Origin of the sequence: Henriciella aquimarina, from assembly GCF_002088975.1 — a bacterium.
GTDB lineage: Bacteria > Pseudomonadota > Alphaproteobacteria > Caulobacterales > Hyphomonadaceae > Henriciella > Henriciella aquimarina.
On the sequence record NZ_NCST01000116.1, the window covers coordinates 168,475 to 221,691 of the forward strand.

Consider the following 53,217-nt stretch of genomic DNA (forward strand, 5'->3'; position numbering starts at 1 on the left):
TTGATGTAGACCAGATCGATCGGCTGGATGCCGTGGCGTTCGGCATCCTTTATGTGGCTTTCAAGGTCGCGGCGGTAGAGCAGGCCGCCATGTACCGCCGGGTGAAGCGTCTTGACCCGGCCATCCATCATTTCCGGAAAACCGGTCAGATCGGCGACATCGGCGACCTCAAGGCCGGCCTCTTTCAAGGTCCGCGCCGTTCCACCTGTCGAAACGAGCTCAACGCCATGCGAGGCCAGCCGCTGGGCATATTCGACAAGGCCCTCCTTGTCCGAAACAGACAACAGGGCGCGGCGGATCTTGAACCGGTCGGACATGGTGGATGGCACTCTCTGGCAGGCGCTGAAGAACTGGCGCGTGGCGTAGCACGAGTCCGGACAAGGTCAACTCGTCAGCCTGTCTCAGGCGTGCGCGCGTTTCGGCTTATATTCCGGAACGAGATGCGAAAGCATCTGGATCGCCGCATTGCGCTCGCGCTGACGGGCCAGTTCGAGCAGCTCCTCGAGCTTCTCGTCGAAATCATTGGCGAGCCTCTGGCGGGAGGCAACCTTGTAGATGCCCTCCACGGCGGTCGCGTTCACGTCCTCATGATTGTAGGTCAGCATCTCGTGCATCTTCTCGCCGGGCCTCAGGCCCGTCGTGCGGATCTCGATATCGCGGCCGGGCACCAGCCCCTTCAGCCGGATCATGGCTTCGGCCAGCGCCTTGATCTTCACCGGCTCGCCCATGTCGAGCACATAGAGCGAAGCCGTGCCCGGCGTGCCATTATTGGTGGCCGACTGCAGGACGAGGGCCGAGGCTTCTTCCACCGTCATGAAGTAGCGGGTGACGTCCGGATGGGTCAGCGTCACCGGCCCGCCCGCGGCAATCTGGCGCTCGAAGAGCGGCACCACAGAGCCCGACGAGCCGAGCACATTGCCGAAGCGCACCATGGACACGGCCAAGCTTGAGGCTTCCGCCTGCCGGGCTACCGCGATCTCGGCCAGGCGCTTCGTCGCGCCCATCACATTGTCCGGATTGACCGCCTTGTCTGTCGAGACAAAGACCAGCTTGCGGGTGTCGTTCTGGATCGCGGCTTTCGCCACCTTCATCGCCCCGCCGACATTGGTCAGGATCGCCTCGCAGACATTGTTCTCCATCAGCGGGACATGTTTCAGCGCGGCGGCATGGATCACGATATCCGGGCTGCACATCGAAGTAACACGCCCGATCCGGACATCGTCGCGCACATCGCCCAGTTCGATATTGATCCGGATGTTCGGAAACTCGCTTCGAAGCGCGAGATCGACCTCATAGAGATTGTATTCCGACGCATCGAGAATCGTCAGCGAGGCCGGGTTCATCCGCGCACACTGGCGCGCCAGCTCCGAGCCGATCGTGCCGCCCCCGCCGGTAACCAGAATATTCGCGCCTTCAACCAGGTCCGCCACCGGGCGGCTGTCGAGCACGCGTTCGCGCCGGCGCAACAGGTCGGCCGGGCGTATAGGCAGCATGGCCCCGCCCTCACCGGCGGCATCCAGCGTCATGACCTCGGCCTTGTGATTGGCCGCCTCTTCGAGAATCTGCGTCATGTAGAGCCGGTCTTGAGCGACCCCGGCGACGGCGACGAGCGGCGTCTTGCCATAGCGCAGCGAGAGCACGTCCAGCACCTTGCCGAGATCCTCGATCCCGCCCATCACCGGCACGCCCCGGATGGCGCGGCCAAGCTCGACCGAGTCCGGCTCCAGAAGGCCGAGAATGCGGACCTTGGCGCCATCGTTTTTCTCGTTCAGCCGGCGCAGGATGATCGGGGCTTCGGTGGCCTTGGCGATCAGGACAGCCGCCGGAGCGCCGGGCCGGGCGCGCGACAGGAAGATCTGGAACGGACGCTGGGTCGACCGGCCGAGCGCGATCATCCGCCCCAGGAAAAGGAAACCGAGCCAGAGCGCATCCGCAATGAAGATCGCCGAACGCGGAAACCCGACCAGCCGGTTCCAGAGGAACATGATCGGCAGGAACATCAGCGTTGCAATGCACACACCCTGCACGATCTTGACCGCATCGCCCCAGCCGGCATGGCGCCAGACCTGCCGGTGCACCCGCATCATGTAGAAGGCGGTCAGGGCCACCAGGGAAAAGGTCAGCGTCGCGACCACGCCTGACTGCCAGGCATCGGGCGGCGCGCCGTCGGTCGCGATCCAGCGGCTGCCCACCGCGATGGCCATGGCCGCGGCTGCCGCCAGCGTATCAAAGCCGAGCGTCAGCGCCATGGCGCGGCGGGCTTCGTCGCGCGGGCTCATGCCGGTCTGTCCTTGAGAAAGGCCCAGCGCACGGCATTGGGCGGTTCCGACCCGTCACTGTCGGCATCGGCGCGCCCGCTCAGCACGATTTGCAGGCTCTGCTCGACCACACCGCGGCCGAGATAGATCGTCTTTTCAAGCCGGGCGGCTTCATGGCTGGTCTTGAAGCGCCAGACCGCCCCGCTCTCGGTTTCCAGCCTGATCGAGGAGGCGCCGGTATCGGCGCGCACGGTCGGGTGCAGATGGAAGCGCACGACATAGGGGATGGTCTCCTGCCGCTCGGCCGGGCCTTGAGAGACGGGCCGGGCCAGCGAATCCTCCCCGGTCAGGCGGCGCCCGTCGCCCGCCATGAAGAGCCGGCGGCGGTGCAACAGGCCGAAACGCTTCTTGTAACCGCCATGCTGGGCATCGAGCCAGATCTCTTCGGCCTCTTCCAGGCGCTTGGCGGAAATGCCGTCCGGACCTTCGGGAAAGGTCAGCCCTGTCTCGTCATTGCGGTGGAAGGGGGCGGAGTCCTCGCCCGCCAGGATCAGGGTCGAATGCGCGCTGGTGCGGCGCACGGCCGCCTGCCAGTCAATGTCGATTTCCGGGCTGTAGCCGCAGGAAGTGACCAGCCGGGCATCGCCATCATGCAGTTCGAAGCCGAGCGCGCCGGCATGGGCACCGTCGCCGAACGGTTCTTCGGGCGCACTGCCCGCATCCAGCAGCAGGCAGGTCGCGCCCTTGTGCAGTTTGTGAAAGCCGGATTTCGGTGCCACGGTGAAGCGGCGCGGCGAGCTTCCGAGACAGGCAAGCGCGGCATCCACGGTTTCCGGCAGGCTTTCCTGGCCGTCATTGAACGGCGGCAGGGCGCCGTCTCCGGCACGGAAAAACCCGACCATGCCGCCGAGGCGCTGCATCCAGGAGGTCACGAAATCCGGAACGGTGCGTTCGGAGCGCTCGATGAGATCCTTGAGCACGCAGAGATCGACCAGCACGCGTAATCCGCGCGCCGGCGCCCGCGTCACATGCCCGCCATCGGGCAGGATCTGCGCGGTGCATTCGCTGTCGAGACGCGCCATGGCTTCGTCGAAGCCCTTGCCCCGCTTCAGGCAGATAGCATTGGCCGCCAGCACCACCGCCATGCGCCAGCGCGCCGGCGGGTCGGTACAGTCATCATGCAGGGTCTCGATATGGCGGATCTGCCGGGCGAGCACCTCAAGGCGCTGGTGGATGACCACATCGCCGCCCTGTTCGAACAGGCCCGGCCCGCAGAGCATCCAGTTCCAGACCCGGTCGGCGGTACAGCCCGCCCGCCAGGCAAACCCGTTGAACCGGCCGTAATTGTCGATCCAGTCATCGACGAGGAAGCGCGCCCGGTCAGCCCCTGCCTCGCCCTGGGTGAAAACGTCGCCCAGCCAGTCGAACCGGTGGACCCGGTCGGCAAAATGTTTCGAGGGCAGCTCACGCGACCAGGGCGGGCGTCCGTCCGTCATCTGCATCTTCGCCATGCCGATGCGCCAGATGTCGCGCATCAGGCTTTCGCCGCGCAGCTCGTCCGGCGGCGCAACAGCGCGGGGATAGATCCCGAACCCGTCAGGCGCGGTGCCGGCGATCTTCAGCCTGTGAATGGGGCTGGCCGTGGCTTCTTCGCCCGCCTTTCCGGTCAGCCGGGCCCAAAGCTCGGCATCCTGCTCCGGCGTGCGCCGCGAGGGCGGGGGTGTTTTTGCATACTCGACTGACATCGACTGCCCGATCTCGTTCAGTTCAAGTCACCATCTCGCCGCGCAAGGCCGCAATGTTCTCAGCATAGTTTGACGGGCCTCCCTTAAAAGCGGCTGAACCCGCCACGATCGCCGTCACACCGGCGGAAATCGCCGCCGGGGCCGTCTTAGGATTAAGGCCGCCATCGACCTCAAGTATAATATTGCGGCCACTCTCGTCGATTTTACGGCGAAATGCCTCGATCTTGCGCAGCTGGCTGTCGATGAAGCTCTGCCCGCCAAAGCCGGGATTGACCGACATCACCAGGATCAGGTCGACATCGTCGATGATCGGATCGACCACATCGGCGTGCGTGCCCGGATTGATCGCCACGCCGCGCTTCATGCCCGCCGCATGGATGGCCTGCAGGGTCCGGTGGATGTGGGGACCGGCTTCGGGATGGACGGTGAGGATGTCGGCGCCGGCCTGTGCGAACGCGTCGATATAGGGATCCACGGGCGCCATCATCAGGTGGACGTCGAACGGTTTGTCGGTGTGCGGCCGCAGCTTTTCGATCACGGGCGGGCCAAACGTCAGGTTAGGGACGAAATGGCCATCCATCACATCGACATGGATCATGTCGGCGCCGGCCTTGTCTATGGCACGGATTTCCTCGCCCAGCCGGGCAAAGTCAGCCGAAAGAATCGAGGGAGAAATCAGGACGTCGCGCATGATTACCGCCTAAAACCAAACCGCCGCCAGCACAAGGCTGGCGGCATCATTGGCTCTGTCAAAATTACGGGCTCAGGCCCCAGGCTGAGCGCCTAGTAGTAGCCTGCCGGCGCAACAGTGACGCGGTCGGCGCCGAAGGTCACGTTCACACGCGTGCCGGGCTGGATGAAAATATCAGCGCCCTGCACGATTTCCTTCACTTCGCCGGAATCGAATCGCACCGTGTAGGCGTAACCGCGGCGGGTGTTCATGCCCTTGCCGAGCTCATTGCCGGCCAGACCACCGAGAACGGCGCCGCCAACAGCCCCGGCTGTTTGCGCCTTGTCGCCGCCGCCAAGCTCGGAGCCGGCGAGACCGCCAAGCACCGCACCGGTGGCCACACCGAGGATTGAATTGTCAGGACGGATCTGGACTTCACGCACGGCCGTTACCGTGCCTTCGCGAACGGTCGAGGCGTAGCCAACACCGGTCGAGCTGACAGTGTTCGCGCCATAGCCACTGGCACAGCCCGCGAGCGCGAGCGTCAGGGCGGCAAAAGCGCCAGCCATCATCTTGCTCGGCGTCTTAACGGTTGCTGTTTCAGGTGTCATTGGGTGCTCCTTTGCACATTGGACGCGTCCAGTATCAGATGTGACGGCTGAACCGTATATGAACCCGCACGGGCGAATTTATGGCAATACGCGCCGCAATCGGAAAAAGCGATCAGGACTTTCCCGTAAGCCGCGAGATGAAGAAAATGTCATGACCGAACTGCCCATTCGGCAGGGTCAGCAGGTCACCCTCAGGTGTCAGCCCCGACGCAAAAGCCCCCGCCTCTCCCGGCGTGATCGGCACGCGCTGGAGACCGGCCTCGTTCATGACCGCCTCGACGACGCCAGCCCCTTCCCGCTTGAGCGGCGTGCAGACGCAATAGACAAGCGTTCCACCGGGCGCGAGGAGACGCGCCGCCGCCTTCAGAAGCCGGGCCTGAACGTCCGGGAAGCGGGCAATATCGCCCGGTGACTTGATCCAGGCGCCTTCCGGATGGCGCCGCAGCGTGCCAAGCGCCGAACAAGGCGCGTCCAGCAGGATCCGGTCGGCCTTTGTCTCCGGCGTCCAGTCCTCGAGCTTCGCGGTCACGACCTCGACATTCGCCGACAGATCCGTCCGGGAAAGATTCTCTTCCACTCGTTTCAGACGCGCACCCGACCGGTCGAGCGCGACGACGCTGGCGCCCGTGGCCGCGAGCTGCATCGTCTTGCCGCCCGGGGCGGCACAGAGATCGAAGACCGTTTCCCCGGGCTGCGCGTCCAGAAGCTGCGCCGGCAGGACAGCGGCGGCGTCCTGCACCCACCAGTCTCCGGCCTCATAGCCCTCAATATCGCTGACCGTCCCGCTCGGCATGCGCAGGCTGCCCGCCCCGATCACCTCTGCACCGAGAGGCCCGGCAAGGGAGACCGCCCCCGCCGGCGCTTTCGGCGTGAGATGCAGCTCCGGCTCTTCGGTCTGGGCCGTTGCCATGGCGGTCGTAGCCTCGACGCCAAGGCTGGTCATCAGCTCCACCGTCAGCCAATCCGGCCAGACGGCTGTTACCGGCGCGGCATCGAAGTGCGACCGGTCGGCGACCGCCTTGCGCAGCACGGCATTGAGAAACCCGGCCGCCGACCGCGCGCGCGGCCAGGCCTTGGCGGCGCTGACGGTCTCGCTGACGACGGCATGCGGCGGGGTTTCCAGAAGCCAGGCCTGGGCTGCCCCGATCCGCAACAGGGCCCGGGCCGGTGGCGTCGCGGTTTCCAGCGGCCGCGACAGGAAGGGCGCAAGCCCCTTGTCGATACGGCCGAGCTGGCGCAGTGCGGCGCTCGCCATGGCGCGGGCAAAGCCGCGATCCGGGCCTTTCAGGGTAGAAAAGACCTCCGACGTCTCCATCGCCTCGTCGAGCGTGCGGCGATTGTCGAGCGTCTCGATCAGCAGGTTTGCGGCGGCGTGTCGGGCTCTGGCTCCACTCATCCCCAGGGCCCGGCGCGGTGGTCAGCCGGCTCGGCCGCGGCGAGATTACCGGAGGGGGCGATATTCATCTCGGTGGCGAGCTTCCGCAGTGCCTCGATCCGGTTGGCCGTGGCCGGGTGGGTCGAGAAGAGATTGTCGCCCTTCCGCCCGGCGAGCGGGTTCATGATGTACATATGAGCCATGGCCGGATTGTCTTCGGCGCGCTGATTCACGGTGGCGCGCGCCCCGCGGTCGATTTTCTGCAGCGCCGAAGCAAGCCAGTGCGGATTACCGCAGATTTCCGCGCCGCGCCGGTCGGCTTCGTATTCGCGCGAGCGGCTGATCGCCATCTGGACAAGGCCCGCCGCCATCGGCGCGAAGATCATGATCGCGATGGCGCCGAGAATGCCGCCGCGCTCGCGGTTGCCGAAGAAGATCGCGAAATTCGCCAGCATGCCGATCGCCCCGGCAATCGTCGCCGTGACCGTCATGGTCAGCGTGTCGCGATGCTGCACATGGGACAGCTCGTGCGCCATGACGCCGGCGACTTCCTCGCGCGTCAGCATGTTCAGCAGGCCCATGGTGGCGCAGACCGCCGCATGGTTCGGGTCCCGGCCGGTGGCGAAGGCGTTCGGCTGCGGAGTATCGATGACATAGATGCGCGGCTGCGGCAGCCCGGCATGCTCGGCCAGGGCCTTGGTATCGCTCGCAAAAGTGCGCAGTACGGGCGAGCGCTCATCCTCGGCCACTTCGCGCGCGCCCTGCATGCGCAGCACGATCTTGTCGGCATTCCAGTAGGAGAAGGCGTTCATCACGACAGCGACGCCAAAGGCGATTGCCATGCCGACCGCCCCACCGACCAGATAGCCAACCGCCATGAACAGTGCAGTCAGGGCGGCCAGCAGCATGAAGGTTTTTATTGTGCCCACGGGGATTCGAACTCCTTGATAGACAGCCGCAACTTTTTAATCTCTCTCAGGCGATTATATGGAAAGCGTTAACGCATGTGGGAGTCACATGCAGCCGGATGACAGAAATATCATGACACGCAAATTGCCCCCCGAAGCCGAACGCGCCCTTGCCGAAGCCCAGGCCCGCCGTGAAGCCCAGCTCGAGAGGGAAAAAGAGCTCGAGACACAGCGCGAAGGCGAAAATGGCGGTCCGAAGCACCGCGAGCCGACCCGGTTTGGCGACTGGGAGCGCAAGGGCATCGCCTACGACTTCTGAGCACGGTTAATTTTCGCCGCCTGCGTGAACGGGGCTCGCCCACCGGTTTAAGCCGTTTGCATCCCCGCTCAACGAGGCGTTTACTGGCTCCCTGGCCTTGCCGCTTGTGGCCGGCCACTATGTAGTTTCCGCCCGGGGAGGCGATGGACATGTCAAAACGCAACCGTCTTGGCCTTCTCGCCAGCGCCTTTTTCCTGTTTGCCGCGCCAGCCATGGCGGACGGCTATGCGAACACATCAGTTCAGCGCGGGCCTGGCCCGCTTGAAGCACAAGCCGCGCCGCCGGCTGAAAACTGCGAACTGATGGGCGGGGACTGGTATTGCCCGCCGCAACCGACCGAAACCCTGAGGCCCGAAAAGCCGGAAGTCCGCTATGTGGAAAGATCTTGCTGTCGGCCTGCCCCGGCCGAAGCCGAGGGCCTGGTCATCGACGTCTCCGGCTTTGACGGCGGCGTGGGGAGCGGGGTCAGTGGCAATTTCCATCCTGTCGGCGGCCGCAGGGTTCTCCTGCGCCGCCCCGAGCGGCCGCGCCGCGTCTTCCCGTCACCGGGCAGACGGCCCTAGACCACACCCAGCCGGATCAGGCTTTCCGCACTCGCCTTGATCGCGTCCTCCGACGGGATCGGCATGATCCCGAGCACATTGCGCAACTTGTCATTGGAGAAGTTCCGCTTCTTGCCGAGTTCCGGCAGGATCTGCTTCAGCGGCGGATTGAGATTGGCCATCAGGCGGACAAGCCAGTTCGGCAGTTCGCCCTTCGGGATTTTCCGGTCCGGAAACGCCGTTCGCAGAACCTCGCCCATCTCCTGCATCCACATCACCCTGTCGCCCACAATGAAGCGCTCGCCAGCGGCTTCCGGCAGGATCATGGCGCGGGCATGCGCCTCGGCCACGTCGCGCACATCGATGATGCCGAAGCTCAGCTTCGGGAAGGCCGGCAACTTGCCCTGCAGCGGCTGCGAGACGACCTGCAGGGATGAGGAGACATCCTCGCTCATGGCCGGGCCGAGCACGGCCACCGGATTGATGACGGCCAGTTCGAGGCCATGGCCCTCGCCGTTCAGATAGTCCCAGGCGGCCTTTTCGGCGATGGTCTTCGAGCGGGCATAGGCGGTATTGTCCTTGAGATTATCCGCGTCCGACCAGTGCGCTTCGGTCAGCGGTGACGGGCGGTTGCCCCCCCAGCCATAGCCGATCGCGGCCATGGAAGAGGTCATCACGACGCGCTTCACGCCACTGGCTTTCGCCGCCTTGAGAACCCGTAAAGCTCCGTCCCGGGCGGGAACAATTAGGTCCTCAGCCCTTTTCGGCGTGTTGGCCGGAAAGGGCGAAGCGACATGCTGGACATAATCGACGCCCTCGACGGCCTTCGCCCAGCCGGCGTCACGAGACAGGTCCGCCTCGACAATCGGTACATTGATCGCGCGCCCGGCATAGGCCGACAGCACCTCGTTGAGCCGCTTTGCCTTGCGCTCGGAGCGGGCCGTGCCACGCACCGCATACCCCCTGTCGAGCAGGTTCAGGATGAGGTGCGAGGCGATGAAGCCGGTCGCACCGGTAACGAGGACAGTTTCCATGGGGGCCTCCGGGCACAAGTCTGTCACCTGAAGGATAACAGACTTGTTCAGGGCCTGCCCGTTTTATCTGGGCACCGCGGTCCCGGTCTGCGGCTAGCGGAAGACGTCGCCGATCCTGTCTATCGACGTGCCTTCCTTCAGATCACGCAGATGGACATAGAGGACCGCCACGCCGACGGCGGCAACCACGCCGGAAACCATGGCCAGCACGGCTTCAAGCAGGGCGTGCCAGAGGCTGAACGTGCCGAAGGTCGCATAGGTCTGTGTCGCGGCCATGGAGCCAAAGCTCAGAAGCCCGATGACGAGGCCGGCAACCGTGAAGGCGATGAAGGCCAGCACCATCAGCCCGAAAATCCGCCAGCGCTGGCCTTCGGTAAGGTCCATGCTTCGCCCGAACGCGCCAAAGATTCCGGTCCGCTCGGCCACGAAGGCCGGCACAGCCACGGCCCAGAAGGTCATCAGGATCAGGCCCGGCACGATCAGCAGCATGAAAGCAATCGCATAGCCGAGGCTGAGCAGGATGGAGAGGGCCAGAAGCGGCAGGAAGAGGCCAAGCGCCGTCGACAGCGAAGTATTGAAGCTGGACGGCCGGTTGGACATTGTCTCCACCGTCGTATGGACGGCGGCCGCCTGCAGGAGCAGCGGCAGCAGGCCGAGAAGGATGTTCGCCGCTATCATGCCGAAGGAGATATTCGGCATCGCACCGCCGGTGGTCACGGCCTGCTCGATCCACTGGGCCGTCAGCCAGGACAGGATGAGGTTCGGGATGCCGACGAAAACAAGCGCCAGAAGGGCCAGCTCGCTGAAGCGCTGGCCGATGACGCTGAAGGTCTTTTCGAAGACATAGCCGATATCGAGATTACGGTTTTCCATGCACAGCCCCCGGGGTTCTATTTAGGGAACGCAATCGAGCACAATTTGCCGCCACGAACAATCTGGGACGGCGCCTGAAACCCCTAATTATCCTGCAGGACCGTCACCTTCTGAGCCTGCTTCTTGCGGTCGCGCCAGGTGATGTAAACGGCGGCGACAATGATGATGCTCGCCCCGATCCAGACATTCACGCCTGGCAGCATGCCAACCACCAGAAGGTCGGCCACCGTCGCCATGGGCAGACGCAGATAGTCGAGCGGCGAGAGGAAGGAGGCATCGCCCACACTGACCGCGGAAATGTAGCAGTACTGGCCGACAAAGCCGGTCAGGGCCATGAAGATCATCCAGCCCCAGATCTCCAGCGACGGATTCGACCAGAAGATGAAGGCAAACGGCAGAAGCAGCAGCGTCGACAGGACATTGGCATAGGTCAGCAGCGCAACCGCCGACAGTTCGGCACTCAGCGTCTTCACCAGCACGATGGAGAAGGCGAGGAAGAAAGCGCTGCCGAGCGCGAACAGGGTGCCGAGATCGAGGTTCAGCGTATCGAAGGCGCCCGGCTCCCAGAAGACAAAGATGCCCGGCAGCACCATGATCAGCACGCCGACAAAACCGACGGCGACAGCGCCCCACCGGTGCACCCCGACGACCTCGCGCAGCACGATCGCCGCCAGAATGGTCACGAACATGGAGCGGGAGAAACTGATCGCATTGAACTGCGACAGCGAGAGGGTGAAGAAGTCCGACAGCGCCAGCATGGCCAGGGCAAAGCCGAGCGTGCCGAACAGCGAGCGGGCAAAGACAAGGCCGGGCCGTTTCGTCTTCAGGCTCGTCAGCCCGACCCGCAGGATGACCGGGACAGAAATCAGACAGGAAAAGAAGGACCGCCAGAAGGCGAGAAAAAGCGGGTGAACGTCCTTCGACAACTCCTTCGCCAGCACGATATAAACAGTGAAGCCGACACCCGAGAGCAGCATGTAGAGCGCACCAAGGGCATTGCCAGACAATCTCGGGCCACTAGTCTCCTCTGTGTCTTCGGAACCCGCTTGATCAGCCATGAAACCTTTTTCCCAACAGGACCTCGACGCAATCGACCAGCTCTGGCGCAGTGTCCCTGCGGATCATGTCTGGACGGGGTGGTCGGCGGCCGGCGCCGAGCCGGATGAAGTGTGGCTGTATCGCACACGGGCCCATTGGCGCAAATTTCCCTTGCGCAAAAACGCAGACGGATTCGCCCTTTATGACGAGTGGGACCACAAGGTCGCCGAGGCCGCGAGTCTCGACGGCCTGCTCAAGGCCGTCGAGAGCATCCCCGGTCTGAATGAAAGCCAGAACGGCGAATCAGGCGCCTAGTCCTCGGCCAGCATGGCCTGGCGCATCTGCTCGGCCTGCTCTGCGGAAATCCCCAGCGCATCGAGCAGCGGCCCGGCATCGCTTTCATCCCAGCTATGGCGCGGCCCGACCGTCATGCCGCCATCGACGAGGAACTCCCCGCCGGTCATGAACTCCGCCTTGTCGGAGGCCAGGAAAGCCGCCATTTCGGCGATGTCGCTTGGCAGGCCGGTCCGCCCGGCCGGCTGCATCTTGCCGCCCTGCTGCTCGATCATCGCCGCCATCTGGTCGGCCTGCTCACGTGAGAGGCCCAGCGAACTCCCGAAGATCGAGGTCGCGATGAAGCCGGGCAGGATGGCATTCACCCGGATCCTGTATTTCGACAGTTCGGCCGCGGCGAGCTTGGAAAAGTGCGCCACACCCTTCTTGCAGACGGAATAGGTGATCGGGGCATAGCCCGCCGAAATCGCCGAGATGGACGAGGTGTTCACCACCGATCCGCCGCCGCGCTTCTTCATGTAGGGCACGGCAAGCTTGGTGCCGACGAAGACCGATTTCAGCAAGAGGTCCACCGTCGCGCTGAAGCCGGCCTCGTCCAGGTCTTCCACCCCGGTCGGCGTGCCGCCATGACCGGCATTGTTCCAGAGGATGTCGAGCCCGCCAAACGCCTCTTCGGCGGTCTTGAACAACGCCTCGAACTCGTCGCGTTTCGTCACATCGCAATGGACGTAACGCACCGTGTCGGCGCCGAACCGCGTCTCCAGCGCCTTGCCCTTGTCGTCCTGCAGGTCCCCGGCAATGACGCGGGCGCCCGCCTCGACGAAAACCTCCACGCCAGCCAGCCCGATTCCGCTGGCTGCGCCTGTAATGATTGCTGTCTTTCCCGATAGATCGCCCACTGGTCTCTCCTCCGCTTAGGTTTATGCCACGAAGGGGGCGCCGCCGCCCGGTTCAAGTCAAGGCTGGCGTTGGGGAAAGGAGCAACCAGCAAGCGCTCCTTCTGCCAATGGATGTCACGCCCCAGACCGGGCCGCCCCACGGTTTATCCGTGGGGTCCAGCTTTCCCAGGTCTGCTCCAGGACAAATCTCCGGAGATGGGCACCACGGACAGGCCGTGGTGAAGCACTCATCAATCCTCTGCCCCGTCAGGAAACAGCCGGCGATGCAGATAGGTATATTCGAGCGCCGTACGCCGCGCGGTTTCCTTCTGGTTGGCCGCCGCCGAGTGCCCGCCGTCGATGTTCTCATAGTAGAGGAAAGGCTTGCCGCTCTCCTCGAAGAGTTTCGCCATCTTGCGCGCATGGCCCGGATGGACCCGGTCATCCTTGGTCGAAGTCAGGAAAAAGGGCGTCGGATAATCGGCGTCCGGATCGAAATTGTGATAGGGCGAGATCGTTTCCAGGAAGGCGCGCTCCTCGGCCACGTCCGGAGAGCCATACTCGTCCACCCACGAAGCGCCAGCCAGCAGCTGATCGAAGCGCAGCATGTCGAGCAGCGGCACCTGGATGACGACCGCGTCCCACAAATCCGGGCGCTGGGTCAGCATCACGCCCATCAGCAGCCCGCCATTCGAGCCGCCCATGATGCCGAGATGCTCGGTCGAGGTGATGCCCCGGCCGATCAGGTCTTCGCCAACGGCGATGAAGTCGTCATAGATCACCTGGCGCTTGGTCTTGAGACCTGCCTGGTGCCAGTCCGGGCCGAACTCGCCGCCGCCACGGATATTGGCGAGCACATAGGCCCCGCCTTCGTCCAGCCAGAGCCGCCCGCGCACCGCCGAATAGGACGGGTTCAGCGAAACCTGGAAGCCGCCATAGCCATAAAGCAGCGTCGGGGTGGAGCCGTTCAGCGGCATGTCCTCACGGTGAATGATGAAATACGGGATCTTCGTGCCGTCGCTGGAGGTCGCGAAGAACTGCTCGACTTCGAGCCCCGTCGTGTCGAACTTGGCCGGCAGGCTTTTCAGCGGGCTGATCTCGCCGGTGGCCACATCATAGCGCAGGAGCGAATCCGGGGTCAGGAAGCCCTCATAATTGAGGAAGACCGTGTCGACATCCTTGTCGGCAAAAGCGATGCCCGACTGGCCCTTGCCCGGCAGGGCGATATCGCTCGTCGTCCAGCCGTCCGCACCGGGCTCGAGCCTCAGCACCTTGCCGACGACATTCTCGTTGATCGACAGAAGTGCAGCGCCGTCAGCAACCGCGATGCCGTTGACGGCCTGGCTTTCATCCGGGTGGAAGACCAGCGAGACCTCCGGCAAGGCGCGGGTTTCGAGGAAGGTGTCGAGATCGAAGGCGACGACATCGCCGGACTTGAACGTCTTGTCCTGGCCTTCGGGCGCCCAGTCCTGCTGCAGCGAGACCATGAACTGGCCCTTATAGATGCCTTCCGGAGAGGATTTCGGCGGGACCGGCCATTTCACCGGCTCGCTCTCGCCATCCGGGAACCAGTAATAGCTGGAGGTGAAGAAGGTGTCGGCAACGACCGCGCCCTGAAGCCGCGTGCCGTCTTCCTTTTCGAGCACCATTGGAAACACGCCGACATCCTTGGGCTCGCCGCGCAGCACCTCTTCGGCCTCTTCGAGTGGCGTGCCGCGCGTCCAGCGTTTCACGATGAAGGGATAGCCGGACTCGGTCACCGTGCCCTCGCCCCAGTCGGTCGCGATCAGGACGGTATCGGCATCGACCCAGGACAGGCCCTGCTTGGCTTCCGGGGTGGTGAAACCGTCCTCGACAAATTGCTTGGTCTCAAGGTCGAACTCGCGCTGGATCACCGCATCCTTGCCGCCGTCCGACAGCGACACCATGCAGAGCCATTTGCCGCCATCTTCCGGCTGAAAGCAGTTCGCGCCCTTATAGACCCAGTTCTTGCCCTCTTCCTCGGCCAGCTTGTCGAAATCGACGATGGTCTCCCAATCGGGATTGTCGGTGGCATAGCTTTCCAGCGGCGTGCGCCGCCACAGGCCGCGGACATTGGTCTCGTCCTGCCAGAAATTATAGACCCAGCCATCGCGGATCGTGCCATAGGGAATCCGCTCATCGGAGGTCAGCACGTCGAGCGCGTCCTGATAATAGGTGTCATAACGCGGATCGGAGCGGACATCCTCCAGCGTGCGCTCATTCTGGCCCCGCACCCAGTCGAGCGCGCGTTCGCCCTCGACCTCTTCGAGCCAGAGATACGGATCGGTTTCGCCGGTCGGCAGGTCGATTGGCGCGTCTTTGGTCGCGGTTTCCTGGGGTGCGGTCACGTCGGCCTCGGCCTCCTCATCTGTCAGTTTGGTCTGTTGGCTGGACTGGCATGCCACCACCAGCAGAATGGCAGCCGCCGCTGTCATGGATATGCGCATATCGACGCCCTTTTGCGATGAATCATCTGTTTTTAACACCGTAACCCTACTCTCAATTGCAATATCGCAAACAGGGGCGGCGCATGAAGACCACTAGACGGCTTACACCATGAGCGATCGAAACATCCTGATCCTGTGCACCGCCAATTCCGCCCGCTCGATCATGGGCGAGGTGATTGCCTCCTCGCTGCCCGGACTGAAGGGCTATAGCGCCGGGTCCACGCCGCGCGGCGAGGTCAATCCCATGGCGCTCGCCGTGCTCTCGGCGAAAGGCCACGATATCGGCGGGCTGCGCTCAAAGAGCTGGGAAGAATACGCCGCACCCGGCGCCCCGCACATGGATGTCGTCATCACCGTCTGCGACAATGCCGCCGGCGAGGCCTGCCCCTACTGGCCGGGCCACCCTGTGCAGGTGCATTGGGGCCTGCCGGATCCCGCCAGTGTCGATGAAATGGCCAAGCAGCGCGCTGCTTTCGAGGACACCTATTCCAGCCTCCGGAAACGTCTCGAGAAACTGGCCGCCCTCGACTTCGATCATCTGAACGAAACCGAACTGCGCGAGGCCGCGCAGGCCATCCATACACAGCGCTAAGACCGGCCTGACCGCTGTGCTTCAGGCCAGGACGGTCCGCCAGAAATCAACCGATGTCTCGATCAGGGTAAGCGACTCGCGGATCGAGGCCGCCTGCTCCGCCCCCACCATGGAGGGGCGCACCGGCTGGGTAAGGATCAAGTGACGCACCAGCCCAGCGGCCACGAGAAGGCCCTCCGGCAGGCCCGCCCGGTCTACCGACAGCCCGTCTGCGCCTGGGTGCATGACGCTGTTGCGCGCCTCGACAATCGCCTGGAACGCACGGTGATCGGCCGGTTTCAGCGGCGCGGTATAGGGCTGGGCGAGGTGATCCTTGTTCGCCACACGCGCCACCAGCTCGCTCGGCCCCGGCATGGCCGGCAGCTCTGCCCCGGCCTCGGCCAAGGCCAGCGTGGCGACCTGTTGCACCATCAGCACCGCGCCCGTCAGAAGCCAGGGCACCGACGTCTCATCTTCCGGCGCGAGCGCGGCGTGGACGGCGGTAAAGCGCGCCGTGTCGTCAATCTGCTGGATCAGCGGGATAGCCATGGCCTCCCTCCTAAGCCGGGCGGCGGGCGATGACCACCACCCGTCAGCTTCCGCAGGCCGCCGCAACCGCCGCTTCGATCGCCTCTGCGAAGCTTTCGGCCTTGTAGCAGCGCAGGCTGAAGATGCGCTCACGGGTCTCGATCTCGATGATGTTGGTGAACAGTGCCTTGCGCCAGTGCACGCCGGTGACCTCGACCAGCGGAATCGTGAAAGCGAGCGCTTTCGGATTGCTGTGGAAGTGCCGGTTCAGCGCATTCGCCTCGAAACGCAGCGCCTCCGGGCTCAGCCAGGCATTGCCGCCGACCCAGAGCCCGCCCATCGCCTTGCTTGCCACCGCCCCGGTAAAACCGGCCATGCCCTTGGCCTTCGCCTCGGGGATGAGGGCGTTGGCCATGCGCTTGTCGATGACATTCTTCGGCTTGCTCATGGCCTTGTCCGCGTCCTCATCGTCCGGCCCGGAATATCAGGCGCCAGATCGCCTCCTCATGCAAGATCAAATAGAGGCTGGATTTGGAAGGCGAACCCATGCAGGCTTGCCCGCATGATCCCGCTGTCGCGCAAATCCCCCGTCCCGCCTGCCCAGTGCAATCTCGCCAAGGCCGTCGACCTGATCGGCGACCGCTGGACGCTGCTCATCCTGCGCTCTGCGCTTTATGGCGTGCGCCGCTTCGACGATTTCCAGAGTGAGCTTGGCACCCCGCGCACCATCCTGTCGGGCCGGCTGAAGAACCTTGTCGAGCAGGGTCTGCTTGCCAGACGCACCTACAAGTCCGAAGGCCGCCGCGCCCGGCCGGAATATGTCCTGACCGACAAGGGCGAAGCGCTGCGACCGGTCCTCATCGCGCTGACGCAATGGGGCGACCACTGGCTGGACTGCGACGGCCAGCCGCCGATCAGCTTCACCGACATGCAGAGCCGCCAGGCCGTACATACCGCCTTCGTGACCGATGACGGACGGGAAGTGCCGAGTGAAAATTTGCGGATTGTGCTGCGCCGGTAAGACTTACCGCGCCCGGCCCCAGATGTGCAGCGGGTCGAAGGCGCCATCCTCGGCAGCCGCCCTGAGTTCCTCGATCTGGCGTTTGACCGGGCTCTCATCGCCGGAATGGCCGTCGACATAGATGGCTGCGTCCAGACGGCAGATGCGGCTGAACAGGTATTCCGCGCTCTCGACAAGATCGAGGAAATGGTCCGGCAGGCCGCGCCCGCGCTGCTTGGAGGCGTCCAGCGGCGGGCCATCGCGATAGATCCGGTATTTCTTGGCCAGCGCATCCTCACGCGACATGTCCCCGTCGCGCACGGCGCGCTGCATGACGAGCCAGCTTGCCGCCTGCATCAGTTTCGAGGTGAGTTCCATGCTCCAGGCCGCATAGGTGAGCCCCGCCTCGCGCGGCAGCTTCTGCGCCATGTCCCGGCCCGGCCCGTCGAGATAGGAGGCCGTCTCCTCGACCAGTGCCATGCCGTCAGCGAACACTTTTTCGAAGACACGTGTGGCTGTGAAATCCGGCAGATCGCCGAAGTCATCGTCATGGGACTCGTCGTAATTGGCAGCCATGTGGTCTCTTTCCGGGCCTTCGGTCGGGTGTGGTGCGCCGCAAACCGGCCAGGGCCGCGCGCGCAGGAAGTCTATTCGCCTGCAGGTTTAAGGGGTCTTAAAGTTTCGGACTTTCAGGATTTGAAAATGTCGTCAGCCGCCGATTTATGCGCCTGCTTCTTCTCGATCTCCGCTTCGCAGGCCACGATATCGGCCTTCAACGCTTCGATCCTTTCTTTCAGCTCATCGACGGACATCTTCTCCAGGTCGAGCTTTGCGGGTCTCGGGGGGTCGTCGTCGAACATTGATTGCGCGCCTCCATGCCTATAGGCCTGTGCCCCATAAGCAAGGACAGACGCGCGGGGAAATCAAGCGCCGATTTGGCAGCAACCCAGCCGCGATTACAGGAGAATGCCGATGAGCGAGATGATGAAAGCCGTGATCGCCGCGGAAGGCGAAGCGCTCAAACTGGGCGAGGTCACGCGGCCACAGCCCGGCCCGCACGAAGTGCTTGTGAAGGTTGCCGCCGCCGGCCTGAACCGCGCCGACCTCGTCCAGCGAGCCGGCCATTACCCACCCCCGCCCGGCGCCTCCGACATCATGGGCCTGGAATGCGCCGGCACCGTCGCGGCGGTCGGTGAAAAGGTCACGAAATGGAGCGAAGGCGACCGCGTCTGCGCCCTGCTCGCCGGCGGCGGCTATGCCGAGTTTTGCGCAGTCGATGAAGGCTCGCTCCTGCCCGTGCCGGAGAACCTCACCCTGCAACAGGCGGCCGCGCTGCCGGAAGCGATGATGACGGTCTATGCCAACATCTTCATGCGCTGCGCCTTCCAGAAGGGCGAGACCATCCTGATCCATGGCGGCACGTCCGGCATCGGCTCCATGGCGATCCAGATGGTGAAGGCCGCGGGCGCCAGCGAAATCTGGACGACGGCCGGCTCGGCGGAAAAGTGCAAGGCCGCCGAAACGCTCGGCGCCACCCGCGCGATCAATTACAAGGAAGAGGATTTCCAGGAGGTCGTGAAGGATGGCGGCGGCGCCGATGTCATCCTCGACATGGTCGGCGGCGACTATGTGCAGAAGAACATCTCGGCGGCGCGCGTGAACGGGCGCATCTGCAACATCGCCTATCTCAAGGGCCCGAAGGTCGAGCTCAACCTGATGCCGCTGATGCTGAAACGGCTGATCCTCACCGGCACGACGTTGCGCGCGCGGCCCGTCGAGGAGAAGGCCGAGATCCGCGCGGCCGTCGAGGAGCGGTTCTGGCCGCTGGTCGCGCGCGGCGACATCCGCCCCGTCATCGAGCAGAGCTTCGATTTCAACGAGGCCGAAGCCGCTCACGCCCTGATGAGCAAGGGCGGCCATATCGGCAAGATCCTGCTAAGTGTGGGGTAAGGAAAAGGTGTGCACTGAAGGTCTGCGGCCTCACTACAAAGCCCATCTTCCCAATTCGGCGCTTAGCCTCTATAATCCTCAGCGTTAGGATTTTTTCCCTTCCTGGAACCTGACCGCCCGGCCCGAAAGGCCGGGCGGCTGCGTTTCAGGCGCTAACCAAACGGAGCCCAAAATGGCCGATATTCTGATGCCCAAGGCGACGGCCGTCTGGCTGATCGACAACACGACGCTCTCCTTCGAGCAGATCGCCGACCTGTGCGGCCTGCACAAGCTCGAGGTGAAAGGCATTGCCGATGGCGATGTTGCCGAGAACATGCGCGGCGTCGACCCGATCTCTCGCGGGGAACTGACACGCGAGGAAATCCGCAAGGGCGAGGAAAACCCGGACTATCGCCTGCATGTCGCCGAATCCAAGATCGCGCACATCCCGCAGCCCAAGCGCAAGGGTGCCCGCTACACCCCGGTGGCGCGGCGCCAGGACAAGCCGGACGCCATCGCCTGGTTCATCCGCAACCACCCGGAAGTAACCGATGCGCAGATCTCCAAGCTGATCGGCACGACCAAGGCGACCATCACCAATGTGCGCGACAAGACGCACTGGAATTCGCCGAACATCAAGCCGGTCGACCCGGTGACGCTCGGCCTCTGCTCGCAGATCGAGCTTGACGAAGTCGTCAACAAGGCCGCCGACCGCCGCAAGAAGATGGATGCCCAGAAGGCGCAGGAAATGGACGGGCCGGGCCTGAAGCCGGCGGAAGATGCCGACGCGCAGACCAATGCCGTCGACGACGATTCCCCGAACGCCGACGACATCTTCTCGGCCTTCAAGAGCTAGACGCTTTCCTCTCTGACGGATCGATTGAAGCCCGCCCGCGCACCTTGCCGGGCGGGCTTAATTTTTCTTGTCACCAATTTTCCTGACCGCATCGGCGAGGCTGTGGCGGGCACTGCCAGGGCGCAGGGGCGTCGGCTGGCTTTCATGCGGCGCCCAGCCCGACAGCCAGATGACGTTGAACGTCGCGCGCACCTTGCCATCGCGGTCGCTATAGCGCTCGGCATAAAGCTCACTCATTCGCGCCAGGACCGCGCGCGACAGCGGGCGACGCGGAGCTTTTTCATTGCGCGCAAAGGCGGCCTGCTCACCCATCCCCTTGATATCGCCCAGTAATTTTATTGGGTCTGGATAACGCACTGTGATTGGGTCGAGATCGACCACCGGCAAGGCAAAGCCGGCCCGCTGCATCAGCGCCGCCATGTCCTGCAGGCCGGGCAGCGGCGACAGGCGCGGCGCCGCGCCTCCGGTCAGCTCGCTTTCCGCCTCGATCAGGCAGGATCTGAGTTCGCTTAGCGTACCTCCTCCGAAAAGACAGCCCAGGAAGAGCCCGTCGGGCTTCAGCTGCTCGCGGATGCGCGTCAGCGTGCCCGGCAGATCATTGACCCAGTGCAGGCTGAGCACGCTGGCAACGAGGTCATAACTCGCCGGCGCGAAGGGTGCGCCCTCCATATCGAGCTGGCCGGCCGAGAGCCCCCTGGCCTGCATCGCCGCGACGAAGCGCGCAGACATATCGACCGCGTCGACCTGCTTCACACGTCCGCTGGCCATCAGCTTTTCAGCCAGCCGCCCGTCATGCGCGCCGAAATCGAGGGCCCGCTCGAAACTGTGCGTGGAATCTTCCAGCCGTTCGATGAGATGACTCGACTCTCGCTCTTTCAGAAAGGCATAGTCGCTGAACTCCGGCGCGGCCCTGTCGCGGTGCAGGGCAACGAGGCCGGGATCGAAGAGTTTGGGTGGGGCGGGTGCCATGAGCCTCGATATGCATCGCTTGAGGCGTGTCGCAAAGACCGGATTGCGGTCCATGGGTGACTTTATCTGGCCACAGCGCTCGCTCGTGACCGGGACAAGCCATGCCGGACAGGGGCTTATCCCGCCCGAGGATTTCGCTCGCCTGACCTTTCTCAACGGCACGGGCTGCCGCCAGTGCGCACTGCCGCTGGAGACCGATCTCGGCGAGGTCAGCCTGTGTGGCGCCTGTGCAGCGAAGCCGCCGAAATGGCAGGCCGCCCGCGCCGCGCTGCAATATGACGACGCCGCCCGCAAGCCGATCCTCGACCTGAAACGCGCCGGGCGCCGCGACGGCCTGGCAACCTTCGCGACCTGGATGGCGCTTGCCGGGCGCGATGTGCTCGAGACCGCCGACCTGATCGTGCCGGTGCCCCTGCACTATCGACGGCTGACCACACGCGGCTTCAACCAGTCCGGCTGGCTGGCCCAGGCGCTGGCCCGGCACACCGGCCGGGCCGTTGCCGTCGATGCCCTCCGGCGCCACCGCCCGACGATCAGCCAGGGCGGCCTCTCTGCCCGGGCGCGGCACAGCAATGTTCGTGGCGCCTTCCAGGTCAGACCCTCGCGGGCAGCTGAGGTTGAGGGGGCGCATATCGTGCTGGTCGATGACGTCTATACGACGGGGGCGACCCTGACGGCCTGCACGCGTGCCCTGAAAAAGGGCAAGGCCGCCTCCGTCAGCGTGCTGGTGCTGGCGCGCGTTGTCAGGCCCGGTGACGTCACCATATAGAAGGCATTCCAGTTTCTAATGTGGAGCCAGAATGCAAAAGGTCACCGTCTATACACGCGCCATGTGCCCCTACTGCACCCGCGCCATCACCCTTCTCCAGAAGAAGGGCGTCGACTTTACCGAAATCGATGCCGGCATGGATCCGGCGAAAAAGCAGGAAATGGTCCAGCGCTCGAATGGCGCGCGCACCTTCCCGCAGGTCTTCGTCGGCGACCGGCATGTCGGTGGCTGCGACGAGCTGATGGCGCTGGAGCGCGAAGGCAAGCTCGACCCGATGCTCAGCGAAGCCTGAAGCAAGGGACGCAGGCTGCGCTCATGATCCGCTATGCTCTGATATGCGATGATTGCGAGGCCGAATTCGATGCCTGGTTCGGCTCCTCATCCATTTTCGAGACCCAGCGGGAGAAGGGCCTGATCGCCTGCCCGGCCTGTGAGGGCCACCATGTCCGCAAGCAGGTCATGGCGCCTTCGGTGCGTCCCTCGGAGAAGGCCGGCGCGTCGGACCCGGAAAAGGTGTTCGGCAAGCTCGCTGCCAAGGCGCGCCAGCATATCTCCGAGAATTACGACTATGTCGGCGACGGCTTCGCGGAAGAAGCGCGCTCGATGTATTATGGCGAGCGCGAGCACAAGCCGATCTGGGGCGAGACGACCCAGGAAGAGCGCGATGCCCTGAAGGAAGAGGGCGTGCCCGCCGAGCCGCTGCCGCCTGCTTTCGTCCCGCCGAAAAAGAGCGACAAGTCGAAGCTGAACTAGGCGTCCGCGCCTTGCCTGCGGCAAATGAAACGCAGATGCGACGAGCTGGCCGCTTGACGGCGGAAGCTGTCTTTATAAAACAGCCTGAACTGAGCGACGGAGAAGGCCCAATGGCTTCGAGCGAATACACGCACGGCGAAATGAAGATCGACTCCCAGTCGAAGATGTATGGCGGCTTCATGAAGGCTGGCACTTGGGGCGCCCTGATCCTTCTGATCACGGTCGGCTACATGACCTTCACACTGGCTGTCGGGCTGAACTGGCTGGCATCGCTCATCCTGTGCGCCGGCGCCGGGATCGCCATCGGGGCCTTCATGGGCTTCGGCGGCGCCTGGATCGCGACTGTGATCGCCCTGTCGGGTCTGGCAATCTTCATCCAGATCCTGATTCTGCTGTTCAGCATGGTGCTTTAAAGCCCCGCTCAATCGAGCGACCGCGCCCAGGCCCTCACATCCTCGACAAACAGGTCCGGCACTTCCATCGCCGCGAAGTGCCCGCCTTTTGCCATGTCCGACCACCAGGTGATGTTGTAGGCCCGCTCGCACCAGCTGCGCGGCGGCGGCGTATAGATTTCCTCGCCCGGATAATTGGCAAAGCCTGTGGGGACCTCAACGCGCTGGCCCTCTGGCAGGGCGACGCCGCCCTCCATGAACAGGGCCGCATAATACCAGACCGACGTCGCGATCGCGTCATTGACGAGATAGAGCATGACATTGGTGAGGAGCTGGTCCTTCGAATAGACGCTGAAGAGATCGCCATCCGTCAGGTCCGACCAGCCATGAAACTTCTCCAGAATCCAGGCAGCCGTGCCGACCGGTGAATCCATCAGCGCCATGGCGAGCGTCTGCGGCTTGGTCGCCTGCTGCATGAAATAGGCACCTTCGGCCTGCATCGCGGCCTGGCTCTGGGCCATCCACTGTTTCTCCGTCTCGCTTTGCGGGGTGGCCGGCGTCGGACGAAAACCGATCATGTTGAGATGGATCGCGCGACAGCCGCCGCCATGCCCGGCCGCCTGGTCGAAGCCAAGCCATGACGTGACCAGCCCGCCCCAGTCGCCCCCTTGGGCGAGATAGGTCTCATAACCCAGCACATCGCGCATCAACGCGTCGAAAAGCTCGGCCGTCTTGCGCTGCCCGAGTGGCGCGGTCGGCTTCCCGGAAAAGGCATAGCCCGGCAGGGAGGGAATGACGAGGTCGAAGGCATCTTCCGCCTTGCCGCCATGCTGTGACGGATAGGCCAAGGGCCCGATCGCCTCGTAGAATTCATAGAAGGACCCCGGCCAGCCATGCGTCAGCAGAAGCGGGCGTTTGCCTTCGGCCTCGCCGACAATGTGGAGGAAATGGAGATCGAGCCCGCCAACTTCGGCCTTGAAGTGCGGCCAGGCATTGAGCCTGGCTTCCATGGCGCGCCAGTCATACCGCTCCAGCCAGTAGGCCTGGATGTCCTTCATGACGTCGGTGGCCATGCCGAACTGCCAGGGGCCGCCGACGTCCGGCGCCGGGAACCAGCGATAGGCCGCCACGCGCTCACGAATGCGCGACAGCGTTTCATCGCTAATGTCGATGGTGAAAGGGCGCGCGCCAGCCATGGCATCCTCCTGCTTTTTAATCAGGAGAGCATGACGGCTTGGGGCCCGGCGTCAATTTCACGCCGGGGAAGGCAAAGACCTATTCGGGATAGCCTTCATTAACGCGGTTGAAGCGGTCGGCGGTCGCGCCGCCAGCGGCTGTCACCGCGCCGACGAGTCCGAGGACCAGGAGCGCGAGAAGCAGGCCGTACTCGACAGCGGTCGCTGCCCGCGTATCGCCACAGTATCTCAGAACTAGATGCCGGACCATGAGCCCACCTTTTAAAAGCGCGCCGCCAGATCCTCGAAAAGCGGGACATCGGCCGGCGGCGCGGGAAAGTCTGCCAGAGCAGCCGGACGGACCCATTCGAGGGCCTGACCCTCGACCGGGACCGGATCACCGCTCCAGTCGCGCACTTCGAACAGTGGCATGAAAAGGTGAAAGCCGGGATAATCGAAACTGGCAAAATTGAGCGGCCTCAAATCTGCCGGTTGAACGCCAATCTGTAGTTCTTCTTGCAGCTCCCGGCAAAGCGCGTCTTCCGGCGTCTCGCCGGTTTCGACTTTTCCGCCCGGAAATTCCCACAGGCCCGCCATGGATTTCCCCTGCGGCCGCTGCGCGAGCAGGATACGGCCGTCGGCGTCGAAAATGGCGGCGGCGGCGACGAAAACGAGCGGTTTCGTCATGTCCGGTAGGCCCCGTTGATGTCGACATAGGCATGTGTGAGGTCGCAGGTCCACACCGTCCAGGCCGCATGGCCGGCGGCGACGTCCACCCGGATCAGGATCTCGTCCTCGGCAAAATGCGCTGTGGCTGTGGCTTCCTGATAGCCGGGCGCGCGCATGCCGCCCTCGGCCACGAGGTGATCGCCGAACCAGATCCGCATCTCGTCCTTGGAAATCGGCTCCAGCGACTTGCCGACCGCCATGACGATACGGCCCCAATTGGCGTCGCCGGCCGCAATCGCCGTCTTGATCAGCGGCGAGTTGGCGATGTGCAGGCCAATGGTCTTGGCCGATGCTTCGGAGACAGCGCCTTCGACGCGGATCTCGACGAATTTAGACGCGCCTTCGCCATCCTTGACGAGCTGGTGGGAAAGATCCCGCAGCACGCTGGACAGGGCGTCGCGGAATCCCTCAAGGCGCGGATCGTCCACCGTCTCGATCAGCGGCGCGCCCGACGCGCCCGTCGCAAACAGCATACAGGTATCCGACGTGCTGGTGTCGCCATCGACCGTGACGGAGTTCAGCGTCCGGTCGACATGGTCGCGCAGCAATGCGTCGAGCACATCCGGGGTAATCGCGGCATCGGTGAAGACATAGCAGAGCATGGTCGCCATATTCGGCATGATCATGCCTGAGCCCTTCAGGATACCGGCCAGCGAGACGGTTTCGCCGCCGATCTCGCAGGTCGCGCCGGCGCCCTTGGGAAACGTGTCGGTGGTCATGAAGGCCCGCGCACAGGCCTCCCAGTCCGGCGCAGCGAGCGCGGCCTTCAGGGTGGGCAGCATCTGACCGACATAGTTCGGGTCCGGCAGCGGCTCACCGATGACCCCGGTGGCCGACAGGAAGCATTCTTCGCGCGGCACGCCGAGCGTGTCGGCCATGGCCGTCAACGTCGCCTCGTTCTTCAACACGCCGGCCTTGCCGGTAAAGGCGTTGGAGTTGCCCGCATTCGAGACCACGGCGCGTCCCTTGCCCTGGCTGGCCTTCAGCGCCTCGCGGCACCAGTCGACATCGGCCGAGGCGGTATGCGAGCGCGTGAACACCCCGGCTGCGCTGGTGCCTTCCGGCATCAGGAAGAGGAAAACATCGTCCCGCTCGACCCCGCGCCTGGCATAGAAGCCGCGCGAGGCCGTTGCCGCCTGGACGCCCTTGACCACCGGCAGGGCCGGGAAGGCAGCCGGTGCGAAAGGAGAGGGTTTGAGCTTCATTGTGCCGGCCCCTGCCCGGTATCCTCGGCGCCGTCTTCAGCCTCGTCCCCGGTGGGCGCGGCGTCTTCCGTGCCCTCCTGCGGGACAGCTGTCTCTTCGCCTGCTGCCGGGCCATCACCAAGGTCAGACGGATCATCGAGATAAGAGAGGTCCGGCGGGCCACCGTCCCGCTGCTGGATGGAAGCGTCGGCGCGCAGCTGGCGCAGGATCTTGCTGATTTCGGTGAAGGTCAGATAGGTGACGATCTCCGGGCGCATCTCCTCCTTGGTCTTGGGCGGTTTGGTGCGCCGCTCCTCCACCTTCAGGATGTGCCAGCCCTGTTCGGACTCGAAGGGTTCCGACATCTCCCCGGCGGAAGTATCCGCGATCACGGACGGGAACGGGTCGATCATTTCGTTCGGCGAGACCCAGCCGAAGGAGCCGCCATCGAGCCGGGTTCGGGTGTCCTTGGAATATTCGAAGGCCAGCGAGGTGAAGTCCTCGCCCGAGCGTGCCTTGTCGAGCACGTCCTGGGCCTCTTCCTCGGTCTCCACCAGGATGTGACGGATGCGCACCTCGTCGTCGAGTTGCTGCAGCTTGACCTGCTCGTCATACATCTTGTCGATCGCCGCATCGGTCACCTCGGTCGAGACGAGGTTTTCCATCAGGAAATTGCCGAGCAGGCGCTCGCGCGCGGTTTCGAGGCGGCGCTGCGCCTTGGGCGAGCGGTCGAGGCCGCGGCGGACAGCTTCCTGGGCGAGCAATTTCTGGTCGATCAGCTGGTCGAGCACCATCTGGTATTCGGTATGGTCCGGACCGAACGCCTCGCCCGGCTCGATGCGCCCCTGGGCGACGGCCTCCAGTTCGACGTCGGAGATATAGATCGGCTCGCCATTGACCACCGCTGCGGTGGAAGCGTCGAATCCGACCGCGCGCCGGGAGGGCGAACTGCTGTTTTCTCCGCACCCGGGGATCGCCACGAGACCGGTCAGGGCGAGTGCGAAAAGTAGAAAACGACAGGATTTCATCCGATTTCCCTTGTGTTGCTGCTACAGCCGTCCGCATTGACACCCATACAGGGGGTTCTTAAGTCTCCCGCGGGAACTGGTCGAGAGGTTAGTTTGCCCGGCGCGCACACGGAATCATCGGTGTGCACCTCCTGTAAATGTGTTCAAGGCAGGAGGGCCTTCTCAAGTCAACAGCGCAGTTCGGTGCCCGTTCAGATGCTTTCAGTTGCCCGCAAAATATTCGGCTCATCCAACGACAGAAGAATCAAGCCCATGCGCAAGCGCGTTGAGAAGATCAACGCGCTTGAGCCACAAATGGAGGCCCTGTCGGATGAGGAGCTCAGCGCCAAGACCGACGAGTTTCGAAAGCGCCTGGAAGACGGCGCCACCCTCGACGACCTGCTGATCGAAGCCTTTGCCGTCGTCCGCGAGGCTGCCAAGCGCACCCTCGCCATGCGGCATTTCGACGTCCAGCTGATCGGCGGCATGGTGCTGCACAATGGCGCCATCGCGGAAATGCGCACCGGTGAGGGCAAGACGCTTGTGGCGACGCTGGCGGTCTACCTCAATGCGCTGGCCGGCAAGGGCGTCCACGTCATCACCGTCAACGACTATCTCGCCAGCCGCGACGCCGAGTGGATGGGCAAGATCTACGGCTTCCTCGGCATGACCACGGGCTCCATCGTGCATGGCCTGGACGACCAGCAGCGCAAGGCCGCCTATACCTGCGACATCACTTACGGCACGAACAATGAGTTCGGCTTCGACTATCTGCGCGACAACATGAAATACTCGCTCGACCAGATGGCGCAGCGCGGCCACGCCTATGCCATCGTCGACGAGGTCGACTCCATCCTGATCGACGAAGCGCGCACACCGCTCATCATTTCCGGGCCGACCGACGACCGCTCCGACCTTTACCGTACCATCGACGCACTGATCCCGAAGCTCGACGACGAGACCGATATCGAACTCGACGAGAAGCAGCGCTCCGTCATCTACACTGAAGATGGCATGGAGAAGATGGAGCAGATGCTGGAAGAGGCCGGCCTGCTCGAAGGCTCCCTCTGGGACCCGCACAACATCACCATCGTGCACCACGCCAACCAGGCGCTGCGCGCGCACAAGCTGTTCCACAAGGACAAGGATTACCTGCTCAAGGACGATCAGGTGATGCTGGTCGACGAGTTTACCGGCCGCATGATGGAAGGCCGCCGGCTGTCGGAAGGCCTCCACCAGGCGATCGAGGCCAAGGAAGGCGTCGAGATCAAGCCGGAGAACCAGACGCTCGCCTCGATCACCTTCCAGAACTATTTCCGCCTCTATGACAAGCTCGCCGGCATGACCGGCACGGCCATCACCGAGGCCGCCGAGTTCGCCGACATCTACAAGCTGGAAGTCTTCCAGCTGCCGACCAACAAGCCGATCCAGCGGATCGACGAGGACGATGTCGTCTACCGCGTCGCAAGCGCGAAGTATCAGGAGATCGTCAACGAGGTGCGCGATGCGCGCTCCAAAGGCCAGCCGGTCCTGCTCGGCACCGCGTCCATCGAGAAGTCCGAAATCATCTCCACTCTGCTCACCCAGGCCAAGATTCCGCACAATGTGCTGAACGCGCGCCATCACGAGCACGAAGCCGAGATCATCGCCGAAGCCGGCATGCCGGGCGCCGTTACCGTGGCGACCAACATGGCCGGGCGCGGCACCGACATCCAGCTCGGCGGCAACTATGAGATGCGCTTCTGGAAAGCCATCGACACCTTCACCGAAAAGAACGGACGCGAGCCGACCGAAGAGGAAGAAAAGCAGCTTTCCGAGGAAGTGCTCGCCGCCATCGAGGTCGGCAAGAAAGAGGCGCTGGCCGCAGGCGGCCTCTTCGTACTGGGCACCGAGCGCCACGAAAGCCGGCGCATCGACAACCAGCTGCGTGGCCGGACCGGCCGTCAGGGCGACCCGGGCAAATCGAAATTCTTCATTTCGGTGGAAGACGACCTGATGCGCGTCTTCGCCGCCGACCGCCTCAACTCGATCATGAAGAGCCTTGGCATCAAGGAAGACGAGGGCATCACCCACCCCTGGATGAACAAGGCGATCGAAACCTCGCAGAAGAAAATCGAGCAGCGCAATTTCGAGATCCGCAAGAACGTCCTCAAATATGACGACGTCATCAACGATCAGCGCAAGGCGATCTTCGAGCAGCGCCGCGAATTCATGCATGCCGAGCAGGTGACCGACGTCGTCACCGACATGCGCCACGACGTCATCGACAACTGGGTCGCCGGGGCCATGCCGGAAAAGGCCTTTGCCGAGCAATGGGACGTCGAGGGCCTCACCGAGACGCTGAAGAACGAGGTCTCTCTCGAGCTGCCGATTGCCGAGTGGGCCGCCGAGGAAGGCGTTGCCAACCAGGAGATCGCCGAGCGGATCCGCGTCGCTGCCGACCAGGCCTTCGAGCAGAAGGTCGAGCAGGCCGGCGCCCAGCAGATCCGCGCCATCGAGAAGCAGGTCCTCCTGCAGGTTCTCGACGGGCGCTGGCGCCAGCACCTGCAGCACATCGACCAGCTGCGCTCGGTCATCCACCTGCGCTCCTATGGCCAGCGCGATCCGCTGAACGAGTTCAAGGAAGAAGCCTTCAAGCTGTTCAACGAACTGCTGGACACGATGCGCACCGAAGTCACGCGCATCCTGATGAATATCCGCATCGCCCCGCCGGCGACCGACGAACAGAAGGCCCAGCTGGCCGCCGCGCGCGAGCAACTGCTGCAGCGCGAGCAGGCCCGTCCGCCGATGCAGGAAAGCCATCTCGACCCGGATACGGGCAACAATGAGATGACCCCCGACAAGATCGAGAAGCCGGGCGAAGTCCAGCAGCCCGGTCCGCCGCTGCATCAGGCCGAAGATGACTGGTCGAAGACCCCGCGCAATGCGCCCTGCCCCTGCGGCTCGGGCAAGAAGTACAAGCATTGCCACGGCTCGCTGACCGGCGCCGACCAGCAAAGCGTCTAGAACACTGTCCGTCTCTGACACGGGAGGGCCGCCCGCTTCGGGCGGCCTTTTTTATGCGGTTGGCTCAAAGTCCAGGTGCGGGTCGTCGGCCAGGGCATAGGCGACGTGGTCGCGCAGCTGGCGGGTAATCTCGGCGGCGTCCCCGCTCAGCTTCTCCGGCGGGATCATCGGCCCGAAGGCCATCTCGAACTCGGCGCCCTTCTTGTTGAGCAGTTCGTGGAAAAGAGTGATGTCGCGCAGCTCGCCATTGATCTCGCTCAGCTTATAGAACAGCCAGGAATTGCGGGCGCTGACATGCAACGGCAGGACCGGCGCCTTCTGCTTGCGCGCCAGGCTGACGGCGGTCGAGAACCAGTCCTTCTCGGTCAGTACACCGTCCACCTTCGAGGCGAGCTTGCCGGACGGGAAGATGACGACGCATTTTTCCTGCTCGAAGGCTTCAGCCGCCCGGCGCAGCGTCTCGCGCGTCTTGGCGGGCGTGCGCTTCTCGGCCACCCATTCGACCGGGATGATGACATCCTGGAATTGCGGATTGACGCGGATGGCGTCGGCATTGGCGAAGAAGACGATGTCCTCGCGCTTGCGGATCAGCGCATCCCAGACCGCCACCCCGTCAGCCAGGCCCGTCGGGTGATTCGCAACGACCACAACACGGCCGCTCTCCGGCAGGCGGTCGAGATGGGCGAGGTCGAGGCGCACATCGAGGGTCTCAGACAGGAAATCAAAGGACTGGCGCCCGTTCAGCGTCATAAGCGTGTCGGCCATATTCCGCGCCTTGCGGTAGCCGAGCATGGCGTACAGCACGCGGCGCACGGCCGGCCAGCTCCAGTGACCGGCAAAGCTCGGGCAGCGCTCCTCGATCAGCGTATCGACAATATGCTGGTCGGGCTCCTCGATCTCTCTCAGGAAGGCGGAGGTAGAAGGATTTTTTTTGATGACATCTTCCGTCATGAGACTTTCTGCCAGGGCGCCAAGGGGAACGAGAAGTCTCCCTCAAACCCTTACTTTATCACAGATTCTTACGGTGCAACCCATCCGGCTGCGGCATGCCAACGCTTTGATTTGTAAACAATTCAGCAAGTTTCGCTTTACCAAGCCGTAATGCCAAGCTGCCAGATTGGCACACAAGCAAGGGGGAGCGCTGATGGGCTCCGGGTCTGGACCAGATAGGGTAGAGTCAATGAAAGTTCTGTGGATTGAAGATCATGAACCGGTACGCGACATGCTGGCCATTGCCGCCGACAAGGCGGCCCGCGCGCGTGTCCAGGTCGATCTGGTCCTTGCACCGACACTGATGGAAGCCGAACGCCGCCTGCGGCTGGAGCGTTTCGATCTCATCATCACGGAACTGACCCTGCCCGACAGCTATGATGGCGACATGACGATTGCACGCATCGCCAATATGGGCAGCCACCGCATTGCCGTCTCCAGCGCCCATGCCGACCGCGAATCCATCGTGGCCACGGCCCATCGCTGCGGCTGCAACATCGCGGCCGAACCGGTGTTCAAGGCGAACCTGCCCTACAACCGTTTCATCCAGCGGCCTGAAGCCATGCTCGACTTCTTCTTCGACCAGATGGCCGAGCCGGAAACCCGCCAGCATATTGCTGCAGCCTGAGCGGTTTCGCGTCAAAAACTCCATGCGTTCCGGGCGCTGTTGCGCTAGGGCAAACGCATGGAGTCATTTTCCCAGTTCCCGGCCACACTGACGCTGATCGGCGCGAATGTGCTGGCCAGCCTTTACGCCTTTTCCAACCCGGCTTTCCTGATAGGCAACCTCTTCGATGTCGGGGCCATCAGGCAGCGGCGCGAATGGCACAGGCTGATCACCTCCGGCTTCCTGCATGGCGGGCTGTTTCACCTGCTCATCAACATGTTCGTGCTGTTCCAGTTCGGGCAGTTCATCGAGTCCTGGATCGGCACGGCCAAATTCGTGATCGTCTATTTCGCCGCCCTGCTCGGCGGCAATCTCTGGGCGCTGCTGGAGAATTTCCGCAAGCCGGACTATCGCGCGCTCGGCGCGTCGGGGGCGACCTCTGGCATCATCCTGGCTTTCTGCCTGTTCGAACCTTTCAGGATGCTCTACGTCATCGTCTTCCCGATGCCGGCAGTGGTGTTTGCCATCCTGTTCATCGTGGTAAGCGCCATGCTGGCCCAGCGCGAGAACAAGGTGATCGGGCATGAAGCCCATATTGGCGGGGGGATTGCCGGGCTGCTCGCCACAATCGCTCTCGAGCCGCAGGCACTCGCCGTTTTCGCCGAACAGATCTCGGCCGTTCTGGGAGGAAGCTGAGCCTCATGAGTGTCGAAGCCGCCTATCTCGAACGCACCGCCGCCGGCCAGCTGAGCGAGGACCCGGCCCAGCTGGAAGCCGCCCGCAAGCTCGACGGCGTGCTCCACCGCCTGCAGAACGCCCCCTCCGGCGGGCTTTTCCGCAAGCCGCCGCACATTCGCGGGCTCTACATGTGGGGCGGTGTCGGGCGCGGCAAGTCGATGCTGATGGACCTCTTCCACGAACTGGCGCCGGTCCCCTCGAAACGTGTCCATTTCCATGAATTCATGGGCCGGGTGCATGACGAGATGAATGCCTGGCGCGAAATGGACGAGAGCGAGCGCCGCCGCGCGGCGCACCGCGTGAAGGGCACCGGCAGCGACCCCATCCCGCCTGTCGCGAAACTGATCGCGTCTGAAGCGAAGCTGATCTGCTTCGATGAGTTCCAGGTCAGCCAGATCGCCGATGCGATGATCCTCGGGCGCCTGTTCGAGAATCTTTTCGAGCACCGTGTTACCGTGGTCGCGACTTCCAACCGCCATCCCGACGAACTCTACAAGAACGGGCTCAACCGCGAGCTCTTTCTGCCCTTCATCGAGATGATCAAGGAGCAGTGCGAGGTCTTCGAACTGAAATCCGAACGCGATTACCGCCTCGAACGCCTCACCGAAGCGCCCGTCTGGCACCTGCTGCAGGGGGACGCCGGCGAGAAACGCCTCGACCAGGCCTTTGACCGGCTGACGCTCGGCGCCAAACCCAATCAGTGTTTCCTGACCGTGAAAGGCCGCAAGCTTCTGGTGCCGAAAGAAGCCGCCGGCGTCGCCCGGTTCAGTTTTCCGGAACTTTGCGAGAAGCCGCTCGGCTCACGCGATTATCTCGCCATTGCCGCGAACTTCCACACCGTGCTTCTGGATGGCATCCCCGAACTCACCCCCGACAAGCGCAACGAGGCCGCCCGCTTCGTTGCCCTGATCGATGCGCTCTACGAGGCGCGTGTGAAGCTGGTGGCAACAGCCGCCGCCGAGCCGGACGACCTCTACCCCACAGGCGAGGGCAGTTTCGAATTCCAGCGCACGGCCAGCCGACTGCACGAAATGCGTTCGAAGGAATACCTGGCGCTGGAACACCGCGTACCGCCGCGCGCCCAGGAGCTGGAACAGACCGGCAAATAAAAACCCCCGCCTTTCCGACGGGGGCTTTCAAAGCATGATGAACGAGGGTGGCTTAGACGCCGAAGCCCTTGAACTTATCCTTGAAGCGCGAGACACGGCCGCCGCGATCAAGGTTCTGCGTGCTGCCCGTCCAGGCCGGGTGCGTGCGCGGATCGATATCCAGGTGCAGCTTGTCGCCTTCCTTACCGAAGGTCGAACGGGTCTGGTATTCGCTTCCATCAGTCATCACGACAGTGATGAAGTGGTAATCGGGATGGCCTTCGGCTTTCATCGTCTCTGGTCCTTCGCGTCAGTGGCCGTTACGCATGCCTGTGCGGATTGGCCTCTGTGAAATTCGGAAAGCGGGGTCTTAATAGAAAGACGACGTTCCCGCAAGGGGGCGATAACAAGCTAGGTGCGATGCAATGAGCGAGACAACAGACGCGGTCACGAACGACCGCCGCGAAACCACGCCGGACCAGGCCGCTCAGACCCGCGCCAAGGCGCGCAGCATCAAGCCGCTGGCCCTGCTCTGGCCCTATGTGAAGCGCCATATCGGGCTGGTTTTCGTCGCCGCCATCTTCCTGGTGGTGAGCACCATGGCCGCGCTCTCCATCCCGGCCCTGTTCGGCCAGGCTGTCGATGCCGGACGCGGCGGCACGAGCGGGCCGGACCTGCTCGAGACGATCGACCAGTATTTCCTCTATGTCCTGATCGCCGCAGTGCTGATGGGCGTGCTCAGCGCGCTGCGCTTCTATTTCGTCTCCCGCTTCGGCGAACGCGTGGCCGCCGACCTGCGCACCGACCTCTACAAAAAGCTGCTCAGCCTGTCGCCGCGCTTCCATGCCGATATCCGCTCCGGCGAGGCGGTCTCCCGGCTGACCGCCGACGTCACCCTGATCGAGACCTTTCTCGGTTCGACGGCCTCGCTGGCGACCCGCACCATCCTGTCCACGGTCGGCGCCATCGCCATGATGCTGGTGACGAACTGGCAGCTTGGCGGGACGCTGCTCCTGATGATCCCGCTGGCGATACTGCCGGTGCTGATCATCGGCCGCATCATTCGCGGCGCCTCGAACCGGGCCCAGTCGCGCCTGGCCGAGGCCGGCGCCGACGCCTCCGAGGCGCTCGACGCCATCGAACTGGTCCAAGCTTATGGCCAGGAAGAGCGCCGGCGCAAATCCTTCACCGAGGCGGCCGAAGCCGTCTTCAAGGCCGCGCTCAGCCGCATCACGGCGCGCGCCTTCATGATCCTCGCTGTCTCCATCATGCTGCTGGGCGGCATGGTCGGCATTCTCTGGCTTGGCGCGCGCGCGGTTGCGACCGGCAACATGACGCCCGGCGAGCTGACCCAGATGATCCTCTACGCCTTCTATGCCGGCTCCGGCTTCAGCATGCTGGCGGAAGCCTGGGGCGAGGTCATGCGCGCGGCCGGTGCCTCCGACCGGGCCAGCGAAATCCTGAAGGAGACGCCCGAGATCCGCTCGCCCGAGGCACCTGCCCCGCTGGCAGCCCCTTCTCACGGCCATCTCGTCTTTGATCGTATCGCCTTCGCTTACGACCGCGCCGACCTGCCCGCATTGCAGGATTTCAGCCTTGATGTGAAACCGGGCGAGTTCGTCGCGCTGGTCGGGCCCTCAGGGGCAGGCAAGTCGACCGTCTTCCGTCTGGCCCTTCGCCTCTTCGACCCCCAGGCCGGGCGTATCACGGTAGACGGCGTCTCCTCCACCGAAACGGAACCGGCGCTCTGGCGCAGCCTGTTTGCCTATGCCCCGCAGGAATCGGCGCTGTTCACCGGCACCGCACGCGAGAACATCGCCTTCGGCTCCGTCGGCCCGGTCAGCGACGACCAGCTGATCAAGGCGGCAAAGATGGCCGAAGCCTGGAGCTTCCTTGAAGAGAAAGGTGGGCTCGACACCCATATCGGCCAGAAGGGCCGCTCGCTGTCCGGCGGCCAGCGCCAGCGCATCGCGCTTGCCCGCGCCCTGGTGCGCGAAGCACCCATCCTGCTGCTGGACGAGGCGACCTCCGCGCTCGACAGCGAGAGCGAACGGCTGGTGCAAAAGGCGATCTCGACCGCCGCAGAGGGCCGCACGACGCTCGTCATCGCGCACCGCCTGTCGACCATCCGGCGCGCCGACCGCATCCTGGTCATGGACCGGGGCGGAATTGTCGAACAGGGCACGCATGACGCGCTGGTGGCCCAGGGCGGGCTCTATGCAAGGCTGGCGGAAATGCAGTTTGCCGCACAAGCGGCCGAATAGGGCTCAGTCCTCGCCGAACGCCTTCGCCCGGCGCAGACGCTCTTTCAGTTTCGGCAGCAGGGTTTCGTTGCCCGCGATGATGTTGCCCGTGGTCTGCACGTCGCCGCCATCGATCTCTTCGGCAACGCCATAGGCTTCGCGCACTAGCACGATGCCAGCGGCAATGTCCCACGGCTTCAGCCCGCGTTCCCAGAACCCGTCAAAGCGCCCGGCGGCGACCCAGGCCAGGTCGAGCGCAGCCGAGCCATAGCGGCGGATGCCCGCGCAGACCGGCGTCATGCCGGCGATCTCATTGGCGAACTGGCGGTGGGCGGTTTCCGCCTTGCCGAGCCAGGGCGTGCCTGTGGCAAAGACGGACTCTTCCAGACGCTTGCGCCCGGCGACCAGCAGCTTGCGCTGGTCCAGCCAGGCTCCGCGACCGGTTTCGGCCCAGAAGATCTCGTTCTTGGCGACGTCATAGACGACACCGCAGAAGAGCTGGCCTTCGCGCTCCAGCGCGATAGAGACGGCATAGTGGGGCTGGCCGTGCAGGAAGTTCAGCGTACCGTCCAGCGGATCGACGATGAAGCGGTTGGACTTGTCGGTGCCTTCGACGACGCCGCGCTCTTCCATGACGAAGCCATAGCCGGGCCGCGCCTTGGCCAGGCTGTCATAGATGATCTGCTCGGCGCGGTGGTCGGCATTCGAGACGAAGTCTGCCGGGCCCTTCTTGGAGACCTGCAGGTTCTCGACTTCGTGAAAATCGCGCGCCAGCGAGCGCCCGGCCTGGCGGGCGGCATTGATCATCACGGTTCCGACGGGAGAAGGCTTGGACATGTCGCTCTAGTCGGCCCGTTTCAGATAGGTCGTGTCGGAGGTCTGCACGACGATGCGCTCACCCACGCCGCAGAAGGGCGGGACCATGACGCGGACGCCGTTGTCACAGACAGCGGGTTTGAAGCTGTTGGCGGCCGTCTGGCCCTTCACGACCGGCTCGGTCTCTTCGATGGTGAGGGTGACCTGCTCGGGCACGGCCACGCCAATCGGGGTCTCTTCGTAATATTCGATCTCGACCGTCATGCCGTCCTGCAGGAACTGGCCCTGATCGCCGACGAAATCCTTCTGCAGCTCGACCTGCTCGAAATTCTCCTGGTCCATGAAGGCATAGGCGTCGCCCGTGTCGTAGAGGAACTGGAATTCCCGCTGTTCGAGGCGAACCTTTTCCACCGTCTCGGAAGCGCGGAAGCGGTGATTGAGCTTCGAGCCATTCATCAGATTGCGCAGCTCGACCTGGTTGAACGCGCCGCCCTTGCCGGGCTTCACGGCATTGGTTTTCATCGCACGCCAGACGCTGCCATCATGCTCGATGACATTGCCGGGCTTGATTTCGTTGCCATTGATCTTGGCCATACGCTTTTATTCCCGATTGAACCCGGTGGGCAGGTAGCCCCCAACCCCGGACCGGTCAAGACAAACACCGCAGGAATGACCGGCCTGAACGACGCTTCCAATATCATTACAAATCAGATATCTGGGGTTTTTTAAACCTGACGATAAAGGGGAATTTCAATGGATGGTTTGCTGGGAAGGTTCCTGAGCTTCGACAAGATGATCACGGGAACGATCGTCAAAATACTCTATTATGTTCTGCTCGTCATTGTGATTATCGGTGGCGTCTTCTTTCTTCTGCAAAGCCTGTTCTCCGGCCGGTTCGGCGTGTTCCTCTTCGGCCTGATCACGGTCCCGCTGGCCGTCATCTATGTGCGTATCCTGTGCGAAATGATGATTGTGATCTTCCGGATCAGTGACAATCTCTCGGCCTTGCGTCAGATGAAGGAGAAGGAAGCAAGCGACAAGACGCTTCCCTGATCCTGCCGCGGCGCTGAGATGATGAGGTGTGCCCGATGAACATGCTGTCGAATTATCTGAGCTTCGAGAAACCGATGGGAGAGGTGCTGACCAAGTTCCTCTTCTATGTCGGCATGGTCCTGATCCTTGTCTGGGGCCTGCGCGCCCTCTGGCACTGGATCACCTTCTTCGACAATGACTGGGACACCGCGCTCTGGGGCGTCATCAAGACGCCCTTTATCGTGATCCTGAAGCTGCTCGTCCTGCGCGTCTTGTCGGAGGTCGTTCTCGCCATCCTGCGGATGGGCAAGAAGGCCTAGAAGGCAGCTTCGGCCTCATCGAGCGCGGCGTTGAAGGCGGCCACGGCGGCGGCTGGCCCATCCGCATGCGACCAGACTGCCGAACTCACCGCGAGGAAATCAGCGCCTGCCACTGACAGGTCCCTGGCGCGCTCCGGCGTGATGCCACCAATGGCGACGCAGGGCAGCTCCATGACCGCCTGCCACCAGGTCAGCAGCTCCGGGTCGGCGGGCACCGTGTCGGCCTTGGTCTCGCTCGGATAAAAGGCGCCGAAAGCGACATAATCGGCCCCCTGCTCGCCTGCCTCCATGGCGACGTGGCGGCTGTTCTTCGCCGTCGCCCCGATAATGGGCTGCTTGCCGAGCCGCTTGCGGGCATCCTTCACGCGCATGTCGAGATGCCCGAGATGGACCCCGTCGGCCCCCACCTCCGCACAGACATCGACACTGTCATTGATGATCAGTGCAACATCATGCGCCCGGCAGGCTGGCAACAGCGCTTCGGCAACCGCCTTCGTCTTCACCTCGTCGACCAGACCGTCCGGCTTGATGCGCACCTGCAGGGAAGCGACGTCGCCGCCCTCCAGGGCCGACTCGAACGTCTTCACGAAGCCCGCGACATCCGCGACGTCGGAAGGCGTGATCAGGTAGAGGTGTGTGCGTTCGCGTTTCGGGTCACTCATGGCGCCCTGACTAGACGTCCGGCGCCAAAGAGAAAAGCCCGTATCAGCTGAAGTCCGGCGTGAAGCGGATATTGTCCTTCTCCAACCCCTTCAGGACGACATCGAGCCCGCCGGACTTGATCATCCATTCCAGCCGGTGGTCGCGATATTCCCGCTTGAAGAGACCGGCCTCGACCGCGCCGCTGACATCCTGCATGCCCGAGATGGAATCGACGGCTTCCTGGGCCGATTTCGAAACGCTTTCGCGTTGCATGGCCCGCTTGTGCCAGGCTTCGAGCTTGCTGCCTTCGGGCGGCGCAAAGCCTGACCCGGCAGACCCGTTTATGTAGGGCACGACGGAGAGGTCACCCCAGCCGAATGTCTCCCCGTTGAACCATTCGCGATCGCCCAGCTCGCGTTCCAGCCAGGCATGAAGCCCGGCAATCTGCTCACCGGCGCGCGTCATGATCCGGTCCTTCAGCGCCCCTGTGGCGCGCTTGAAATTGTTGAGCTCGCCCAGGCCCCAATTGATCGGCTCATAATGGCAGTCCATCACGTCTTCGATGAGACGGACCCGCGCGCGTTCGGCCGGCGTACCGGGAAGCATGGCCGGGCTTGGCCACTTGTCCTCGATATATTCCAGGATGATCGTGGAATCGAAGACCGACACATCGCCATCGCGCAGGAAGGGCACCTCGCCGCGCGGATTGCCCGTCATGAAATCGTCCGGCGTGTCGCCCGTCCCGATCCCGGCCGGCAGGCGCGCCTCGAAATCGACCCCCTTCTCCCGAAGCGAGATCTTCACTTTCTGGGCATAGGGCGAAAGCGGATGTTCATAGACGATAAGCATGGTGAGGGTCCTCCATTTGCGGACACTCCACCTGCCATGGCCCAGCGGAAGGCAAGCCTGTTGTCTCTCCCGCAAAAGAAAAGGGCGCCCCTCAAGGCGCCCTCTCCCTAACGGAATGGAGTCTCTTGAAAGGCTTAGCCCGCCTTGGAGGCCTGATAGATGCTGTCGATCGACTCGGCGAGATGGGCATTGAATTCCGCATCGCTCTGCTGGGCCGAAAGGCCTTCGGTCAGGGCACGCGAGAAGCTCGCAATCATGCCGCTATTCCTGGCCAGACGGCCACAGGCTTCCTCGCGGGAATAACCGCCCGAAAGCGCGACGACGCGCATCACACGCGGATGGTCGACCAGCGGCTTGTAGAGGTTTTCGGTCTCCGGCAGCGTCAGCTTCAGCATGACCTGCTGATCGCCGCCCAGCGCGTCGAGCTGCTGGGTGATCTCGGCGAGCAGGATCTGCTCGGCATCGGCCTTGTCGTCGATGGAAATGGTGACTTCGGGCTCGATGATCGGGATGAGGCCGTGGCCCAGGATCTGGCGGCCGACATCGAATTGCTGGTGGACGACGGCGGAAATGCCGGCGAGGTCTGCGGCATCGATGACCGAGCGCATCTTGGTGCCAAAAATGCCCTTGGCGACGGCGCGTTCGAGCAGGGCATCGAGGTCCGGCATCGGTTTCATCACCTTCACGCCGTCCTTGGCATCGGCCAGGCCCTTGTCGACCTTAAGGAAGGGCACGACGCCGCGCTCTTCCCAGAGATATTTCGCCGTCGGGGTGCCGTCGATATCGCCGTCCATGGTGCGCTCGAAAAGGATCGCCCCCATCACCTTGTCGCCATTGAAAGCCGGTGACTGGATGATACGTGCGCGCATGTCGTGGATCAGGCCGAACATTTCCTCGTCATTGGAATAGGCGTCCTCCTCGATCCCGTAGAGGCGCAGGGCCTTGGGTGTGGACCCGCCTGACTGGTCGAGCGCTGCGATAAAGCCGTCTTTCTCGGCGGCCTGCTTGGCCATTTCTGGGTTGGTCATGATTCTTTCCCTGCGAACATGTTGATCTTGATCTCGAGCATCAGGCCCACCGGGGGTGATCGGTCCCCGCGCGGGTGCACGATGCGCAAGATATCTGAGTGTTAGCGCTAACGCCGCACTGCCACCCCGACTCCGCTTCAATCTGGTTTCGAAACGGGACGGGCAAAGCAGTCATGCGTCAGCCTTTCAAAGCCTCGACGCCCGGGAGCGTCTTGCCTTCCATCCATTCAAGAAACGCGCCACCGGCGGTGGACACGAAGCTGAAATCGTCGGCCACGCCAGCATGGTTCAGGGCCGCCACGGTATCACCGCCGCCGGCCACCGCAATCAGCTTGCCCGCCTTGGCGCGCTCGGCAGCCGCACGGGCGGCATCGACGGTGGCCTTGTCGAAGGGCTCTGTCTCGAACGCCCCCAGCGGGCCGTTCCAGACAAGCGTCTTCGCCGCGTCCATCGCGATCACGACGAGGCCGACCGTTTGCGGGCCGGCATCGAGGATCATCTCATCCTCGGCGACTTCCCCGATATTGCAGGTGCGGTGCGGCGCATTGGCGGCAAATTCCTTCGCGACGACAACATCCTGCGGCAGGATGATGTCGCAGCCGGCGTCCTTCGCATTCGCCTCGATCTCGCGGCAGGTCTCGGCGAGGTCATGCTCGCAGAGCGACTTGCCGACCGGATGACCGCGTGCGGCCAGGAAGGTGTTCGCCATGCCGCCGCCGATCGCGAGCGCATCGACACGCGACACCAGGTTTTTCAGGAGGTCGATCTTTGTCGAGACCTTGGCCCCGCCGACAACGGCGAGAACCGGGCGTTGCGGATTGCCGAGCGCCTTTTCCAGGGCATCGAGCTCACGCTCCATAGAGCGGCCGGCATAGGCCGGCAGGCGCCGGGCGAGGCCCTCGGTGGAGACGTGAGCGCGGTGCGCGGCCGAGAAAGCGTCGTTGACATAAAGGTCGCCAAGCTTCGCCATTTCGTCGGCCAGCGCATCGTCATTCTTCTCTTCGCCGGCATGGAAGCGCGTATTCTCGAGCAGGACGACACCACCGCCCTGGATCGAGGCGATGGCGTTCTCGGCCACCTCGCCAACGCAGTCCTCTGCGAAGGCAACGGGCGCGCCGAGCACACCGGCAAAGGCTTCGGCGACAGGCTTCAGGCTCAGCTCAGGCTTCTTCTCGCCCTTGGGGCGGCCGAAATGGGCCAGCAGGGCGACTTTCGCGCCCTTGCCCGAGAGCGAGGTCACGGTGTCGACGGCTGAGCGCAACCGCGTATCGTCCGTGACCTTGCCATTGGCGACCGGCACGTTGAAATCGACGCGCACCAGCGCCGTCTGACCGGTCAAACCGTCTGCATCCTCGATGCGCTTGAACTCCGCCATGGGGACGCTCCGCTGGGCTGATCGCTAGAGGAATTTCGACATCGCAACAGCGGTATCGCTCATGCGCGTCGAGAAACCCCATTCATTATCATACCAGGACAGAACGGAGACCAAAGTTCCATCCATGACCTTCGTCTGGTCAGTATGGAACACCGAGGAGTGCGGGTCGTGATTGAAGTCGATCGAGACGTTCTTCACGTCCGTATAGCCTAGAATGCCCTTGAGCGGGCCGTCAGCGGCCTTGCGGATCGCATCATTGATCTCTTCGACGGTCGTTTCCCGCTTGGCGATGAATTTCAGGTCGACCACGGAGACGTTCGGCGTCGGCACGCGCACGGCGAAGCCATCGAGCTTGCCATTCAGTTCCGGCAGGACGAGGCCGACCGCCTTGGCTGCACCGGTCGAGGTCGGGATCATCGAGGTCGCCGCCGCGCGGCCGCGATAGAGATCCTTATGCATCGTATCGAGCGTCGGCTGGTCGCCGGTATAGGAGTGGATGGTGGTCATCATCCCCTTCTCGATGCCGATCACGTCGTTCAGCACCTTGGCGACCGGCGACAGGCAGTTCGTCGTGCACGAAGCGTTGGAGACGACGAGATCGTCGCTGGTCAGCGTGTCGTGGTTGACGCCATAGACGATGGTCTTGTCGGCACCCGCGGCCGGAGCAGACACGAGGACACGCTTGGCGCCGGCTTCGAGGTGAGCGGCAGCCTTCTCCTTCGCGGTGAAGATGCCAGTGCATTCCATCGCGATGTCGACATTGTTTTCCTTGTGCGGCAGCTCTTTCGGGTCCCGGATCGCGGTGACCTTGAAGGACTGGCGGCCGACCTTGATCGTGTCGCCTTCGACCGACACGTCCATCGGCAGCGTGCCGTGGACGGAATCATATTTCAGCAGGTGCGCATTGGTCTCGACGGGACCGAGATCATTGATCGCAACGACTTCGATGTCGGTGCGGCCATGCTCGAGGATCGAGCGCAAAACATTCCGGCCGATCCGGCCAAATCCGTTGATGGCGACACGTACTGCCATATCCTATTCTCCATTCCTGCAAATTTGTCCCGCTGAATGCAGGTTTCGGGCCGGGGTTTAGCCGTCTCACCCACACACGTCCAGCATAGTCGGTGCAAGAATTGCCTGAGTTGCATCCCGGAACGCCGTTTTGCACCACAAAACGCAAAACCTGCGCGATTTTGCAGCCTGTGCGTGAGAGAATGGCCTTTTTTTCAGGTGCCTAACTTCAAGCGCCACTGTATAACCGTTCCCGGGTGGGACAAGATGCTCGAAGCCATAGCGGCCCTGTTTCATGCAACAAGTGTTGCTGACCTTCGTGACAAGACGGGCAGCATCTTCCGTTCGCTCGGTTTCCAGGCCAGCTATTACATCGCACCGCTGAGCGCCGAGCGCGGCCCGATGCGGCTGATGACCAATGCCGGCTTCCCCCTCGAATGGGAAACCGCCTATCGCGCCACCAACAATCTTTACGATCCGCTGCCCGACATCGCGCTCAGCGCGGCCGAGCCGATCCTGTGGGGACACCTGCCCGACAACACGCTGCTGCAGGAGGATGAGCGTCACTATCTTGAAACGCTCGAAGCCTGGAACATGCAGCAGGGCGTCGGCATCGTGACCTATGGCCCGCTCTCCCGGCTCGGCTTTGTCGGCGTCGGCCTGCCGGTCACGCCCGAAATCGGCGAGACGCCCGACATCGACCTGCTGCGGATCACCGCCCAGACCTCATTCCTGCGCTATTGCGAGCTGATTGCCGACGAAGTCGGCGAATTGCCGGAGCTCTCCAAGCGCGAGCTGGAAGTGCTGAACCGCATCGCGCAGGGCAAGAGCAAGACCGGGATCGCCCGCGAAATGCAGCTCTCCAAGGACACCGTCGACACCTATTTCCGGCGTATCTACGCCAAGCTCGACGTCTCCGACCGCGGCGCTGCCGTGGCCAAGGCGGTCGCCCGCGGGCTGATGATTACAGGGGAAGCCGGGATCTCGGCGGTCATGATGCGCCGCCACCGCAAGGCGAGCCTGCCGCGCCCGGAGGACGGCGACTAGGCTTCGCGCACCGTCACCTTCGCAGCCGCCTGCCGGGCCCGCTCGCGCGCCTCTTCGACACTTGCCCCACGCGCCACGGCAACCCCCATGCGGCGGCGCTCATGGCTGACCGGCTTGCCGAACAGGCGCAGCTCGGTCTCCGGCACTGACAGCGCCTCGTCCAGCCCGTCGAAGACGACGCCCTCGGCCTCGATCCCGCCATAGATGACGGCGCTTGCGCCCGGGCTGGCCAGGGTGGCGTCCACCGGCAATCCCAGAATGGCACGCGCATGCAGGGCAAACTCGCTCTGGCGCTGCGTGCCAAGCGTGACGAGGCCGGTATCGTGCGGGCGCGGGCTGACCTCGGAGAACCAGACATCGTCGCCCTTCACGAACATCTCGACGCCGAACAGGCCGAGCCCGCCCAGCGCGTCGGTCACCTTGCGCGCCATCGTCTGCGCCTTTTTCAGGGCGGCTTCGCTCATCGGCTGGGGCTGCCAGCTCTCGACATAGTCGCCATTCTCCTGACGGTGCCCGACCGGCTCGCAGAAAACCGTGCCATCCGCCGCGCGCACGGTCAGCAGCGTAATCTCGAAATCGAAGTCGACCTGGCCCTCGACAATCACCCGCATCTCGCGTTTGCGCCCGGCTTCCAGCGCATAGTCCCAGGCATGGTCGATCTCGGCGGCCAGGCGGACATGCGACTGGCCCTTGCCCGACGATGACATGACCGGCTTCACGAAGACCGGATAGCCGATCCTGTCGGCGGCCTCGGCCAGTTCCTCGCCGGTCGAGGCGAAGGCATAGGGGCTGGTCGGCAGGCCAAGCTTCTCGGCGGCCAGCCGGCGGATGCCTTCCCGGTTCATGGTCAGCTGCGTTGCCCGAGCTGTCGGGATGACGGTGGCAATGGCCTCCATCTCGATCTGCGCCAGCTCGTCTGTCGCGATCGCCTCGATCTCGGGCACGATGAGGTGCGGGCGCTCCTGCTCGACAAGGGCGCGCAGGGCCTGCGCATCCGTCATGTCGATCACCGCACTGCGATGGGCGACCTGCATGGCCGGCGCGTTCGCATAGCGGTCGACCGCGATCACTTCGGCGCCGAGCCGCATCAGCTCGATGACGACTTCCTTGCCGAGCTCGCCGGAGCCCAGGAACATGATGCGCGTCGCCGAGGGCGACAGGGGGGTGCCGATGGAGACCATGTCAGCGCTCCGCTGTTTCCGTTTCGAACAGGCTGATTCCGTGCCCCCGGCTGATCCGCACGAGCATGTAGGCCAGCAGGCCGAGCGGCCCGAAGATGAAGGTCGCGATGAGACAGGGCGCGACCGCCAGGTGCGGCAGGCCACGGCGCTGGGCATCGCGGCCGATCCAGGCGCCGACAAACAGGTCGAAGACAAGGTAATGCGTCCAGCCGATGATGACGCCGTTCGGGTGGTCGAACAGGGCCGAGACACCGGCCACCGAAGACATTCCGCTGCCCTCGGCCGATACGCCGAAGAAGAGCGACGCGATCAGGCCGATGGAATAGACCGATCCGAGAACAAGCGGGTAGAGGCCGGAATGGACGACGATTTCCGTCGTGCGCCAGCCCGGCGCGAGGATGAGCAACAGCCAGGCCGGGACCACGACCGCGTTGATCAGCATGAACAGCATGGTCCAGTCCATCGCGGCCCTCCCCGGCGCTTCTTCTCTGCCAAGCCTTATACGTGCGCGCCGGACGCCGCAACGGGCGTCCGGCCACGCCAAAGGCTAGAGCAGGGCTTCCGCCGCCTCGACCACCGCGTCCGGCGTAATGCCGAAGCGCTTGTAGAGGTCCTGGTAAGGCGCGCTGGCCCCGAAGCTGTCCATGCCGACAAAGCCGCCCCCATGGCCGATCCAGCGGTCCCAGCCGAAGCGCACACCGGCCTCGACGGCGACCTTGGGCAGGTCTCCGCCCAGCGTGCGGCTCTGATAGGCGGCGTCCTGGGCCTCGAAGAGCTCCATGCACGGCATCGAGACGACTCGCGCACCGATGCCCTTCTCTTCCAGCGCGGCCTGCGCGGCCACGGCGATCTCGACTTCCGAACCGGTGGCGACGAGGACGACCTTCTCCTCGGCCTTGGCCGGCGACAGGACATAGCCCCCGCGCATCGACAGGTTGTCGTCGACATGCTCTGTGCGCACCGATTTCACCTTTTGCCGCGTCAGCGCGATGGTGGACGGGCCGGTGGCGTTCTTCAGCGCCAGTTCCCAGCATTCGGCGGTTTCGACACCGTCGGCCGGGCGGAAGACCATCATGTTCGGCATCGCGCGCAGGCTGGCGACATGCTCGACCGGCTGGTGGGTCGGGCCATCTTCGCCAAGGCCGATGGAATCATGGGTCATCACATGCACGACATGGGTGCCCATGAGCGCGCCCAGGCGGATCGCGGCGCGCGAATAGTCGGCGAAGACGAGGAAGGTGCCGGAATAAGGGATGATGCCCTTGTGTAGCGCCATGCCGTTCATCGCCGCGGCCATGCCATGCTCGCGCACGCCGTAATGGATATAGCGCCCGGCCCAGTTGTCCGGTGTCAGCGGCTCGGTCGAGGTGGTCTTGGTGTTGTTGGACCCCGAGAGGTCGGCCGACCCGCCGACCATTTCCGGGATGGCCTTGGTCAGCTCTTCCAGGACAGCGCCGGACCATTTGCGCGTCGCATCGTCCTTGCCGCCTTCGACAACGGCTTTTTTGTGAGCGCGCACGACCGCCTCGACATCGCCGAGGGCGCCGGCGAGCGCCTGTTCGAAAGCCGCCTTGTCCTTCGAGCCCTCAAGGCGCGAGGCCCATTCTTCATGCAGGTGCTGGGCATGGGCGCCTTCGCGCTGCCAGGCATGTTCGATGGCTTCCGGAATCTCGAAGGGCGGATGGTCCCAGCCGATATTCTTGCGGATGCCGGCGATTTCCTCTTCGCCGTAAGGGCCGCCATGCGCCTTGCCGGTGCCGGCAATCGTCGGCGCGCCATAGCCGATGATCGTCTTGCAGGCGACCATGGCGGGCTTGTCCTGCTTCTGCGCCCATTCGAGCGCTTCATAGATCTCTTCGGTGTTATGCCCGTCGATCTTCTTCGTCGCCCAGCCAGCGGCCTCGAAGCGCTTGCACTGGTCGGTGGAGTCCGACAGCTCGGTCGAGCCGTCGATGGTGACGGTGTTGTCGTCGAACAGCACGATCAGCTTGTTGAGATTGAGGTGCCCGGCCAGCGTGATCGCTTCCTGGCTGATGCCTTCCATGAGGCAGCCATCGCCGGCGACGACCCAGGTCTTGTGGTCGACCAGCTCATCGCCGAAGCGGGCATTCAGGTGACGCTCGGCAATCGCCATGCCCACCGCCGTCGCCAGGCCCTGGCCGAGCGGCCCGGTTGTGGTCTCAACGCCCTGTGTGACGAAATTCTCCGGATGGCCCGGCGTCTTCGAGCCAAGCTGGCGGAAATTGCGGATATCGTCGCGGCTGACGCTGTCATAACCGGTCAGGTGCAGCAGCGAATAAATCAGCATCGAGCCGTGGCCGGCCGACAGGACAAAGCGGTCGCGGTCCGGCCATGCCGGGTCGCGCGGGTCGTGTTTCAGATAGTGCGTCCACAGGATCGTGGCGACATCCGCCATGCCCAGCGGCAGGCCGACATGGCCCGATTTTGCCTGCTCGACTGCATCCATCGAAAGCGCACGAATGGCATTCGCCATGTCCTTGTGTTCAACTGACATGATCTACCCCTCTATGTTTGCTTCGCTTTGGACGGGGCGGGGCTTAGCTGTCAACCTGCTTGGCGATGTGGCCTGCATCCTGCTATCGGAAATGTGATGGATAAAGTGACTTCAGCGGCAGACCGGCTCGACAAGGCGCTCTCGCGTCTGGAAGGGTCCCTGGACAGCCTGTTCGAACGAGCAGGTGACCCCGGCGTCGTGCGACGGGAAATGGCAGCCATGGTGGCCGACCGGGCCCGGCTGGCCGATGAACTCGATGCCTCGCTGGCCCGCGAACGCCAGCTGCAGGCGCTGGCCGATGAAGCCTCCGAAGCGCTGGGCGCGGCCATCGAGGAAGTGCGCGCAGCTCTCAACCGGCAGGGAACGAGCTAATGGCCAAGGCTGACATCACCATTCGCGGACGGGAATATTCGGTTGCCTGCGCCCCCGGACAGGAAGCCCGCCTGAAGGAGCTTTCGCGCGGGCTCGACAAGCGCGTGCGCCAGATTGCCGATGCGGTCGGCGATATCGGCGAGGCCCGACTGTTGCTGGTGGCTGCGCTCGCCCTGCTGGACGAGCTGGATGCGGCCCATCGCGGCACACCGGCTGACCTCTCGCAGCAGAAGGCCGCCTCGGCCCTGTCGGATGCCGCCGCCCGCATCGAGGCGCTGGCCGAACGCATCGAGGCCGGCCAGTGACCGCCACCCCGACTGCGACGGCCCAAAGAGACCTGAGCGTCCTCATCCCCTTCTATAACGAGGCCGGCAACGTCCACCCGCTTCTGGACGAGATCCACGCCGCGCTCGACGGGCTCGATTACGAGATCGTCTGCGTCAATGACTGCTCGGGCGATTCGACCGGCGCCGAACTCGCCGAGGCCCGGGCGGCCCATCCCGACCGGGTGATTGTGCGTACGCATGTGAAACGCGCCGGCAAGTCCGCCGCGCTGATGACCGGTCTGCGCGCGGTCAATGGCCGCTGGACGCAACTGCTCGACGGCGATGGCCAGAACGACATTGCCGATACGAGACGCCTCTGGGACGAGATTGTCTCAAAACGGGACACTGGCGCGCTCGGCCTGATCGCGGGCAAGCGCAAGAGCCGGAACGATTCGGGCTTCAAATGGCTACAATCGCGCGTCGCCAACGGCATCCGCCGCTTCATGCTGCGCGATGATGCGACCGACACAGGCTGCGGCTGGAAGCTGATGCGCACCGACGCCTTCCGGGAACTCCCCTATTTCGCCTCCATGCACCGCTTCCTGCCCGCCCTGTTCAAGCGCGCGGGATGGGAAGTACGCGAAGAGCCGGTCAATGACCGCCGCCGCTGGCACGGCCAGTCCAAATACGGCTTTCTCGGCCGTCTCGGCGCAGGCATCGCGGACCTGTTCGGGGTGTTCTGGCTGGTCCGGCGCGGTTCGCCGGGTATTGCCGCGGAATGGGACGATCCCCGCGCCCGGGCTCAGGAGAGCGAGGCGAAGAAGTCTTCGTAAAGCGGCGCGGCCTCGGCCTCGAGCAGGCCGGCGACCACATCGATCCCGGCGGCCTCGATGGCAGCCTTGCCGCCTGCGCCGTTCGGATGCTGGTCCATCACCGAAATGACCACCTGCGTCACCCCCGCCTCGACCAGGCGCTGCGAGCAGGCCGCCCCGCCATTCGAGCGCTCCCGGCAGGGTTCCAGCGTGACATAGGCAACAGCGCCCTTGGCGAGCGCGCCATTCAGCGGGCTGAGCGCCATTTCCTCGGCATGCGGCCGGCCGCCATCGGCGGTGGCGCCTTCGGAAATGCGCTTGCCATCCGGGCCGACAATCACACAGCCGACGGACGGGTTCTCGCCAGTGCGGCCATGCTGGGCGCGGGCCAGTTCGATGGCGCGGCGCATATGGGTCTCATGCTCTGTATTCATTCGAACACCACCGTTCGGATCCCGTTGAGAAAGACGCGGCCTTCTGCATGTGCCGTAACTGCGCGGGAAAGCACACGCGCCTCTATGTCGCGCCCGATCTCGGCCATACGCTGCGGGCCCATGCGGTGATCCACCGGAGACACGTCCTGGGCAATGATCGGACCTTCATCGAGGTCGGCGGTGACATAGTGCGCCGACGCGCCGATCAGCTTCACCCCGCGCTTGTGCGCCTGATGATAGGGCCGCGCGCCCTTGAAGCTCGGCAGGAAGGAGTGGTGGATATTGATACAGCGGCCCTCCAGCTCCCGGCACAGCCCATCTGACAGGACCTGCATGTAGCGCGCAAGAATGACGAAGTCACTTTCCGTTGAGGCGATAAGCTGGCGCAGCCGGTCTTCGGCCTCCAGCTTGGTCTCCGCGGTGACCGGCACATAATGAAAGGGCAGGCTGTGACGGTCGGCCAGCCAGCGGCCATCCTCATGATTGGAGACGATCGCGGTAATGTCCGCGCCGAGCTGCCCGCGCCGGTGCCGGTAAAGCAGGTCGTTCAGGCAGTGATCGCCCTTCGACACCATGACGAGCGCGCGCGGCATGTCCTGCTTGCGGCGCAGCGACCAGGTCATGCCATGCTTCTCGGCCAGCGCCCGGAAGCCTGCCTCGAAGGTCTCGCGGCTGAAGCCTTCCGGTGTCTCGAAATCGACCCAGACGAAGAAACGCTGCGTGTCGACGTCGCCGAAATCCTGGCTCTCGATGACATTCAGGCCGGCCCGGGCCAGGAAGCCCGTGACATCGGCCAGAATGCCAATGGCATCGGGCGCTGCGGCCCGCAGGATATAGCGCCCGTTCGGCATCGCCTCGCGTCAGCCCGGGATGGCGGGAAGATCTGTCGCGCGCGAGCCGTCGAGATAGCGCGCCGAAACCGGGCGCAGCTCTGCATTCAGCTCGATCAGCAGCGGATTGCCGGTCGGGATCTCGACGCCGGTGATCTTGTCGTCCGGCACATCGAAGAGGTGCTTCACCAGCGCGCGCAGCGAATTGCCATGCGCGCCGATCACCGTATCGGTGCCGCCTTTCAGCACCGGTGCGATCGACTCGTGCCAGAAGGGCAGGACGCGCTCGAGGGTCAGCTTCAGGCTTTCGGTCTGCGGGACGTCGATGCCGTCATAGCGCGGGTCTTTCGACAAATCGAATTCGCTGCCCGGCTCGAGCGGCGGCGGCGGCGTGTCATAGGAGCGGCGCCAGATATGGACCTGGTCCTTGCCGTGCTTTTCGGCGGTCTCTTTCTTGTCGAGACCGGTCAGCCCGCCATAGTGGCGTTCGTTCAGCCGCCAGTGCTTCTCGACCGGGATCCAGACACGGTCGAGTTCGCGCAGGACAGACCACAGCGTACGGATGGCGCGAGTCTGGACACTGGAGAAAGCCTGGCGCGGATCGAAGCTCTCATCACGCAACAGCTCCCCGGCATGCTTGGCCTCGGCTTCGCCATTCGCGGTGAGATCGGCGTCCCACCAGCCGGTGAAGCGGTTTTCAAGGTTCCATTGGCTCTGGCCATGGCGGATCAGGGCAAGCGTTGGCATGGGGTATCCTGTGTCAAAAGCTGCAAGTGGCTCGGCCTTTAGAGCATGATCATGCCAAATCCAAGCGAGGCGCCGCGATGCGCAGCAAGAAACGTGCGCCTTGGAGCCCTCTGGCGCATCGCACAGCGCTTTTGCCTACCCCGTCGGCCGGAGATCAGGCTGCGCTCGCCTCGACAAGCTGGCGGTACAGGCTCTCATGCGCCCCCGAGGATCCGTCAGCCGATCCCGACAATCCTGCCGCACTGTCATGCCGGGTCAGGAAATCGAGAAGATGCTCCATCGTTTCCGTCGGGTCGCCAGACCGCCGGGACATATCGATGCTCGTCTGGACCGACTGGATCAGGTCCACCGGCTTGTGGGGATTGAAATCGCCGCCGAAGGTCTCGCTCAGATGGGCCTGGAACTCTGCGCCCCGCGTCTGGAGCATCATCAGATCCTTGGTGACGGGATAGTCGGCCTTCACCAGGTCGTCGGCCAGCTGGTCAATCTCGGCCGGCGTGATGTTATGGAGGTCATACTTGCCCATCACCTGCGCATATGCGGCGTCTGAAGGCGGCTTTGTCTCGTCACCGTTCGCGGCCTTTGCGGCCTCGGCGCCCGGCTTTGTGTGTGGGGAAATCAAGCTGCTGAGGCCTGAATAGGCGGAGATGGACATGCAAGCCTCCTGGCTTTGGTTAACTCACCGCCAGAGTGGCCATCGGTCCTTAAGAAATCGTAGCGAAATATACGGTTTGCGGCCGACGCCCCGCCGCTAGACGCCCGCCACCCGCATCAGCTCGTCGAAGGCCAGCACGACGTGATAGCCGGTCGAGGCCGGCATGGTCTCGGTCGCGACCTGCCCCTCGGCGTCGAAGTGGTCGATCCAGCCGCCCTCCGGGGTCAGATACTCGTCCATCAGGACATCGAAACACTGCACGGCCCGGTGGTCGATGGCCGCATCGTCCGGGTTCAGCTCCAGCATGGCGAGATGGCCTTTCAATCCCTCCGTTTGCATCCAGCTGCGCCGGGAATGGTCGGTTACGGTGCCGTCGCGGCGCGCCGCAGTGAAGACCCGGCCTTCCTCGTCAATTGTGCGGCAGGCGAAATCGTAGAGGTATGGCATCGCCGGGTGCAGCGCCTCACCCGCCAGGCTCGCATGGCGCTGCAGCAGCCAGACCCATTCGAACTGGTGGCCGGGCTCGATGATCTCGTGACGGTCGCCGGTCTCGGGCGACCAGTCCGGCTTGAAATACTCGCCCAGCGTCCTGGTTTCCGGGTCCAGCATCTTGTCGGTGAAGAGCGCCACGATGGCTTTGGCCCGGTCCAGATGACCGCCGTCCGGATCGGCCTTGTGCAGCGCATGGCAGGCTTCCAGCAGGTGCATGTGCGGGTTCTGCAGCCGGTGCTCGCCCTGCGGCAGGCTCTCGGCATAGCCGCCATGGGTCTTGTCGGGGAGCATCGTATCGACCGATTTCAGGATGCTTTCGGCCACCGACAGCGCCTGGTCGGAGCCCGACATCGACGCTTCGGCCAGCGCGAACAGGCCGAAGGCGGTGTCGTAGAGATCGGCCACGGCGTCGCTGAGCCCCAGCCCGTCCGTGGCGAGCCGCCGGCCGAGAATGCCATCGGCCCGGCGCGCCGGGCCTTTCAATGTGGTCACGCCCATCTTGATCAGGCGTTCGGCGCGTTCCGGCTCCCAGCCAAGATCGCGCGCCAGGCAGAAGAGATAGGTCTGGCGAGCCTGCACGCGCACACGCACCGACTCGGTCTCAACCGGCCTGTGGGTCAGGTCGAGGACTTCACGGAAGAGGCCATGCGCCCCGATGCCCTCGCGGCTCCAGAGCGGGAAACAGGCGTCCAGCATCCAGCTGCGGGCCTCGCGTGCACGGCGTTTGAGGGCGGATGAAGTCATGGTGAAGGTCCGGTGGCATTTGGGCTCGCCTATTGGTGCCGCCATTGCTATCAAGCCGTCAACATGATTTCCACTCACGCTTCCGGCCTTCAAGCTACTGGAAAAAATCGCCTCCCAATGTCCGACAAGGTCTTCTTCGCAGCTGCTGCCCTCGTGGCCATGGTCATGGTCGCCCTGGGCCTGCTGCCGGGCGTCAACACCCTGCCGACCGGCCCGGTCAGCGGCGGCGGCACCGATTACAAGACGATCGAGGTCTCCGGCGACCAGCTGAACCGGATGGTCGCCGGCGGCGAAGCCGATATCGAACTGGTCAAGATGGACGGGCGCACCCTCCTGCAGGTTGGCGCAAAAATCGGCACCCTGAAGGAAGACCCCCTGCTCGGCCCGCATTTCGTTCTCGCCCAGGATCTTGAAGTCGCCTTTGCCGGCCGGACGGTCCAGGTCACGATCAATGCCCGCGCGGCTGAAAAGTACGGGGCCGAACAGATGCGCGTAAACTACT

The 53,217-nt window shown here is 63.8% G+C and carries 62 protein-coding genes (2 of these 62 cut by a window edge); 23 read left to right on the plus strand and 39 right to left on the minus strand.

Features of this window, described 5'->3' with window-relative positions; all coding sequences use genetic code 11:
- The 7 genes from purH to htpX form a co-directional block, all read right to left on the minus strand.
- Nucleotides 1–317 carry the 5' portion of a bifunctional phosphoribosylaminoimidazolecarboxamide formyltransferase/IMP cyclohydrolase gene (purH, locus tag B8784_RS18345; RefSeq protein WP_084399330.1) on the minus strand. It extends 1,270 nt beyond the left edge of the window, so the window shows 317 of its 1,587 coding nt (coding positions 1–317); its start codon is at nt 315–317; its stop codon lies beyond the left edge, outside the window.
- A gap of 84 nt (nt 318–401) precedes the next feature.
- A complete protein-coding gene (locus B8784_RS18350) occupies nt 402–2,279 on the minus strand; it encodes a polysaccharide biosynthesis protein (RefSeq protein WP_084399331.1) in 1,878 nt (625 codons plus the stop codon).
- Nucleotides 2,276–4,003 (minus strand): heparinase II/III family protein, encoded by a 1,728-nt coding sequence (locus B8784_RS18355; protein WP_084399332.1) that lies wholly within the window; start codon nt 4,001–4,003, stop codon nt 2,276–2,278. The genes B8784_RS18350 and B8784_RS18355 overlap by 4 nt, the downstream gene beginning before the upstream one ends.
- 22 nt (nt 4,004–4,025) lie before the next feature.
- Complete coding sequence (gene rpe, locus B8784_RS18360; RefSeq protein ID WP_084399333.1) at nt 4,026–4,694, minus strand: ribulose-phosphate 3-epimerase; 669 nt, start codon at nt 4,692–4,694, stop codon at nt 4,026–4,028.
- Between the two features lie 92 nt (nt 4,695–4,786).
- Nucleotides 4,787–5,284: an outer membrane lipoprotein gene (locus B8784_RS18365; RefSeq protein ID WP_084399334.1), complete on the minus strand. Its 498-nt coding sequence runs from the start codon at nt 5,282–5,284 to the stop codon at nt 4,787–4,789.
- Between the two features lie 112 nt (nt 5,285–5,396).
- A complete protein-coding gene (locus tag B8784_RS18370) occupies nt 5,397–6,680 on the minus strand; it encodes an RsmB/NOP family class I SAM-dependent RNA methyltransferase (protein WP_084399335.1) in 1,284 nt (427 codons plus the stop codon).
- Entirely contained in the window at nt 6,677–7,588 is a 912-nt protein-coding gene (gene htpX, locus B8784_RS18375) for a zinc metalloprotease HtpX (protein ID WP_143435622.1), read from the minus strand. The genes B8784_RS18370 and htpX overlap by 4 nt, the downstream gene beginning before the upstream one ends.
- Before the next feature lie 112 nt (nt 7,589–7,700).
- Between htpX and B8784_RS18380 the strand changes: the two genes are divergently transcribed.
- The gene (locus B8784_RS18380) at nt 7,701–7,886 is read left to right on the plus strand and encodes a DUF1674 domain-containing protein (RefSeq protein WP_084399533.1); all 186 of its coding nucleotides are present in this window, start codon (nt 7,701–7,703) and stop codon (nt 7,884–7,886) included.
- Nucleotides 7,887–8,035: 149 nt separating this feature from the next.
- On the plus strand, nt 8,036–8,449 hold the full coding sequence (locus tag B8784_RS18385) for a hypothetical protein (RefSeq protein ID WP_143435623.1): 414 nt from the start codon (nt 8,036–8,038) through the stop codon (nt 8,447–8,449).
- On the opposite strand, the gene B8784_RS18390 is transcribed toward B8784_RS18385, so the two are convergent.
- The 3 genes from B8784_RS18390 to B8784_RS18400 all read right to left on the minus strand — a co-directional run bounded on the left by B8784_RS18390 (nt 8,446) and on the right by B8784_RS18400 (nt 11,393).
- Complete coding sequence (locus tag B8784_RS18390; RefSeq protein ID WP_084399338.1) at nt 8,446–9,462, minus strand: SDR family oxidoreductase; 1,017 nt, start codon at nt 9,460–9,462, stop codon at nt 8,446–8,448. The genes B8784_RS18385 and B8784_RS18390 overlap by 4 nt on opposite strands.
- Nucleotides 9,463–9,555: 93 nt before the next feature.
- A complete protein-coding gene (locus tag B8784_RS18395) occupies nt 9,556–10,335 on the minus strand; it encodes a hypothetical protein (RefSeq protein WP_084399339.1) in 780 nt (259 codons plus the stop codon).
- 83 nt (nt 10,336–10,418) lie between these two features.
- The gene (locus B8784_RS18400) at nt 10,419–11,393 is read right to left on the minus strand and encodes a DMT family transporter (RefSeq protein ID WP_084399340.1); all 975 of its coding nucleotides are present in this window, start codon (nt 11,391–11,393) and stop codon (nt 10,419–10,421) included.
- Between B8784_RS18400 and B8784_RS18405 the strand changes: the two genes are divergently transcribed.
- Complete coding sequence (locus B8784_RS18405) at nt 11,392–11,688, plus strand: hypothetical protein (protein ID WP_084399341.1); 297 nt, start codon at nt 11,392–11,394, stop codon at nt 11,686–11,688. The two genes, B8784_RS18400 and B8784_RS18405, sit on opposite strands and share 2 nt — an antisense overlap.
- Here B8784_RS18405 and B8784_RS18410 read toward each other — a convergent pair.
- Together B8784_RS18410 and B8784_RS18415 are read right to left on the minus strand one after the other, a co-directional pair.
- On the minus strand, nt 11,685–12,566 hold the full coding sequence (locus tag B8784_RS18410) for an SDR family NAD(P)-dependent oxidoreductase (protein ID WP_084399344.1): 882 nt from the start codon (nt 12,564–12,566) through the stop codon (nt 11,685–11,687). The genes B8784_RS18405 and B8784_RS18410 overlap by 4 nt on opposite strands.
- 230 nt (nt 12,567–12,796) lie before the next feature.
- Nucleotides 12,797–15,013 (minus strand): prolyl oligopeptidase family serine peptidase, encoded by a 2,217-nt coding sequence (locus B8784_RS18415; protein WP_084399346.1) that lies wholly within the window; start codon nt 15,011–15,013, stop codon nt 12,797–12,799.
- A gap of 109 nt (nt 15,014–15,122) precedes the next feature.
- Between B8784_RS18415 and B8784_RS18420 the strand changes: the two genes are divergently transcribed.
- On the plus strand, nt 15,123–15,605 hold the full coding sequence (locus B8784_RS18420; protein WP_084399349.1) for an arsenate reductase ArsC: 483 nt from the start codon (nt 15,123–15,125) through the stop codon (nt 15,603–15,605).
- Nucleotides 15,606–15,626: 21 nt separating this feature from the next.
- Here B8784_RS18420 and B8784_RS18425 read toward each other — a convergent pair whose 3' ends face one another.
- Together B8784_RS18425 and B8784_RS18430 are read right to left on the minus strand one after the other, a co-directional pair.
- On the minus strand, nt 15,627–16,133 hold the full coding sequence (locus B8784_RS18425) for a hypothetical protein (RefSeq protein ID WP_084399351.1): 507 nt from the start codon (nt 16,131–16,133) through the stop codon (nt 15,627–15,629).
- Nucleotides 16,134–16,176: 43 nt separating this feature from the next.
- Nucleotides 16,177–16,560 carry a hypothetical protein gene (locus B8784_RS18430; protein ID WP_084399354.1) on the minus strand — a complete coding sequence of 128 codons (384 nt, stop codon included), beginning with the start codon at nt 16,558–16,560 and terminating at the stop codon, nt 16,177–16,179.
- 114 nt (nt 16,561–16,674) lie between these two features.
- Here B8784_RS18430 and B8784_RS18435 point away from each other — a divergent pair, with 114 nt between their 5' ends.
- The gene (locus B8784_RS18435; protein WP_084399356.1) at nt 16,675–17,133 is read left to right on the plus strand and encodes a winged helix-turn-helix transcriptional regulator; all 459 of its coding nucleotides are present in this window, start codon (nt 16,675–16,677) and stop codon (nt 17,131–17,133) included.
- A gap of 3 nt (nt 17,134–17,136) precedes the next feature.
- Here B8784_RS18435 and B8784_RS18440 read toward each other — a convergent pair whose 3' ends face one another.
- Both B8784_RS18440 and B8784_RS18445 read right to left on the minus strand, forming a co-directional pair.
- The gene (locus B8784_RS18440; RefSeq protein WP_084399358.1) at nt 17,137–17,688 is read right to left on the minus strand and encodes a DUF1465 family protein; all 552 of its coding nucleotides are present in this window, start codon (nt 17,686–17,688) and stop codon (nt 17,137–17,139) included.
- Nucleotides 17,689–17,801: 113 nt separating this feature from the next.
- A complete protein-coding gene (locus tag B8784_RS18445; RefSeq protein WP_084399359.1) occupies nt 17,802–17,972 on the minus strand; it encodes a DUF1192 domain-containing protein in 171 nt (56 codons plus the stop codon).
- A gap of 112 nt (nt 17,973–18,084) precedes the next feature.
- On the opposite strand from B8784_RS18445, the gene B8784_RS18450 reads away from it, so the two are divergent.
- A complete protein-coding gene (locus tag B8784_RS18450; RefSeq protein WP_084399361.1) occupies nt 18,085–19,062 on the plus strand; it encodes an NAD(P)H-quinone oxidoreductase in 978 nt (325 codons plus the stop codon).
- A 172-nt stretch (nt 19,063–19,234) separates the two neighbouring features.
- Nucleotides 19,235–19,897, plus strand: a complete 663-nt coding sequence (locus B8784_RS18455; RefSeq protein ID WP_084399363.1) for a DUF1013 domain-containing protein — start codon at nt 19,235–19,237, stop codon at nt 19,895–19,897.
- A 57-nt stretch (nt 19,898–19,954) separates the two neighbouring features.
- Here the strand turns inward: B8784_RS18455 and B8784_RS18460 are convergent, their stop codons facing one another.
- Nucleotides 19,955–20,866: a methyltransferase domain-containing protein gene (locus B8784_RS18460; RefSeq protein ID WP_084399367.1), complete on the minus strand. Its 912-nt coding sequence runs from the start codon at nt 20,864–20,866 to the stop codon at nt 19,955–19,957.
- Nucleotides 20,867–20,918: 52 nt separating this feature from the next.
- Here B8784_RS18460 and B8784_RS18465 point away from each other — a divergent pair, with 52 nt between their 5' ends.
- The 4 genes from B8784_RS18465 (at nt 20,919) to B8784_RS18480 (ending at nt 22,801) form a co-directional block, all read left to right on the plus strand.
- Nucleotides 20,919–21,635, plus strand: a complete 717-nt coding sequence (locus B8784_RS18465; protein WP_233356234.1) for a ComF family protein — start codon at nt 20,919–20,921, stop codon at nt 21,633–21,635.
- 31 nt (nt 21,636–21,666) lie between these two features.
- On the plus strand, nt 21,667–21,927 hold the full coding sequence (grxC, locus tag B8784_RS18470) for a glutaredoxin 3 (RefSeq protein WP_084399373.1): 261 nt from the start codon (nt 21,667–21,669) through the stop codon (nt 21,925–21,927).
- 23 nt (nt 21,928–21,950) lie between these two features.
- A complete protein-coding gene (locus tag B8784_RS18475; RefSeq protein WP_084399375.1) occupies nt 21,951–22,388 on the plus strand; it encodes a DUF1178 family protein in 438 nt (145 codons plus the stop codon).
- Between the two features lie 110 nt (nt 22,389–22,498).
- The gene (locus B8784_RS18480; RefSeq protein WP_084399377.1) at nt 22,499–22,801 is read left to right on the plus strand and encodes an aa3-type cytochrome c oxidase subunit IV; all 303 of its coding nucleotides are present in this window, start codon (nt 22,499–22,501) and stop codon (nt 22,799–22,801) included.
- Between the two features lie 8 nt (nt 22,802–22,809).
- Here B8784_RS18480 and B8784_RS18485 read toward each other — a convergent pair whose 3' ends face one another.
- From B8784_RS18485 to B8784_RS18500, 5 genes are all read right to left on the minus strand, one after another.
- Complete coding sequence (locus tag B8784_RS18485; protein ID WP_084399380.1) at nt 22,810–23,976, minus strand: epoxide hydrolase family protein; 1,167 nt, start codon at nt 23,974–23,976, stop codon at nt 22,810–22,812.
- A gap of 79 nt (nt 23,977–24,055) precedes the next feature.
- On the minus strand, nt 24,056–24,226 hold the full coding sequence (locus tag B8784_RS21425; protein WP_143435624.1) for a Flp family type IVb pilin: 171 nt from the start codon (nt 24,224–24,226) through the stop codon (nt 24,056–24,058).
- 11 nt (nt 24,227–24,237) lie between these two features.
- The gene (gene mutT, locus B8784_RS18490) at nt 24,238–24,642 is read right to left on the minus strand and encodes an 8-oxo-dGTP diphosphatase MutT (RefSeq protein ID WP_084399383.1); all 405 of its coding nucleotides are present in this window, start codon (nt 24,640–24,642) and stop codon (nt 24,238–24,240) included.
- The gene (argJ, locus tag B8784_RS18495; protein ID WP_084399384.1) at nt 24,639–25,889 is read right to left on the minus strand and encodes a bifunctional glutamate N-acetyltransferase/amino-acid acetyltransferase ArgJ; all 1,251 of its coding nucleotides are present in this window, start codon (nt 25,887–25,889) and stop codon (nt 24,639–24,641) included. Before argJ ends, mutT begins: the two co-directional genes overlap by 4 nt.
- Entirely contained in the window at nt 25,886–26,896 is a 1,011-nt protein-coding gene (locus B8784_RS18500; protein ID WP_084399386.1) for a peptidylprolyl isomerase, read from the minus strand. Before B8784_RS18500 ends, argJ begins: the two co-directional genes overlap by 4 nt.
- Nucleotides 26,897–27,091: 195 nt before the next feature.
- Here B8784_RS18500 and secA point away from each other — a divergent pair, with 195 nt between their 5' ends.
- Nucleotides 27,092–29,881, plus strand: coding sequence for a preprotein translocase subunit SecA (gene secA / locus B8784_RS18505; RefSeq protein ID WP_084399535.1), 2,790 nt, complete (start codon nt 27,092–27,094; stop codon nt 29,879–29,881).
- 51 nt (nt 29,882–29,932) lie between these two features.
- Here the strand turns inward: secA and B8784_RS18510 are convergent, their stop codons facing one another.
- The gene (locus B8784_RS18510; RefSeq protein ID WP_084399388.1) at nt 29,933–30,832 is read right to left on the minus strand and encodes a 1-acyl-sn-glycerol-3-phosphate acyltransferase; all 900 of its coding nucleotides are present in this window, start codon (nt 30,830–30,832) and stop codon (nt 29,933–29,935) included.
- Nucleotides 30,833–31,061: 229 nt separating this feature from the next.
- On the opposite strand from B8784_RS18510, the gene B8784_RS18515 reads away from it, so the two are divergent.
- Genes B8784_RS18515 through zapE form a run of 3 tightly spaced genes read left to right on the plus strand, consistent with a single transcriptional unit; the run spans nt 31,062 to nt 33,325 of the window.
- Nucleotides 31,062–31,499 carry a DNA-binding transcriptional response regulator gene (locus B8784_RS18515; RefSeq protein WP_084399391.1) on the plus strand — a complete coding sequence of 146 codons (438 nt, stop codon included), beginning with the start codon at nt 31,062–31,064 and terminating at the stop codon, nt 31,497–31,499.
- A gap of 57 nt (nt 31,500–31,556) precedes the next feature.
- A complete protein-coding gene (locus B8784_RS18520) occupies nt 31,557–32,174 on the plus strand; it encodes a rhomboid family intramembrane serine protease (protein ID WP_084399395.1) in 618 nt (205 codons plus the stop codon).
- 5 nt (nt 32,175–32,179) lie between these two features.
- Entirely contained in the window at nt 32,180–33,325 is a 1,146-nt protein-coding gene (gene zapE / locus B8784_RS18525; protein WP_084399399.1) for a cell division protein ZapE, read from the plus strand.
- Nucleotides 33,326–33,377: 52 nt separating this feature from the next.
- On the opposite strand, the gene rpmE is transcribed toward zapE, so the two are convergent.
- Nucleotides 33,378–33,596 carry a 50S ribosomal protein L31 gene (gene rpmE / locus B8784_RS18530; RefSeq protein WP_084399401.1) on the minus strand — a complete coding sequence of 73 codons (219 nt, stop codon included), beginning with the start codon at nt 33,594–33,596 and terminating at the stop codon, nt 33,378–33,380.
- A gap of 133 nt (nt 33,597–33,729) precedes the next feature.
- Here rpmE and B8784_RS18535 point away from each other — a divergent pair, with 133 nt between their 5' ends.
- Nucleotides 33,730–35,568: an ABC transporter transmembrane domain-containing protein gene (locus B8784_RS18535; RefSeq protein WP_084399405.1), complete on the plus strand. Its 1,839-nt coding sequence runs from the start codon at nt 33,730–33,732 to the stop codon at nt 35,566–35,568.
- A gap of 3 nt (nt 35,569–35,571) precedes the next feature.
- On the opposite strand, the gene B8784_RS18540 is transcribed toward B8784_RS18535, so the two are convergent.
- Both B8784_RS18540 and efp read right to left on the minus strand, forming a co-directional pair.
- Nucleotides 35,572–36,384: an inositol monophosphatase family protein gene (locus B8784_RS18540; protein ID WP_084399408.1), complete on the minus strand. Its 813-nt coding sequence runs from the start codon at nt 36,382–36,384 to the stop codon at nt 35,572–35,574.
- Between the two features lie 6 nt (nt 36,385–36,390).
- On the minus strand, nt 36,391–36,957 hold the full coding sequence (gene efp, locus B8784_RS18545) for an elongation factor P (RefSeq protein WP_084399411.1): 567 nt from the start codon (nt 36,955–36,957) through the stop codon (nt 36,391–36,393).
- 159 nt (nt 36,958–37,116) lie between these two features.
- Between efp and B8784_RS18550 the strand changes: the two genes are divergently transcribed.
- Together B8784_RS18550 and B8784_RS18555 are read left to right on the plus strand one after the other, a co-directional pair.
- Entirely contained in the window at nt 37,117–37,416 is a 300-nt protein-coding gene (locus B8784_RS18550) for a DUF4282 domain-containing protein (RefSeq protein ID WP_084399413.1), read from the plus strand.
- Nucleotides 37,417–37,451: 35 nt separating this feature from the next.
- Nucleotides 37,452–37,715 (plus strand): DUF4282 domain-containing protein, encoded by a 264-nt coding sequence (locus B8784_RS18555; protein ID WP_084399415.1) that lies wholly within the window; start codon nt 37,452–37,454, stop codon nt 37,713–37,715.
- Here B8784_RS18555 and thiE read toward each other — a convergent pair.
- The 5 genes from thiE to gap all read right to left on the minus strand — a co-directional run bounded on the left by thiE (nt 37,712) and on the right by gap (nt 42,641).
- The gene (thiE, locus tag B8784_RS18560; RefSeq protein WP_084399416.1) at nt 37,712–38,377 is read right to left on the minus strand and encodes a thiamine phosphate synthase; all 666 of its coding nucleotides are present in this window, start codon (nt 38,375–38,377) and stop codon (nt 37,712–37,714) included. The two genes, B8784_RS18555 and thiE, sit on opposite strands and share 4 nt — an antisense overlap.
- 43 nt (nt 38,378–38,420) lie before the next feature.
- Complete coding sequence (locus B8784_RS18565) at nt 38,421–39,206, minus strand: glutathione S-transferase family protein (RefSeq protein WP_084399418.1); 786 nt, start codon at nt 39,204–39,206, stop codon at nt 38,421–38,423.
- 134 nt (nt 39,207–39,340) lie between these two features.
- Nucleotides 39,341–40,234, minus strand: a complete 894-nt coding sequence (locus B8784_RS18570; protein ID WP_084399421.1) for a fructose bisphosphate aldolase — start codon at nt 40,232–40,234, stop codon at nt 39,341–39,343.
- Between the two features lie 178 nt (nt 40,235–40,412).
- Nucleotides 40,413–41,609, minus strand: coding sequence for a phosphoglycerate kinase (locus B8784_RS18575; RefSeq protein WP_084399424.1), 1,197 nt, complete (start codon nt 41,607–41,609; stop codon nt 40,413–40,415).
- Nucleotides 41,610–41,633: 24 nt separating this feature from the next.
- Nucleotides 41,634–42,641, minus strand: coding sequence for a type I glyceraldehyde-3-phosphate dehydrogenase (gene gap / locus B8784_RS18580; protein ID WP_084399426.1), 1,008 nt, complete (start codon nt 42,639–42,641; stop codon nt 41,634–41,636).
- A gap of 246 nt (nt 42,642–42,887) precedes the next feature.
- Here gap and B8784_RS18585 point away from each other — a divergent pair, with 246 nt between their 5' ends.
- Nucleotides 42,888–43,667, plus strand: coding sequence for a helix-turn-helix transcriptional regulator (locus B8784_RS18585; RefSeq protein WP_158085745.1), 780 nt, complete (start codon nt 42,888–42,890; stop codon nt 43,665–43,667).
- Here B8784_RS18585 and purT read toward each other — a convergent pair.
- From purT to tkt, 3 genes are all read right to left on the minus strand, one after another.
- A complete protein-coding gene (purT, locus tag B8784_RS18590; RefSeq protein WP_084399428.1) occupies nt 43,664–44,848 on the minus strand; it encodes a formate-dependent phosphoribosylglycinamide formyltransferase in 1,185 nt (394 codons plus the stop codon). The two genes, B8784_RS18585 and purT, sit on opposite strands and share 4 nt — an antisense overlap.
- Before the next feature lies 1 nt (nt 44,849).
- Complete coding sequence (locus B8784_RS18595; RefSeq protein ID WP_084399429.1) at nt 44,850–45,311, minus strand: ABA4-like family protein; 462 nt, start codon at nt 45,309–45,311, stop codon at nt 44,850–44,852.
- Between the two features lie 84 nt (nt 45,312–45,395).
- Nucleotides 45,396–47,363: a transketolase gene (gene tkt, locus B8784_RS18600; RefSeq protein WP_084399432.1), complete on the minus strand. Its 1,968-nt coding sequence runs from the start codon at nt 47,361–47,363 to the stop codon at nt 45,396–45,398.
- Between the two features lie 96 nt (nt 47,364–47,459).
- Here tkt and B8784_RS18605 point away from each other — a divergent pair, with 96 nt between their 5' ends.
- From B8784_RS18605 to B8784_RS18615, 3 genes are read left to right on the plus strand one after another with little or no spacing between them, the layout of a single operon-like run.
- Nucleotides 47,460–47,735, plus strand: a complete 276-nt coding sequence (locus tag B8784_RS18605; protein WP_084399434.1) for a DUF4164 family protein — start codon at nt 47,460–47,462, stop codon at nt 47,733–47,735.
- Complete coding sequence (locus B8784_RS18610; protein ID WP_084399436.1) at nt 47,735–48,040, plus strand: cell division protein ZapA; 306 nt, start codon at nt 47,735–47,737, stop codon at nt 48,038–48,040. The genes B8784_RS18605 and B8784_RS18610 overlap by 1 nt, the downstream gene beginning before the upstream one ends.
- Nucleotides 48,037–48,834, plus strand: a complete 798-nt coding sequence (locus B8784_RS18615) for a glycosyltransferase (RefSeq protein ID WP_084399437.1) — start codon at nt 48,037–48,039, stop codon at nt 48,832–48,834. Before B8784_RS18610 ends, B8784_RS18615 begins: the two co-directional genes overlap by 4 nt.
- On the opposite strand, the gene B8784_RS18620 is transcribed toward B8784_RS18615, so the two are convergent.
- The 5 genes from B8784_RS18620 to B8784_RS18640 form a co-directional block, all read right to left on the minus strand.
- Nucleotides 48,804–49,247 carry a bifunctional diaminohydroxyphosphoribosylaminopyrimidine deaminase/5-amino-6-(5-phosphoribosylamino)uracil reductase RibD gene (locus B8784_RS18620; RefSeq protein WP_233356235.1) on the minus strand — a complete coding sequence of 148 codons (444 nt, stop codon included), beginning with the start codon at nt 49,245–49,247 and terminating at the stop codon, nt 48,804–48,806. The genes B8784_RS18615 and B8784_RS18620 overlap by 31 nt on opposite strands.
- Nucleotides 49,244–50,098: a formyltetrahydrofolate deformylase gene (gene purU / locus B8784_RS18625; protein ID WP_084399439.1), complete on the minus strand. Its 855-nt coding sequence runs from the start codon at nt 50,096–50,098 to the stop codon at nt 49,244–49,246. The genes B8784_RS18620 and purU overlap by 4 nt, the downstream gene beginning before the upstream one ends.
- Nucleotides 50,099–50,107: 9 nt before the next feature.
- Entirely contained in the window at nt 50,108–50,824 is a 717-nt protein-coding gene (gpmA, locus tag B8784_RS18630; protein ID WP_084399441.1) for a 2,3-diphosphoglycerate-dependent phosphoglycerate mutase, read from the minus strand.
- Between the two features lie 154 nt (nt 50,825–50,978).
- On the minus strand, nt 50,979–51,479 hold the full coding sequence (locus B8784_RS18635) for a hypothetical protein (protein WP_084399443.1): 501 nt from the start codon (nt 51,477–51,479) through the stop codon (nt 50,979–50,981).
- Nucleotides 51,480–51,575: 96 nt separating this feature from the next.
- Nucleotides 51,576–52,715, minus strand: a complete 1,140-nt coding sequence (locus B8784_RS18640; protein WP_158085746.1) for an AGE family epimerase/isomerase — start codon at nt 52,713–52,715, stop codon at nt 51,576–51,578.
- A gap of 117 nt (nt 52,716–52,832) precedes the next feature.
- On the opposite strand from B8784_RS18640, the gene B8784_RS21430 reads away from it, so the two are divergent.
- Nucleotides 52,833–53,217 carry the 5' portion of a hypothetical protein gene (locus B8784_RS21430; protein ID WP_158085747.1) on the plus strand. It continues 227 nt past the right edge of the window, so only the first 385 of its 612 coding nucleotides appear in the window; it begins with the start codon at nt 52,833–52,835; the stop codon falls past the right edge of the window.

What these genes read in the sequence shown, in the direction of transcription:
- B8784_RS18350 (WP_084399331.1), bottom strand. Translation starts at nt 2,279, where the DNA reads ATGAGCCCGCGCGACGAAGCCCGCCGCGCCATGGCGCTGACGCTCGGC.
- B8784_RS18355 (WP_084399332.1), bottom strand. Translation starts at nt 4,003, where the DNA reads ATGTCAGTCGAGTATGCAAAAACACCCCCGCCCTCGCGGCGCACGCCG.
- rpe (WP_084399333.1), bottom strand. Translation starts at nt 4,694, where the DNA reads ATGCGCGACGTCCTGATTTCTCCCTCGATTCTTTCGGCTGACTTTGCC.
- B8784_RS18365 (WP_084399334.1), bottom strand. Translation starts at nt 5,284, where the DNA reads ATGACACCTGAAACAGCAACCGTTAAGACGCCGAGCAAGATGATGGCT.
- B8784_RS18370 (WP_084399335.1), bottom strand. Translation starts at nt 6,680, where the DNA reads ATGAGTGGAGCCAGAGCCCGACACGCCGCCGCAAACCTGCTGATCGAG.
- B8784_RS18380 (WP_084399533.1), top strand. Translation starts at nt 7,701, where the DNA reads ATGACACGCAAATTGCCCCCCGAAGCCGAACGCGCCCTTGCCGAAGCC.
- B8784_RS18385 (WP_143435623.1), top strand. Translation starts at nt 8,036, where the DNA reads ATGTCAAAACGCAACCGTCTTGGCCTTCTCGCCAGCGCCTTTTTCCTG.
- B8784_RS18390 (WP_084399338.1), bottom strand. Translation starts at nt 9,462, where the DNA reads ATGGAAACTGTCCTCGTTACCGGTGCGACCGGCTTCATCGCCTCGCAC.
- B8784_RS18395 (WP_084399339.1), bottom strand. Translation starts at nt 10,335, where the DNA reads ATGGAAAACCGTAATCTCGATATCGGCTATGTCTTCGAAAAGACCTTC.
- B8784_RS18405 (WP_084399341.1), top strand. Translation starts at nt 11,392, where the DNA reads ATGAAACCTTTTTCCCAACAGGACCTCGACGCAATCGACCAGCTCTGG.
- B8784_RS18400 (WP_084399340.1), bottom strand. Translation starts at nt 11,393, where the DNA reads ATGGCTGATCAAGCGGGTTCCGAAGACACAGAGGAGACTAGTGGCCCG.
- B8784_RS18415 (WP_084399346.1), bottom strand. Translation starts at nt 15,013, where the DNA reads ATGCGCATATCCATGACAGCGGCGGCTGCCATTCTGCTGGTGGTGGCA.
- B8784_RS18420 (WP_084399349.1), top strand. Translation starts at nt 15,123, where the DNA reads ATGAGCGATCGAAACATCCTGATCCTGTGCACCGCCAATTCCGCCCGC.
- B8784_RS18425 (WP_084399351.1), bottom strand. Translation starts at nt 16,133, where the DNA reads ATGGCTATCCCGCTGATCCAGCAGATTGACGACACGGCGCGCTTTACC.
- B8784_RS18430 (WP_084399354.1), bottom strand. Translation starts at nt 16,560, where the DNA reads ATGAGCAAGCCGAAGAATGTCATCGACAAGCGCATGGCCAACGCCCTC.
- B8784_RS18435 (WP_084399356.1), top strand. Translation starts at nt 16,675, where the DNA reads ATGATCCCGCTGTCGCGCAAATCCCCCGTCCCGCCTGCCCAGTGCAAT.
- B8784_RS18440 (WP_084399358.1), bottom strand. Translation starts at nt 17,688, where the DNA reads ATGGCTGCCAATTACGACGAGTCCCATGACGATGACTTCGGCGATCTG.
- B8784_RS18445 (WP_084399359.1), bottom strand. Translation starts at nt 17,972, where the DNA reads ATGTTCGACGACGACCCCCCGAGACCCGCAAAGCTCGACCTGGAGAAG.
- B8784_RS18450 (WP_084399361.1), top strand. Translation starts at nt 18,085, where the DNA reads ATGAGCGAGATGATGAAAGCCGTGATCGCCGCGGAAGGCGAAGCGCTC.
- B8784_RS18455 (WP_084399363.1), top strand. Translation starts at nt 19,235, where the DNA reads ATGGCCGATATTCTGATGCCCAAGGCGACGGCCGTCTGGCTGATCGAC.
- B8784_RS18460 (WP_084399367.1), bottom strand. Translation starts at nt 20,866, where the DNA reads ATGGCACCCGCCCCACCCAAACTCTTCGATCCCGGCCTCGTTGCCCTG.
- B8784_RS18465 (WP_233356234.1), top strand. Translation starts at nt 20,919, where the DNA reads ATGGGTGACTTTATCTGGCCACAGCGCTCGCTCGTGACCGGGACAAGC.
- grxC (WP_084399373.1), top strand. Translation starts at nt 21,667, where the DNA reads ATGCAAAAGGTCACCGTCTATACACGCGCCATGTGCCCCTACTGCACC.
- B8784_RS18475 (WP_084399375.1), top strand. Translation starts at nt 21,951, where the DNA reads ATGATCCGCTATGCTCTGATATGCGATGATTGCGAGGCCGAATTCGAT.
- B8784_RS18480 (WP_084399377.1), top strand. Translation starts at nt 22,499, where the DNA reads ATGGCTTCGAGCGAATACACGCACGGCGAAATGAAGATCGACTCCCAG.
- B8784_RS18485 (WP_084399380.1), bottom strand. Translation starts at nt 23,976, where the DNA reads ATGGCTGGCGCGCGCCCTTTCACCATCGACATTAGCGATGAAACGCTG.
- B8784_RS21425 (WP_143435624.1), bottom strand. Translation starts at nt 24,226, where the DNA reads ATGGTCCGGCATCTAGTTCTGAGATACTGTGGCGATACGCGGGCAGCG.
- mutT (WP_084399383.1), bottom strand. Translation starts at nt 24,642, where the DNA reads ATGACGAAACCGCTCGTTTTCGTCGCCGCCGCCGCCATTTTCGACGCC.
- argJ (WP_084399384.1), bottom strand. Translation starts at nt 25,889, where the DNA reads ATGAAGCTCAAACCCTCTCCTTTCGCACCGGCTGCCTTCCCGGCCCTG.
- B8784_RS18500 (WP_084399386.1), bottom strand. Translation starts at nt 26,896, where the DNA reads ATGAAATCCTGTCGTTTTCTACTTTTCGCACTCGCCCTGACCGGTCTC.
- secA (WP_084399535.1), top strand. Translation starts at nt 27,092, where the DNA reads ATGCTTTCAGTTGCCCGCAAAATATTCGGCTCATCCAACGACAGAAGA.
- B8784_RS18510 (WP_084399388.1), bottom strand. Translation starts at nt 30,832, where the DNA reads ATGACGGAAGATGTCATCAAAAAAAATCCTTCTACCTCCGCCTTCCTG.
- B8784_RS18515 (WP_084399391.1), top strand. Translation starts at nt 31,062, where the DNA reads ATGAAAGTTCTGTGGATTGAAGATCATGAACCGGTACGCGACATGCTG.
- B8784_RS18520 (WP_084399395.1), top strand. Translation starts at nt 31,557, where the DNA reads ATGGAGTCATTTTCCCAGTTCCCGGCCACACTGACGCTGATCGGCGCG.
- zapE (WP_084399399.1), top strand. Translation starts at nt 32,180, where the DNA reads ATGAGTGTCGAAGCCGCCTATCTCGAACGCACCGCCGCCGGCCAGCTG.
- rpmE (WP_084399401.1), bottom strand. Translation starts at nt 33,596, where the DNA reads ATGAAAGCCGAAGGCCATCCCGATTACCACTTCATCACTGTCGTGATG.
- B8784_RS18535 (WP_084399405.1), top strand. Translation starts at nt 33,730, where the DNA reads ATGAGCGAGACAACAGACGCGGTCACGAACGACCGCCGCGAAACCACG.
- B8784_RS18540 (WP_084399408.1), bottom strand. Translation starts at nt 36,384, where the DNA reads ATGTCCAAGCCTTCTCCCGTCGGAACCGTGATGATCAATGCCGCCCGC.
- efp (WP_084399411.1), bottom strand. Translation starts at nt 36,957, where the DNA reads ATGGCCAAGATCAATGGCAACGAAATCAAGCCCGGCAATGTCATCGAG.
- B8784_RS18550 (WP_084399413.1), top strand. Translation starts at nt 37,117, where the DNA reads ATGGATGGTTTGCTGGGAAGGTTCCTGAGCTTCGACAAGATGATCACG.
- B8784_RS18555 (WP_084399415.1), top strand. Translation starts at nt 37,452, where the DNA reads ATGAACATGCTGTCGAATTATCTGAGCTTCGAGAAACCGATGGGAGAG.
- thiE (WP_084399416.1), bottom strand. Translation starts at nt 38,377, where the DNA reads ATGAGTGACCCGAAACGCGAACGCACACACCTCTACCTGATCACGCCT.
- B8784_RS18565 (WP_084399418.1), bottom strand. Translation starts at nt 39,206, where the DNA reads ATGCTTATCGTCTATGAACATCCGCTTTCGCCCTATGCCCAGAAAGTG.
- B8784_RS18570 (WP_084399421.1), bottom strand. Translation starts at nt 40,234, where the DNA reads ATGACCAACCCAGAAATGGCCAAGCAGGCCGCCGAGAAAGACGGCTTT.
- B8784_RS18575 (WP_084399424.1), bottom strand. Translation starts at nt 41,609, where the DNA reads ATGGCGGAGTTCAAGCGCATCGAGGATGCAGACGGTTTGACCGGTCAG.
- gap (WP_084399426.1), bottom strand. Translation starts at nt 42,641, where the DNA reads ATGGCAGTACGTGTCGCCATCAACGGATTTGGCCGGATCGGCCGGAAT.
- B8784_RS18585 (WP_158085745.1), top strand. Translation starts at nt 42,888, where the DNA reads ATGCTCGAAGCCATAGCGGCCCTGTTTCATGCAACAAGTGTTGCTGAC.
- purT (WP_084399428.1), bottom strand. Translation starts at nt 44,848, where the DNA reads ATGGTCTCCATCGGCACCCCCCTGTCGCCCTCGGCGACGCGCATCATG.
- B8784_RS18595 (WP_084399429.1), bottom strand. Translation starts at nt 45,311, where the DNA reads ATGGACTGGACCATGCTGTTCATGCTGATCAACGCGGTCGTGGTCCCG.
- tkt (WP_084399432.1), bottom strand. Translation starts at nt 47,363, where the DNA reads ATGTCAGTTGAACACAAGGACATGGCGAATGCCATTCGTGCGCTTTCG.
- B8784_RS18605 (WP_084399434.1), top strand. Translation starts at nt 47,460, where the DNA reads ATGGATAAAGTGACTTCAGCGGCAGACCGGCTCGACAAGGCGCTCTCG.
- B8784_RS18610 (WP_084399436.1), top strand. Translation starts at nt 47,735, where the DNA reads ATGGCCAAGGCTGACATCACCATTCGCGGACGGGAATATTCGGTTGCC.
- B8784_RS18620 (WP_233356235.1), bottom strand. Translation starts at nt 49,247, where the DNA reads ATGAATACAGAGCATGAGACCCATATGCGCCGCGCCATCGAACTGGCC.
- purU (WP_084399439.1), bottom strand. Translation starts at nt 50,098, where the DNA reads ATGCCGAACGGGCGCTATATCCTGCGGGCCGCAGCGCCCGATGCCATT.
- gpmA (WP_084399441.1), bottom strand. Translation starts at nt 50,824, where the DNA reads ATGCCAACGCTTGCCCTGATCCGCCATGGCCAGAGCCAATGGAACCTT.
- B8784_RS18635 (WP_084399443.1), bottom strand. Translation starts at nt 51,479, where the DNA reads ATGTCCATCTCCGCCTATTCAGGCCTCAGCAGCTTGATTTCCCCACAC.
- B8784_RS18640 (WP_158085746.1), bottom strand. Translation starts at nt 52,715, where the DNA reads ATGACTTCATCCGCCCTCAAACGCCGTGCACGCGAGGCCCGCAGCTGG.